General features: G+C 63.7%; 52 protein-coding genes and 1 pseudogene (1 of these 53 only partly in view). 21 read left to right on the top strand and 32 right to left on the bottom strand.

Going from position 1 to position 47,911, the window contains the following annotated elements:
• On the top strand, window positions 1-566 hold the 3' portion of the coding sequence (pdxH, locus tag AC1DZ8_RS28415) for a pyridoxamine 5'-phosphate oxidase (protein WP_477302844.1). It extends 52 nt beyond the left edge of the window; 566 of the gene's 618 nt are visible here — the last part of the coding sequence; its start codon lies beyond the left edge, outside the window; it ends in the stop codon at window positions 564-566.
• A 56-nt stretch (window positions 567-622) separates the two neighbouring features.
• Window positions 623-1,255, top strand: coding sequence for a LysE family translocator (locus AC1DZ8_RS28420; protein WP_477302846.1), 633 nt, complete (start codon window positions 623-625; stop codon window positions 1,253-1,255).
• Between the two features lie 101 nt (window positions 1,256-1,356).
• Here the strand turns inward: AC1DZ8_RS28420 and AC1DZ8_RS28425 are convergent, their stop codons facing one another.
• The 5 genes from AC1DZ8_RS28425 to AC1DZ8_RS28445 all read right to left on the bottom strand — a co-directional run bounded on the left by AC1DZ8_RS28425 (window position 1,357) and on the right by AC1DZ8_RS28445 (window position 5,613).
• Complete coding sequence (locus AC1DZ8_RS28425; protein WP_477302848.1) at window positions 1,357-1,920, bottom strand: hypothetical protein; 564 nt, start codon at window positions 1,918-1,920, stop codon at window positions 1,357-1,359.
• Window positions 1,917-2,513: a hypothetical protein gene (locus tag AC1DZ8_RS28430; RefSeq protein WP_477302850.1), complete on the bottom strand. Its 597-nt coding sequence runs from the start codon at window positions 2,511-2,513 to the stop codon at window positions 1,917-1,919. Before AC1DZ8_RS28430 ends, AC1DZ8_RS28425 begins: the two co-directional genes overlap by 4 nt.
• Entirely contained in the window at window positions 2,510-3,094 is a 585-nt protein-coding gene (locus tag AC1DZ8_RS28435) for a hypothetical protein (protein WP_477302852.1), read from the bottom strand. The genes AC1DZ8_RS28430 and AC1DZ8_RS28435 overlap by 4 nt, the downstream gene beginning before the upstream one ends.
• Window positions 3,087-4,412: a hypothetical protein gene (locus AC1DZ8_RS28440; protein WP_477302854.1), complete on the bottom strand. Its 1,326-nt coding sequence runs from the start codon at window positions 4,410-4,412 to the stop codon at window positions 3,087-3,089. The genes AC1DZ8_RS28435 and AC1DZ8_RS28440 overlap by 8 nt, the downstream gene beginning before the upstream one ends.
• Before the next feature lie 166 nt (window positions 4,413-4,578).
• Entirely contained in the window at window positions 4,579-5,613 is a 1,035-nt protein-coding gene (locus AC1DZ8_RS28445) for a LacI family DNA-binding transcriptional regulator (protein ID WP_477302856.1), read from the bottom strand.
• Window positions 5,614-5,708: 95 nt separating this feature from the next.
• Between AC1DZ8_RS28445 and AC1DZ8_RS28450 the strand changes: the two genes are divergently transcribed.
• Entirely contained in the window at window positions 5,709-6,902 is a 1,194-nt protein-coding gene (locus AC1DZ8_RS28450; protein ID WP_477302858.1) for a phytanoyl-CoA dioxygenase family protein, read from the top strand.
• A gap of 31 nt (window positions 6,903-6,933) precedes the next feature.
• On the opposite strand, the gene AC1DZ8_RS28455 is transcribed toward AC1DZ8_RS28450, so the two are convergent.
• Window positions 6,934-7,686, bottom strand: a complete 753-nt coding sequence (locus tag AC1DZ8_RS28455; protein WP_477302860.1) for a crotonase/enoyl-CoA hydratase family protein — start codon at window positions 7,684-7,686, stop codon at window positions 6,934-6,936.
• Between the two features lie 32 nt (window positions 7,687-7,718).
• On the bottom strand, window positions 7,719-9,488 hold the full coding sequence (locus AC1DZ8_RS28460; protein WP_477302862.1) for an acyl-CoA dehydrogenase family protein: 1,770 nt from the start codon (window positions 9,486-9,488) through the stop codon (window positions 7,719-7,721).
• A 512-nt stretch (window positions 9,489-10,000) separates the two neighbouring features.
• Here AC1DZ8_RS28460 and AC1DZ8_RS28465 point away from each other — a divergent pair.
• Window positions 10,001-11,113 carry a glycoside hydrolase family 25 protein gene (locus AC1DZ8_RS28465; RefSeq protein WP_477302952.1) on the top strand — a complete coding sequence of 371 codons (1,113 nt, stop codon included), beginning with the start codon at window positions 10,001-10,003 and terminating at the stop codon, window positions 11,111-11,113.
• Between the two features lie 85 nt (window positions 11,114-11,198).
• On the opposite strand, the gene purD is transcribed toward AC1DZ8_RS28465, so the two are convergent.
• Both purD and AC1DZ8_RS28475 read right to left on the bottom strand, forming a co-directional pair.
• Complete coding sequence (purD, locus tag AC1DZ8_RS28470) at window positions 11,199-12,482, bottom strand: phosphoribosylamine--glycine ligase (protein WP_477302864.1); 1,284 nt, start codon at window positions 12,480-12,482, stop codon at window positions 11,199-11,201.
• Window positions 12,483-12,613: 131 nt separating this feature from the next.
• Entirely contained in the window at window positions 12,614-13,408 is a 795-nt protein-coding gene (locus AC1DZ8_RS28475; protein WP_477302866.1) for a phytanoyl-CoA dioxygenase family protein, read from the bottom strand.
• Window positions 13,409-13,498: 90 nt separating this feature from the next.
• Here AC1DZ8_RS28475 and AC1DZ8_RS28480 point away from each other — a divergent pair, with 90 nt between their 5' ends.
• A complete protein-coding gene (locus tag AC1DZ8_RS28480) occupies window positions 13,499-14,410 on the top strand; it encodes a LysR family transcriptional regulator (RefSeq protein WP_477302868.1) in 912 nt (303 codons plus the stop codon).
• Between the two features lie 51 nt (window positions 14,411-14,461).
• Complete coding sequence (ubiA, locus tag AC1DZ8_RS28485; protein WP_477286958.1) at window positions 14,462-15,445, top strand: 4-hydroxybenzoate octaprenyltransferase; 984 nt, start codon at window positions 14,462-14,464, stop codon at window positions 15,443-15,445.
• Window positions 15,446-15,770: 325 nt separating this feature from the next.
• On the opposite strand, the gene AC1DZ8_RS28490 is transcribed toward ubiA, so the two are convergent.
• The 3 genes from AC1DZ8_RS28490 to AC1DZ8_RS28500 all read right to left on the bottom strand — a co-directional run bounded on the left by AC1DZ8_RS28490 (window position 15,771) and on the right by AC1DZ8_RS28500 (window position 18,938).
• Entirely contained in the window at window positions 15,771-16,337 is a 567-nt protein-coding gene (locus AC1DZ8_RS28490) for a DUF6101 family protein (RefSeq protein ID WP_477302870.1), read from the bottom strand.
• 186 nt (window positions 16,338-16,523) lie between these two features.
• Window positions 16,524-17,954, bottom strand: a complete 1,431-nt coding sequence (locus tag AC1DZ8_RS28495; protein WP_477302872.1) for an FAD-binding oxidoreductase — start codon at window positions 17,952-17,954, stop codon at window positions 16,524-16,526.
• Between the two features lie 18 nt (window positions 17,955-17,972).
• On the bottom strand, window positions 17,973-18,938 hold the full coding sequence (locus AC1DZ8_RS28500; RefSeq protein ID WP_477302874.1) for an L-threonylcarbamoyladenylate synthase: 966 nt from the start codon (window positions 18,936-18,938) through the stop codon (window positions 17,973-17,975).
• Between the two features lie 159 nt (window positions 18,939-19,097).
• Between AC1DZ8_RS28500 and AC1DZ8_RS28505 the strand changes: the two genes are divergently transcribed.
• On the top strand, window positions 19,098-19,574 hold the full coding sequence (locus tag AC1DZ8_RS28505) for a hypothetical protein (RefSeq protein ID WP_477302876.1): 477 nt from the start codon (window positions 19,098-19,100) through the stop codon (window positions 19,572-19,574).
• Window positions 19,575-19,709: 135 nt separating this feature from the next.
• A complete protein-coding gene (locus tag AC1DZ8_RS28510; RefSeq protein WP_477302878.1) occupies window positions 19,710-20,102 on the top strand; it encodes a hypothetical protein in 393 nt (130 codons plus the stop codon).
• A 97-nt stretch (window positions 20,103-20,199) separates the two neighbouring features.
• Here the strand turns inward: AC1DZ8_RS28510 and AC1DZ8_RS28515 are convergent, their stop codons facing one another.
• Window positions 20,200-20,541, bottom strand: coding sequence for a hypothetical protein (locus tag AC1DZ8_RS28515; RefSeq protein ID WP_477302880.1), 342 nt, complete (start codon window positions 20,539-20,541; stop codon window positions 20,200-20,202).
• 109 nt (window positions 20,542-20,650) lie between these two features.
• Window positions 20,651-23,011, bottom strand: coding sequence for a glycine--tRNA ligase subunit beta (glyS, locus tag AC1DZ8_RS28520; protein WP_477302882.1), 2,361 nt, complete (start codon window positions 23,009-23,011; stop codon window positions 20,651-20,653).
• A gap of 425 nt (window positions 23,012-23,436) precedes the next feature.
• Here glyS and AC1DZ8_RS28525 point away from each other — a divergent pair, with 425 nt between their 5' ends.
• Window positions 23,437-23,607 carry a hypothetical protein gene (locus AC1DZ8_RS28525; protein WP_477302884.1) on the top strand — a complete coding sequence of 57 codons (171 nt, stop codon included), beginning with the start codon at window positions 23,437-23,439 and terminating at the stop codon, window positions 23,605-23,607.
• Here the strand turns inward: AC1DZ8_RS28525 and AC1DZ8_RS28530 are convergent.
• Both AC1DZ8_RS28530 and AC1DZ8_RS28535 read right to left on the bottom strand, forming a co-directional pair.
• A complete protein-coding gene (locus tag AC1DZ8_RS28530) occupies window positions 23,604-24,284 on the bottom strand; it encodes a DUF4328 domain-containing protein (RefSeq protein ID WP_477302886.1) in 681 nt (226 codons plus the stop codon). The two genes, AC1DZ8_RS28525 and AC1DZ8_RS28530, sit on opposite strands and share 4 nt — an antisense overlap.
• Before the next feature lie 82 nt (window positions 24,285-24,366).
• Window positions 24,367-25,311 (bottom strand): glycine--tRNA ligase subunit alpha, encoded by a 945-nt coding sequence (locus AC1DZ8_RS28535; protein ID WP_477302888.1) that lies wholly within the window; start codon window positions 25,309-25,311, stop codon window positions 24,367-24,369.
• A 304-nt stretch (window positions 25,312-25,615) separates the two neighbouring features.
• Between AC1DZ8_RS28535 and AC1DZ8_RS28540 the strand changes: the two genes are divergently transcribed.
• Window positions 25,616-26,077 carry an N-acetyltransferase family protein gene (locus tag AC1DZ8_RS28540; RefSeq protein WP_477302890.1) on the top strand — a complete coding sequence of 154 codons (462 nt, stop codon included), beginning with the start codon at window positions 25,616-25,618 and terminating at the stop codon, window positions 26,075-26,077.
• A gap of 63 nt (window positions 26,078-26,140) precedes the next feature.
• Here the strand turns inward: AC1DZ8_RS28540 and AC1DZ8_RS28545 are convergent, their stop codons facing one another.
• From AC1DZ8_RS28545 to AC1DZ8_RS28575, 7 genes are all read right to left on the bottom strand, one after another.
• Window positions 26,141-27,919, bottom strand: coding sequence for a tetratricopeptide repeat protein (locus AC1DZ8_RS28545; RefSeq protein ID WP_477302892.1), 1,779 nt, complete (start codon window positions 27,917-27,919; stop codon window positions 26,141-26,143).
• 191 nt (window positions 27,920-28,110) lie between these two features.
• Window positions 28,111-28,527 (bottom strand): DUF1284 domain-containing protein, encoded by a 417-nt coding sequence (locus tag AC1DZ8_RS28550; protein WP_477302894.1) that lies wholly within the window; start codon window positions 28,525-28,527, stop codon window positions 28,111-28,113.
• A gap of 6 nt (window positions 28,528-28,533) precedes the next feature.
• The gene (locus AC1DZ8_RS28555; protein WP_477302896.1) at window positions 28,534-29,133 is read right to left on the bottom strand and encodes a biotin transporter BioY; all 600 of its coding nucleotides are present in this window, start codon (window positions 29,131-29,133) and stop codon (window positions 28,534-28,536) included.
• A 154-nt stretch (window positions 29,134-29,287) separates the two neighbouring features.
• Complete coding sequence (locus AC1DZ8_RS28560) at window positions 29,288-29,956, bottom strand: GntR family transcriptional regulator (RefSeq protein WP_477302898.1); 669 nt, start codon at window positions 29,954-29,956, stop codon at window positions 29,288-29,290.
• A 74-nt stretch (window positions 29,957-30,030) separates the two neighbouring features.
• A complete protein-coding gene (locus AC1DZ8_RS28565; RefSeq protein WP_477302900.1) occupies window positions 30,031-30,363 on the bottom strand; it encodes a hypothetical protein in 333 nt (110 codons plus the stop codon).
• Window positions 30,364-30,375: 12 nt separating this feature from the next.
• Window positions 30,376-30,930, bottom strand: coding sequence for a hypothetical protein (locus tag AC1DZ8_RS28570; protein WP_477302902.1), 555 nt, complete (start codon window positions 30,928-30,930; stop codon window positions 30,376-30,378).
• Between the two features lie 455 nt (window positions 30,931-31,385).
• Window positions 31,386-32,402 (bottom strand): polyprenyl synthetase family protein, encoded by a 1,017-nt coding sequence (locus AC1DZ8_RS28575; protein ID WP_454573971.1) that lies wholly within the window; start codon window positions 32,400-32,402, stop codon window positions 31,386-31,388.
• A 199-nt stretch (window positions 32,403-32,601) separates the two neighbouring features.
• On the opposite strand from AC1DZ8_RS28575, the gene AC1DZ8_RS28580 reads away from it, so the two are divergent.
• From AC1DZ8_RS28580 to AC1DZ8_RS28610, 7 genes are all read left to right on the top strand, one after another.
• On the top strand, window positions 32,602-32,826 hold the full coding sequence (locus tag AC1DZ8_RS28580) for a putative signal transducing protein (RefSeq protein ID WP_112567065.1): 225 nt from the start codon (window positions 32,602-32,604) through the stop codon (window positions 32,824-32,826).
• A complete protein-coding gene (locus tag AC1DZ8_RS28585; RefSeq protein ID WP_477302904.1) occupies window positions 32,826-33,620 on the top strand; it encodes a tRNA1(Val) (adenine(37)-N6)-methyltransferase in 795 nt (264 codons plus the stop codon). Before AC1DZ8_RS28580 ends, AC1DZ8_RS28585 begins: the two co-directional genes overlap by 1 nt.
• Before the next feature lie 125 nt (window positions 33,621-33,745).
• Entirely contained in the window at window positions 33,746-34,603 is an 858-nt protein-coding gene (locus AC1DZ8_RS28590; RefSeq protein ID WP_477286871.1) for a S49 family peptidase, read from the top strand.
• A gap of 81 nt (window positions 34,604-34,684) precedes the next feature.
• Entirely contained in the window at window positions 34,685-34,870 is a 186-nt protein-coding gene (locus AC1DZ8_RS28595) for a membrane protein (RefSeq protein ID WP_023668475.1), read from the top strand.
• A 26-nt stretch (window positions 34,871-34,896) separates the two neighbouring features.
• On the top strand, window positions 34,897-35,790 hold the full coding sequence (locus AC1DZ8_RS28600; protein WP_477302907.1) for a 4-(cytidine 5'-diphospho)-2-C-methyl-D-erythritol kinase: 894 nt from the start codon (window positions 34,897-34,899) through the stop codon (window positions 35,788-35,790).
• Window positions 35,777-36,331 carry a molybdenum cofactor biosynthesis protein B gene (gene moaB / locus AC1DZ8_RS28605; RefSeq protein ID WP_477302909.1) on the top strand — a complete coding sequence of 185 codons (555 nt, stop codon included), beginning with the start codon at window positions 35,777-35,779 and terminating at the stop codon, window positions 36,329-36,331. Before AC1DZ8_RS28600 ends, moaB begins: the two co-directional genes overlap by 14 nt.
• Window positions 36,332-36,458: 127 nt before the next feature.
• On the top strand, window positions 36,459-36,887 hold the full coding sequence (locus AC1DZ8_RS28610) for a GFA family protein (protein WP_477302911.1): 429 nt from the start codon (window positions 36,459-36,461) through the stop codon (window positions 36,885-36,887).
• Here AC1DZ8_RS28610 and AC1DZ8_RS28615 read toward each other — a convergent pair.
• Together AC1DZ8_RS28615 and AC1DZ8_RS28620 are read right to left on the bottom strand one after the other, a co-directional pair.
• Window positions 36,877-37,851, bottom strand: a complete 975-nt coding sequence (locus tag AC1DZ8_RS28615; RefSeq protein ID WP_477302913.1) for a hypothetical protein — start codon at window positions 37,849-37,851, stop codon at window positions 36,877-36,879. The two genes, AC1DZ8_RS28610 and AC1DZ8_RS28615, sit on opposite strands and share 11 nt — an antisense overlap.
• 209 nt (window positions 37,852-38,060) lie before the next feature.
• Window positions 38,061-38,564, bottom strand: a complete 504-nt coding sequence (locus tag AC1DZ8_RS28620; protein ID WP_477302955.1) for a glycosyltransferase — start codon at window positions 38,562-38,564, stop codon at window positions 38,061-38,063.
• A gap of 150 nt (window positions 38,565-38,714) precedes the next feature.
• Between AC1DZ8_RS28620 and AC1DZ8_RS28625 the strand changes: the two genes are divergently transcribed.
• Together AC1DZ8_RS28625 and AC1DZ8_RS28630 are read left to right on the top strand one after the other, a co-directional pair.
• On the top strand, window positions 38,715-39,869 hold the full coding sequence (locus tag AC1DZ8_RS28625; RefSeq protein ID WP_477302915.1) for a PA0069 family radical SAM protein: 1,155 nt from the start codon (window positions 38,715-38,717) through the stop codon (window positions 39,867-39,869).
• Between the two features lie 157 nt (window positions 39,870-40,026).
• The gene (locus tag AC1DZ8_RS28630) at window positions 40,027-40,722 is read left to right on the top strand and encodes a ribonuclease HII (protein WP_477302917.1); all 696 of its coding nucleotides are present in this window, start codon (window positions 40,027-40,029) and stop codon (window positions 40,720-40,722) included.
• Window positions 40,723-40,968: 246 nt separating this feature from the next.
• On the opposite strand, the gene AC1DZ8_RS28635 is transcribed toward AC1DZ8_RS28630, so the two are convergent.
• The 7 genes from AC1DZ8_RS28635 to AC1DZ8_RS28665 form a co-directional block, all read right to left on the bottom strand.
• Window positions 40,969-41,460 (bottom strand): F0F1 ATP synthase subunit B, encoded by a 492-nt coding sequence (locus AC1DZ8_RS28635; protein WP_477302919.1) that lies wholly within the window; start codon window positions 41,458-41,460, stop codon window positions 40,969-40,971.
• Window positions 41,461-41,470: 10 nt separating this feature from the next.
• Entirely contained in the window at window positions 41,471-42,070 is a 600-nt protein-coding gene (locus AC1DZ8_RS28640) for a F0F1 ATP synthase subunit B (protein ID WP_477302921.1), read from the bottom strand.
• Between the two features lie 66 nt (window positions 42,071-42,136).
• Window positions 42,137-42,361: a F0F1 ATP synthase subunit C gene (locus tag AC1DZ8_RS28645; RefSeq protein WP_006206606.1), complete on the bottom strand. Its 225-nt coding sequence runs from the start codon at window positions 42,359-42,361 to the stop codon at window positions 42,137-42,139.
• Window positions 42,362-42,428: 67 nt separating this feature from the next.
• On the bottom strand, window positions 42,429-43,187 hold the full coding sequence (locus tag AC1DZ8_RS28650) for a F0F1 ATP synthase subunit A (protein ID WP_352557343.1): 759 nt from the start codon (window positions 43,185-43,187) through the stop codon (window positions 42,429-42,431).
• 62 nt (window positions 43,188-43,249) lie between these two features.
• The gene (locus tag AC1DZ8_RS28655) at window positions 43,250-43,642 is read right to left on the bottom strand and encodes an AtpZ/AtpI family protein (protein ID WP_477302922.1); all 393 of its coding nucleotides are present in this window, start codon (window positions 43,640-43,642) and stop codon (window positions 43,250-43,252) included.
• 254 nt (window positions 43,643-43,896) lie between these two features.
• Window positions 43,897-45,081: a cell wall hydrolase gene (locus AC1DZ8_RS28660; RefSeq protein WP_477302923.1), complete on the bottom strand. Its 1,185-nt coding sequence runs from the start codon at window positions 45,079-45,081 to the stop codon at window positions 43,897-43,899.
• Between the two features lie 136 nt (window positions 45,082-45,217).
• The gene (locus AC1DZ8_RS28665) at window positions 45,218-46,519 is read right to left on the bottom strand and encodes an MFS transporter (protein ID WP_477302925.1); all 1,302 of its coding nucleotides are present in this window, start codon (window positions 46,517-46,519) and stop codon (window positions 45,218-45,220) included.
• Window positions 46,520-46,636: 117 nt separating this feature from the next.
• Here AC1DZ8_RS28665 and AC1DZ8_RS28670 point away from each other — a divergent pair, with 117 nt between their 5' ends.
• Window positions 46,637-47,548 (top strand): LysR substrate-binding domain-containing protein, encoded by a 912-nt coding sequence (locus AC1DZ8_RS28670; RefSeq protein ID WP_477302926.1) that lies wholly within the window; start codon window positions 46,637-46,639, stop codon window positions 47,546-47,548.
• 207 nt (window positions 47,549-47,755) lie between these two features.
• Window positions 47,756-47,911, top strand: a pseudogene (locus AC1DZ8_RS28675) (IS5/IS1182 family transposase); the annotation flags it as partial.

Below are 47,911 nucleotides of genomic sequence, written 5' to 3' on the forward strand. Positions count from 1 at the left end.
TCCGGCTCTTTGCCACATGGCTGGAGGAAGCCACCAAGAGCGAGATCAACGACGCCAACGGTGTCGCGCTGGCAACCGTCGATGCCGACGGCATGCCGGATGTGCGTATGGTTCTGCTCAAGGGGTTCGATGAAAGCGGCTTTGTCTTCTACACGAATTTCGAGAGCGCCAAGGGCCGCGAGATTCTTGGCAGCATGAAGGCGGCGATGTGCTTCCACTGGAAATCGCTGCGCCGCCAGGTGCGCATACGCGGGCCGGTGGAGATCGTCAGCGACGCCGAGGCGGACGCCTATTACGCGACGCGGCCGCGCGGCAGCCGCATCGGCGCCTGGGCCTCGAAACAGTCGCGGCCGCTTGAAAGCCGCTTTGCGCTGGAGAAGGCGGTGGCCGAATACACGGCGCGCTACCCGATCGGCGAAATTCCCAGGCCCAAGCACTGGTCGGGGTTCCGCATCGTGCCGCAGGCGATCGAGTTCTGGCACGACCGGCCGTTCCGGCTGCACGACCGCCTGGTCTTTTCACGCAACGCCGAAGGCAGCTGGGACAAGACGCGGCTTTACCCCTGACGTTGGCGAAATGGCGCGGAGATCTCAAGCTGATCTGGCTGCAAAGGGAGAATCCAATGAGCCTGTTCCTGGCCTTTCTCGGTGTCTCTTTCATCGTGCTTGCGACGCCCGGTCCCGACACCGCCATCACCATCCGCAACACGCTGCTTGGCGGGCGTGCGGCCGGCGTCTTCACCGCGCTCGGCATCTCCAGCGGCCAGACGATCTGGGCGCTGGCCACCAGCGCCGGCATCGTCGCCCTGCTGGTCGCTTCGGAGCCGCTGTTCCTTGCGGTCAAGTATGCGGGTGCCGCCTATCTCGTCTATCTCGGCTTCAAGGCGCTGCACGAAGCGCTTTGGCCCTCCCATCAGCAGGACATGGCCGATGTCGCGAGGCCGGCACGGCGGCTGACAGCGGCGGCCGCCTATTGCCAGGGGTTGATCAGCGATCTCGGCAATCCCAAAATGGCGGTGTTTTTCGCCAGCCTGCTGCCGCAATTCGTGCCGCCCGGCGGGGAAAGCTTCGCGGCGCTGCTCGGTCTCGGCGTGGTGTTCGCCGTCATGACCTTCACTTGGCTGGCGCTCTACGCAACGGTCGTGGCCAAAGCGGGGGATTTCCTACGCCGGCCATCGATCCGCCGCACCATCGAAGGCGTAACCGGAATTGTGCTGATCGGCTTGGGCATCCGCATCGCGACCGAACACCGGTAGCGGCTCATCCGTCCAGGTGGCATCAGACGCCTATGACCATGCCATCATTTGCGGCGGGTTGGATGGTGACGACCCGGGAATTGCGGCGACAGCGTGGGAGATCAATCCTTTTCCAGCTGGAACAGCAGGAAATGCGGCCGCTCGCTGGCAAGGCCGAGCGCCGGCCTGATCGACTTGGTCGCCGCCTTCGGCACCAGGAACGTCTCGCGCAGATTGAGCGTGTCGCCGGTCTTGGCGCCGGAGAAGATCGCCGAAACGCAGGTCTGCACATTGTCCGGCGTTCTCAGCGAGACAATGGACGTCGGCGACCAGCGCCGTCCCTCGGCATCGATCAGCATCACCTTGCAGCCAAGCCATAGCTTCTGCAGGTCGGGATCGCCCACGGTCACCGAAAAATCGGCCAGCACCGGTACGGAATCGGGCGGCAGGTTCTTCATGCCGAAGGCGCCACGCAGATCGGTCAATTTCCAGTCGCTGCCGCCGAAATGCGCGCTCTGGGCCCAGGCGACGCGGCGCTCAAACAAATCATTGTCGCCGAGCAGCGCCTTGACGCTGTCATAAGCCTCCACGGCCAAGGTCAGGGGGATGAGCACAAGCAGCGCCCAAAAGCTGCGGCGGCGCCATTTTTTCTCCGTCAGCCCACTATTCACAATCAGCGTCGTCATTTCGGTTGCCCATCAATCGGCTGGGTCAGATCGAGCGTGTCGACGGTGCCGGCAGGCATGCCGTCGGACAAGGCAGCGACCGGCCCAATCGAAATCTCGGCCTGCGAATCGAGCGCCGCCAGCAGCTTGCTCGAGACGAGTACCGTCGCGCTGCCGACCTCCTCCGGGCTCACCTCGAAGACCAGTCTTGCCTTCCTCGGCAGGCCGGGATCGACAGTGACCGGGAGAAAGCCGTTGTTGACGAAGGACAAACGCTCGGTGTGGTCATAAGTCAGCCCCGACGGTCCGCGCCAGGAGGCGACCGCGACTGATGTCGATCTGTCTGTGGCCGCCAACTCGACCGTAACCACCGCCCACACACCGCCGGTGGTCAGCACTTTCGTCTCGCCGAACCGATCCGTCTTGAGCTTGCGCGCAAACTCCAGCTTTTCGGCGCGAACCTCGAAGCTGCGGCCGACGATTGTATCTCCGACCTTACCCCTTACCGGGATAGGGCCGATCAGATCGGCGTAGTGCGGCTTTGAAATCTGCAGGCCGTAGCAGAACGCCACAGCGACAAGCAGCAAAACGAGATTGGCCAGTCTGCGCATCATGGCTGGCCTCCAGTATCGGGTGCGACAGGAATGGTCAGTGTGCCGACCGGGCTCGGACTGAACCAGCCGGGCAGGCCGTAAAGGTTGTCGCGCTGTTTGTAGATCTTGCTCATGACCGTCAGGCCGAGGCTTGCCGGCGCGGCGCCACCTTCCGGCAGCTCCCAGATATAGGCCATGCGCTCCATCATGCCGGGGTGCAGTTCCGGCGACAGCGTCTCGTCGCGCGTCAGCACGATGTATGGTTTTGTTGCCGGATCGAGCGGCGGCCGGGTTGCCTGGAGGAGCTCGAAATAATCCTTCGTGGATTGGGCCGTGCGGTTGGTCATGTCGACCTCGAAGACCAGCGCCTTGGTCCCGGGCTTGCGCAACGTGCCATAGATGTATTTCTCTGAGCTGACATAGGCCTTTGCAGGCTGCAGCAGCCACTGGCCGGTTTCGATCAGGCCGGCTGGAGCCAGAACCGGCAGTTGCGCATGCCTTGCCCCGAAGGCGCCCAGGACACCGGCAACGGCAATCGCCGCCGCTGTGCCGATGCCGGCGGCGAGCCATGCTTTCAGCTTGGAGCGGGCGGTCTCAAGCATCTTGCGCCGCTCCCGCCGGGCCGGCCGGTTGCGCCATCTCGCCGGTCTGGCGCTTGGGCAGCGCGAAGGCCGTTTCGAGGATCGCGCCGAGGAAGCATATGCGCAGCGGCTCGACCAGAATGCCGGTCGAAGAATCCTGGAAGGCGCTGCCGAACAGCAGCGAGACGCCCTGCGACAGCACCTGCCAGGTATCGAGGCCATGCGGGCCGATGAGGCGCGCAGCACCCAGCCACGCCCAGGCCGCCAACCAGTCGATCAGCCGATAGCCGACGGTCAGCGTGACGATGAGCACGAGGCCGGAACTCAGCGTCAAGCGCACGCCGTTGGCGATCGGCAGATAGCGCGAGCGATAGCCCGAGATGAAGTGCTCGACGAAGTCGCGCATGAATTTCGGAATGGTGCGGTAGCGGGCGCCGAGGCGCTCGACCCGTTCGTGCACGCGCATGAGTTCCTTGTCGTCGCGCACGTCGTAGCCATAGATCAGCGCCGTCATGACCAGCCAGATCACCGGCAGCAGCATGAAGAAGAACAGCGCGATCAGCTTTGTCGACGTGTCGATGGAGGTGACCTCGACCGGAATCATCGGATCGGCAAAGGCTTTTGCGACAGGGTTGGCCACACCGTCGGCTGCGGCCTGCAGGACGGAAAAAATGTTGCGGCTCATGATCCAGCCGACAATGTCGTCCTTCCAGCGCGAGATGACGTAGAGACCGACGAAGATCCAGTTGGTCTCGCAGATCACCACGACGATCTGCCAGAAGGACTTTGCGCCACCGCGTTTCTGCATCGCCTGGGCCAGACGCCTGACCAGCCAGGAGATGACAACGGAAAACACCAGCCAGCGCGAATCCAGCACGTCGAGCACATTGCCAGCGCCTTCGCCGAACGGCGCCATGTCGAGGGTGACGCGCGAATATTGCCGCACCGTATCGCCGAGAAAGCCCCACGCGGCGTAGTAGGCGAAGAAGGGCAAGAGCGCGACGCTGACCATGCGTGCCAACCGCGTGGTGCCGCTGCTGGGTTCGCCGCCCGTCTCACCGGATGTCTGCCGGTGCGCGGCCTCCTGCGCCGCACGGATCGCCGGCAGGGCGGGAAGCAGCGTCTGGAACATAGCGACAGTGACGACAAGCTGCGTGAGCGCCACCAGTGTCAGCAGTGCCAAGCCCGCCATGTGGTTGAGGAAGGCGGTGCGCGCGGCGATCTGCATGAACAGATCGCCGCCCACAATGCCCAGCAGCACCGTGGCGATCAGTTGCGGCCAGAAACGCCACCAGAGCCTGAACGTCAGGCCAAGCGGCTTCACAACATCGGCAAGCATGTCCTGGGGTTCAACCCGTCAATGCGCTACGGCTTCGGCGCTGCACGCATCGATAGCAATTTTTCGGGTCATGTCCTCTCCACCTGGCAAGGCCCCCGCCAGGGTCGTCGAGAGATAGTGCAGGCCGCAGCGCTTTGACAACCGTTGAGCCGTTTCACCCTGACGCCTACTGCCACGCCACCATCTGCGGCAGGTTGAACGGCGTGATGACCTGGATGTTGGCCATGCCCGACACAGGTGATTTCGGCAACAGCCCGTGCGCGCGCATGACATGCAGGCAGGCGTTGCGCATGTCCTGGCCGAGATCGTGATGCAGCACTGCGCTGATGCGGCCGGCACGCAACAGCGCGATGTTGTCGGCATCGAGATCATGACCGACGAAAGCGCGGCAGGCGCGGCCAAGCGCGGCGAAAGCCTCGATGACAGCCAGATTGCCGCCGCCGATCGAATAGACGCCGGCAATGTCGGAATGCCGGCGCAAGGCTTCGCGTGCGAGCCGGCCGGTGTCGCGGTCGAGGCCATGGCCTTCGCTGACCTCGACGATGCCAAGCGCGGGATAGCGCTCGCGGAGCGCCTGCCTGAAGCCGATCTCGCGCTCCTCCTCGCCGCGGAACCGGTTGCTTGAGATGGTCACCAGGATGCGCGCCGGGCCGCCGCCGAGCCATTCGCCCAAGAGGTAGGCCGCGGTCTCGCCGGCCGCGCGGTTGTCCATCCCGACATAGGCTTGCCGCCCCGTATCAGGGAGATCCGTCACCAGTGTCACCACGGGGATGCCGGCTGCGACAAGCCGCGCCGCCGCAGCCCTCACCTCCGTCACGTCCGGCGCCTTGAGGAACACGCCGTTGCTGCCCCGGCGCCGCAAGGCGTCGATGACCCCGACGGTGGCCTCGATGTTGCGGGTCTCGGCGAGATGATAGCGGGCGCGAAAAATCGCCGGCTGCAAGGACGGCATCGCCTGCTCAAGTCCCTGGCGGACCGCCTCACTGAAGCGGGCGGGCGCTTCCATGACGACATCGACGACGAATTTGCGGCCGAAAAGCCCGATCTGGTCGCGCTGCTGTTCGAGCTCGCCAATGGCCTGCTTCACTCGCCGCACCGTATGCTCGCGCACGCCTGGCCGATCGTTCAGCACACGATCGACGGTGGCGAGGCTGAGCCCGGCCTGGAGAGCGATATCCTTGAGGAGAAATGCGCGCGACATCGGTTGAGGTGTTTTTGAGGTGTTTACGAGGCAAAAAGCACAGCAGGCTGTTGTATACGGCACTCACAATCAGAACCGCAACAGGAGGATGCGTCATGAAGGCCGACAACCTAGCCAGGATCCGGTCCGCGAAGGTCTGGCTGACCAAGCAGCAATGCGACATCGAGGATTTTCGCGCACTGGTCGAACAGACGACCGATGCCGCCGACTATCCCTTCGCCGCAGGCATCGAAAAGAACGTGCCGGTCTATGATGGCGACGCCGTGCGCAAGGCGGCGGGCGATCCCGAAACCCGCAAGGCGCTTCTGGCGGAATGGGTCGAGGCGCTGACCGACGGGCCGGGCGTGGTGGCGTTCAAGAAGGCGTTTGCCGACACCGCGCCGATCGACGCCGCAACGACGCTTTTCAACGACATGATTGCCGAACAACATGCCACCGGCACCGGCGGCGGCGACCATTTCGCCAAACCGGGCGCCAATGACCGCATTTGGAATGCGCTCGAAAAATTCTGCCTGCGCGACCCCGCCGCCTTCGCGGCCTACTACGGCAATGAAATCATTGCCCTCATCTCGGAAGCCTGGGTCGGCCCGGCCTATCAGATGACGTCGCAGATCAATTGCGTGAACCCTGGCGGCGCGGCGCAGTCGGCGCATCGCGACTATCATCTGGGCTTCCAGTCTCCGGAAGTGATCGAGCGCTATCCGGTGCATGTCCACCGCATCTCGCCGGTGCTGACGTTGCAGGGAGCCGTCGCCCATTGCGACATGCCGATGGAGAGCGGACCGACGCTCTATCTGCCCTATTCGCAAGCCTATCTGCATGGTTACCTCGCCACCGGCCTGCCGGAGTTCAAGGCCTACTTCGCCGAACATCACGTGCAGCTTGCCCTGGAGAAAGGTGATGCGGCGTTCTTCAACCCGGCTTTGTTCCACGGCGCCGGCAACAACCGCTCCACCGACATTCGCCGCATCGCCAATCTGCTGCAGGTCTCGTCAGGCTACGGCCGGGCGATGGAAAGCGTCGACCGCGCCAGAATGAGCCATGCGCTCTATCCGACCATCCAGAAGATGCTGGCGACCGGCGCAATCTCGAAGGAAACGGCGGCGAATGCGATCGCCTCGACGGCCGAGGGCTATTCCTTCCCGACCAACCTCGACCGCGACCCGCCGATCGGCGGGCTGGCGCCGGAGACGCAGCAGGCGCTATTTCACCGCGCGCTCGATGCCGGCTGGGCGGCGGAAGACTTCGGCAAGGCGCTGGACGAACAGGCCAACAAGAAGCTGACCTGAGCGTTCGCTAGGCGCCCGCTGCTGCGGGCGCCTAGCCCTTTTTCCGCGTCATGAACGCGGTCAGCGCGGCGCGCGCTTCGTCGGATTTCAACCGCTCAAAGAAATGCTCGCTCTCCAGCTTGATGCGGGCGAGAAGTTCCTCGCGTGGCGCGCGCATCAGATCGCGGGCGATCTTCAGCGCCTGCGGCGGCTTGGCGGCGATGGCGCCGGCTGCTGCCAGTACAGCGGCTTCGAGAGCGCCTTCCTCTACCACTTCGTAGATCAGGCCGGCAGCCTTGGCGCGCTCGGCGGAAAAGCCTTCGCCGAGGCCAAGCAGCGCGAAGGCGCCCTGACGGCCGAGGATGAGCGGCGCTAGCAGGCTGGAGCCTGCCTCCGGCACCAGGCCTAGATCGACGAAGGGCGTGCGGAACACGGTGCGCGGCGTGGCAAAGGTTAGGTCGCAATGCAAATTGAGCGTGGTGCCGATGCCGACCGCAATGCCGTCGACGCCCGAGACCAACGGCTTCTCGGTTTTGGCCAGCGCCATCAGGAAGTCCCAGACTTCGTTGCCGCCCTCGCCGCCGGTGGCGATGACGAGGAAGTCGGCAAGGTCGTTGCCGGAAGAGAAGGCGCCTGAAACACCGAGGAAGACATGGACGCGGATCTCCGGGTCGGCGTCGCCTTCGGCCAGAGCTTTGGACATTGTCGCGTACATGGCGCGCGTCAGCGCGTTCTTCTTGTCCGGACGGTTCATGCGGATGATCTGAATGGCGCCCTGGCGCTCGACGAGAATATGGTCTGTCACGGTCATTTTTCCCTGGTAAGCGCTTTCAGTATTCAGGCTGATATCAGCGTCTTGCCGGCAGCAGTGAGGCTCTCGGCGCCATCGATGACACGGTCCTTCAAGGCGCTGACTTCGCCAAGCAGGTTTTCGGCGAAGAAGCGGCAAAGGGCGATGCGGTTCTGCTCGGCAAGCCCGCCGCGCGCCAGATAGGCGCCGCCGGCGGCAAGCGAGATCAGCCTGAGATAGGGCGTCGCACCCGCCTGCGCTTCGTCCAGACGGCCTTCGGCCAGCAGCTTCTGCAGGAAGCGCGTTGCCTCGGTGAGATCATCGAACGCGCGGTCGAGGGTCTCGGCGGTGCGGCCGAAGCCCTGCAGGTTCGAGGTCCGCACTTGATCGGCGACCGCCTTCAGTTCGGCGATGTAGCCATGCACATGCTCGCCGCCGCCGAGCGGCAGTTTGCGCGCCACCAGGTCGATGGCCTGGATGCCGTTGGTGCCTTCATAGATCGGCGCGATGCGGGCATCGCGATAGAGCGCCGCAGCACCCGTCTCCTCGATAAAACCCATGCCGCCATGCACCTGGACACCGAGCGATGCGACGTCGACGCCGACATCGGTGGAAAAGGCCTTGGCCAGCGGCGTCAAGAGATTGGCGCGGTCGCGCCAATGCGCGGCCTCGTCGCCCGCCGAGACCCGCGCAAGGTCGATGGCGTGGGCGCAGGAATAGGAGATGGCGCGGGCGATCTGGGTCAGCGCCTTCATGGTGAGCAGATTGCGCTGCACGTCGGGGTGATGGACGATCGGCGCCATGCCGGCGCCCGCATAATCCGACGCCTTGCCCTGGCGGCGCTCATTGGCATAGGCGATCGCCTTCTGCGTCGCGGCTTCAGCCACCGCCACGCCCTGCATGCCGACACACAGCCTGGCGTTGTTCATCATCGTGAACATGCAGGCCAGCCCCTTGTTCTCCTCGCCGATCAGCCAGCCGATGGCGCCGGGCGTCACGCCGCCAAAACCGTCGCCATAGATCATGGTGCAGGTCGGCGAGGCATGGATGCCGAGCTTGTGCTCGAGGCCGGAACAGAAGACGTCGTTGCGGGCGCCGAGCGAGCCGTCGTCCTTGACCAGGAATTTCGGCACCAGGAACAGCGAAATGCCGCGCGTGCCGGCCGGCGCGTCGGGCAGCCGCGCCAACACCAGATGGACGATGTTGTCGGTGAAATCGTGCTCGCCATAGGTGATGAAGATTTTCTGGCCGAAGATGCGGTAGGTGCCGTCGCCGGCAGGTTCGGCGCGGGTGCGCAGAGCGGCGAGGTCGGAACCGGCCTGCGGCTCGGTCAGGTTCATCGTCCCCATCCATTCGCCAGAGACGAGCTTTGCCAGATACTTTGCCTTGAGCGCCTCGGACGCGTGTTTGTCCAGCGCTTCGACCGCGCCCATGGTCAGAGTCGGGCCGATGCCGAAGGCCATGGCGGCGGAGTTCCACATTTCGAGCGCTGCGACGCCGAGCATGGTGGGCAGGCCCTGGCCGCCGAATTCTTCCGGCCCCGACAACGCGTTCCAGCCGCCGTCGATCCAGCTGCGGTAAAGCGCCTTCCAGCCGGGCGGCGTGGTGACGGCGGCATCCTTCAGCACCGCGCCGTGCTCATCGCCGATCTTGTAGAGCGGCGCGACTTCCTCGCTGGCGAAACGGCCTGCCTCGGCCAGAATGGCGTCGACAAGGTCTTCGCCAAGATCGCCGAACGCGCCGCCATCGAGCGCCGGCTTGAGACCGGCGACATGCTTCAGCGTGAACGAAATGTCGTCGACCGGCGCCTTGTACATGCCGCTTTCTCCTCCGCTGCTCGCCCTCCTCGATCCTAGGACCCGGGACGACGCAAAACCATCCGCCTTTGGGCGGCCTCCGACCTTCTTTTTACGTAAACGTCAAACTTTGTCACGCGGATTTTGCACTGACCTTCGTGACCTTGGTTGAAGCTTCGCGACTTCGTCATTCTATGGCGAAATCGCGTGGTGAGCGGCGGAGCTGCCAATCTCCCCCTCGTAGGGGAGATGCCCGGCAGGGCAGAGGGGGGCGTGAAGGAACGCCAACCTTTTTCACTTCTCAACCAACCGGGACAAGCCTCTGGTCGCAACTGCGATCGGTTGAAAGGTCCGAGGGACAGCGCCCCCCTCTGTCCTGCCGGACATCTCCCCCACAAGGGGGGAGATCAGATGTCACCTTGAAAGCATTTCCTTAACCATAGCAGTTCACCATCGGTGTTTGGTCAGCGGGGACTCCCTGTTTGAAAACGCCGGCGCATCTTCTTCGCCGCTCAGCGATCGCTCTTGCGGCGATGATGGCGCTGATATCGGCGGCACAAGCTTCCGATTTCTCGGAGCCGTGGCGGGACGGCGACCGCGCGCTGGTAATCGATGCCTATGAATACAATTCCATCGATTGGGCGCAGCTCGCCACCGACAAGCGCATTGTCGGCTTCATCAACAAGGCCTCGGATGGGCTGCCGCCGCCCTATTTCTGCTATGGCGACGAAACCACGGTCAAACTCTGCAAGACGCTGTGGAAACGCTATGCGGTGACGCGCGAGCTGTTCCAGACGCGCAAGGTGGTGGCCAAGGCACTGGGCCTGAAATGGGGCGCCTATCATCTTGCCCGCCCCGGCAATCCGGTCGAGCAGGCGAACAATTTTATCGATTTCGCCGAACCGGCGCCGGACGATCTCATGGCCCTCGACCTCGAAGGCAACGATCCGACACAGTGGATGTCGCTCGAGGATGCCGAGAAATTCGTGCGCCAGGTGCACCGGCGGCTCGGCCGTTTCCCGATACTCTATACCAACGGCAAGACCGCCCAGTTCATCGCCGACAATCGCTATCAATATCGGCTCTTGTCGCGGCTGCCGCTCTGGTATGCGCGCTACAAGCCCGACATCGACGTGCATTTTCCGATGGGCAACTGGCAGGGCTATGCGCTGTGGCAGTTTTCGGCGCAGGCCAATTGCGGCCGCTTGCGCTGCCCCTACCGCGTCGCCGGCACGCCCAACGACATCGACGTCAACGTCGCGCCGATGGACGCGGTGGCACTGCGCCAGCAATGGCCCTTTGGCGGCCTGATCAATGTGCCGGCCGACTACCTCGCCTCGATCCCGGTGCCGGTTTCGCGCGCTGCAGGGCTGGCCGGCAAAGTCACCATCACCTATGCCGACGTGGCGACGCCGCCGACGGTCGAGGAGATGGTGACGGTGCTCGGCGCGCGCTGGCAGACATTCCGCGCCGCCTTCCGCATGCCGGTGGTCAAGACGGTGCCGCGCCGCGCCCGCTTCGGCATTGCCGAATACGTCGCCTGGAAGCGGACCGCGTATCGCTCGGAGGCCCTGCTCGAGGCCGCCTTCTCCCAGGCCGCCGACCCGGTCAGCACCGCTTCGACGGGACTCGTTCGCGAGCGCTGAACTCTTTGTTTTTGCGCAATTCCTCAGGGAAAGCGCGCTATGCGCTTTTCCCGGGAAAACCGCTTCACACTTTTCCTGGAATTGCTTAGCTCGCCTCGGCCTTTTCCCGCGCCACCGCTTGCCAGCCTATGTCGCGGCGGCAAAAGCCGTGCGGCCAGTCGATGCGGTCGAGCGCGGCGTAGGCACGGGCCTGCGCTTCGCCGACCGTCTTGCCTGTCGCCGTGATGTTGAGCACGCGGCCGCCATTGGCGACCAGCGCGCCGCCATTGATGGCGGTGCCGGCGTGGAAAATCTCGACACCATCGCCTGCGGCTTCGTCCAGCCCGCGGATGACCGAGCCTTTCTCCGGCGTGCCGGGATAACCCCGCGCCGCCATCACCACAGTAAGTGCAGCATCGTCACGCCAGCGGATAGAGCTATGCGCCAACTGGCCGTCGACGGCGGCGTTGAGCAGCACCAGGAGATCGTCCTTCAGCCGCATCATCAGCACCTGGCATTCGGGATCGCCGAAGCGGGTGTTGTATTCGATCAGCTTCGGCCCTTTGTCGGTGATCATCAGCCCGGCGAAGAGAATGCCGGCGAAGGGCGCGCCAAGCTCGGCCATTCCGCGCATGGTCGGCTCGACAATCTCGCGCATGGTGCGCTCGACCATTTCGGGGCTCATCACCGGCGCCGGCGAATAGGCGCCCATGCCGCCGGTGTTGGGGCCCATGTCGCCGTCGCCGACGCGCTTGTGGTCCTGCGCGGTGCCGAAGGGCAGAGCGGTCTTGCCGTCGCACAGGCAGAAGAAGCTCGCCTCTTCGCCGGTCATGAATTCCTCGACCACCACTTCGGCGCCGGCATCGCCAAAGGCGCCGTCGAAACAGGCGTCCAGCGCGGCTCGTGCTTCGTCCAGCGTCATGGCGATGGTGACGCCCTTGCCGGCGGCGAGCCCGTCGGCCTTGATGACGATCGGCGCGCCGACCTTTTCGACATAGGCCTTGGCCGCGGCCAGATCGGTGAAGCGGCCATAGGCTGCGGTCGGGATGTCGTATTTCGCGCAGAGGTCCTTGGTAAAACCTTTCGAGCCTTCGAGCCTTGCCGCCCGCTTCGACGGGCCGAAGACGCGGATGCCCTGATCGCGCAGATCATCCGCAATGCCGGCCACCAGCGGCCCTTCCGGCCCGACGACGACGAGGTCGATCGCGTTGTTCTTGCAGAAGGTGGCGACAGCGGCATGGTCGGCGATGTCGAGTTTGACCAGCTCGGCCTCTTTGGCGACGCCCGGATTGCCGGGAGCGGCATAGAGCTTGGTCAAGAGCGGCGAAGCCGCGAGCTTCCAGGCCAGGGCATGTTCGCGGCCGCCGGAGCCGATCAACAAAACGCGCATGCCGATGTCCCTTGTCATTTCACGACAGGGACTGCGCTATTGCGCCGGGCGGCGCGGGTCAAGAGCTTTGCCTTGCACGATGCCGGTTGCGCACGGGAACGTCGCGCGCACCGGCAAGCGAAGTGGACCGCTCAGCTCTGGTAGATGACCGGAAACCAGTCCTCGCGCAGTTTCTGGCCGGGCTTCATGTCATGGCCGGGATAGGGCGGCGAGGTGCGGCCGGGGCGCTCGACATAGCGCGCATCGTCGCCGACCCAGCGCAGCGACAGCGCCCGGCGCCGCGCCGACGTCAGATTGCCGCGCGCGCCGTGCGCGGTGCGGAAGTCGAACAATATGGCGTCGCCCGGTTCCATCTCCCATTCGAGCACCTTCAGCGACGGGTCGTTGTCGGGATCGGGCACCGGCCGATAGTCGCCCTCGCCGGCGTAGAAATTGTCATCGTTCAGCCAGCGTACCGGCAGAACCATCTTTTCCCATTTGTGCGAGCCGGCGATCAGCCGCAGCGTCGCTTCCTTGACCGGGTCGATCGGGATCCAGAAGCTGACGGTCTGGCTGCCGTCGACGAAGTAATAGGGGATGTCCTGGTGCCAGGGCGTCGGCTTCTGCGTGCCGGGCTCCTTGACCAGCACATGGTCGTGGAAGAACTGCGCGCTGCGCGACTGCATCGCTGCCGCCGCGAGTTCGGCGGCCGGGGAATTGCGCACCACATCGACGAATTCGGGGATGCGCTCCCAGTTGCAGTAATCGTCGAAGAAGCTGCCCTTGCCATTGGCGATATCGGACGCAGTCGCACTGCGGTTCTGCATGTTGCGTTCGATACCGGCGGCGATGGTATCGACCCAGTCCTTGAACACACCGCGGACACAGACCGCGCCGTCACGCTGGTAATCGGCAATTGCTACGGCATCGATATATCTGGCGGCCATCTCATGTCTCCCCTGTTTCGATGACGACTATCGCAGCCGCCGTACATCGCGTAAAATAATAACTTCTCATCTCTCTTATAGCTTTGGCCTATGAACCTGACCCTCACCCAGTTGCGCTATCTCGTCGCTGTCGCCCGTCACGGCAGCGTCACCGCAGCCGCCCGGATGCTGAACGTCTCGCAGCCCTCGATCTCGGTGGCGATCGACAATGTCGAAGCGACGCTCGGCCAGAAATTGTTCGTGCGCCAGCGCGGCAGCGGCATCGCGCTGACCTCGTTCGGTCGCGGCGCGGTGGCGAAGGCAAAGCAGGTGCTGGCAGAAGCGGATGAACTGGTTGGGCTGGGGACGCGCGACGCCGATGTCGGCGGCGAGCTGGTGCTCGGCTGTTTCGAGGATCTGGCGCCCTATTTCGCACCGGCGCTGATCCGCGCGTTTTCGCAGCGCTGCCCGGCTGTCACTGTGGTCGTGCGCGACGAGACCTTCGAGACGCTGGGCCGGCGGCTCGGTGATTCCGCCATCGATCTCGGCCTGACCTACGATCTCGGCCTGCCCTCGCACTTCGCCCGCATCCTGCTGCATGAGTTGCGGCCGCACGCGCTTTTGCCGCAAGGCCACGCGCTGGCCAGCCAGGCCAGCGTCAGCCTCGCCGAACTGGCGACCCATCCTCTCATCACCACCGACCAGCCGCACAGCTGGCAGCATATGCTGGATCTGTTCCTCAGCCGCGGCCTGTCGCCCGTCTCGCAATCGACGACGAGTTCGTTCGAACTGCAGCGCAGCATGGTCGCCAACGGCTTCGGCGTCGCGGTGAGCTACACCAGGCCCTATGGCGACAGGAGTTATGACGGCCTGCCGCTGGTCTGCAAGCCGCTGTCCGATCCGCTGCCGATGCAGCGCATCATCCTCACCCATGACACAAGGCAAAGGCTGTCGAAGGCGGCGCTGGCCTTCATCGAGGTGGCGAAGGAATGGTTTGCCAGCCACGATGTTTTCACCGCCTGAGCGACAATGCGGCCGCTTGACGGCGCTCGCTGCTGCTGCCACTCCAGCACGATGGAAACCATCCAGTCGAAAGCCGCACAGGGCCGCGTCGCCGACGCGCCGAGCGGGCATTGGGTCTACAAGATACTGCCGCGCTGGCTGTGGCCTTATGCGCAGCTTGCGCGCTGGGACCGGCCGATCGGCTGGCAATTGCTGCTGTGGCCCTGCTGGTGGTCGGCGGCACTAGCGGCCAGCGCCTATCCGCGCCCCACCGACCCGCTGCTGACGCTGCTGCCGTCGCCGTGGTTCCTGTTCCTGTTCTTTGTCGGCGCCGTCGCCATGCGCGGCGCCGGCTGCACCTACAACGACATTGTCGACCAGGACATCGACAACAAGGTCGAGCGCACGCGCTCGCGGCCGCTGCCGGCCGGCAAGGTGACCCGCCGCCAGGCCTGGGCGTTCCTGGTCATCCAGGCCTTGCTGGGCCTCGTCGTGCTGTTGCAGTTCAACGACTTCGCCATTCCGCTCGGCATCGTCTCTTTGGTGATCGTTGCCGTCTATCCCTTCATGAAGCGCTTCACCAACTGGCCGCAATTCGTGCTTGGGCTGGCCTTCTCCTGGGGCGCGCTGATGGGCTGGGCGGTGGAGTTTGGCGACCTCGATGGGCCGGCCATCATGCTCTATATCGGCTCGATCCTGTGGGTGATCGGCTACGACACGATCTATGCGCACCAGGACAAGGAAGACGACGCCATTGTCGGCGTGCGTTCGACGGCGCGGCTGTTCGGCGACAACACCAAGACCTGGCTGGTCGGGCTCTATGGCGGCACGCTGGTGTGCTTCGCCATCGCCTTTGCCGCGGCGCAAGCGCCGGTGGTGGCGTTGGCCGGGCTGATCGCCGCCGGCGCACATATGGCGCGGCAGATAGCGGTTCTGGATATCAACGATCCCGACCAGTGCCTGCGGCTGTTCAAATCGAACAACCAGGTCGGCTGGCTGATCTTCCTCGGCCTGATCGGCGGCTCGCTGTGGGTGGCGCTGAAGCCGCTGGTGTAGCGGCCTCTTCCTTCTCCCCTTCTGGGAGAAGGTGGATCGGCGCGATAGCGCCGAGACGGTTGAGGGGTGCGTGACGGAATGAGGCGTTGGCGTTCCCTGGAACACCCCTCATCCGACCGAGCTTCGCTCGGCCACCTTCTCCCACAAGGGGAGAAGGTAAAGCGTCGGCGCCCGGCCCTTCGCAGGCTCCCTGCCCTTCGGGCGTTCAGCCCCTTCAAAAGGTCCACTGGACCTTTTGATCCGCCCGAAGGCGGACCGGGCCCTCACCGTTCGAAGCTCGAAAAGCCAAGCAATTGGCTTTTCGTCCGCTATCGCGGACCGCTTCTCACTCCCGCGAAATGATCTCTTCGCCGTCGATGACCAGTCGCAGGCCGAGATCGCCGGCCCTGCGGCGGGCGAGGAAGCGTGGGCGGCGCGTGGTCGAGACCCGGCCCTTGCGGCGATCCTTGGCCGGCAGCGCCTTGATGGCGGCGCCAAGCGATTCTTCCAGCGTGCGGGCAACGCCGTCGGATTCGATCAGCAGCATCTGCAGGCGGTAGGCATCGGCCCAGGCGCGCCAGTCGGCGGCGACGTCGTCGAGGTCGTCGGCCACCAGCAACGGCACCGACAGCATCGGATCGTGGTGCAGGAGTTCCAGGGTTACCGTGACATTGCCTTCCGGATCCTCCATCGCGCGGGCGGCGACGCCGCGAAACGCGTTTGCGGGCAGCGCGATGATCGCCGGCACGCCGCTCATCTCGAGCGTGCGGCGGATGACGGCGCCACGTTGATCGATGGTGAAGGTCACGTCGCCATAGTCGTCGCGCGTGGCATAGCTCACCACTTGCGGCAGGCGGAATGGGTCAAGGCGCATGTTGCGCCCGGCCCAGACGGGCTTCAGTACACTGTTCATCTACTGCCTTCCTGTGTTTCTCCTGAGAGCCCGTTTTCACGGATCCCACCGGGCCAGTTTTCCCGGCCTCGTTGTGTGAAACAGTAGCGCGGGCTACTTACCGCCCGGCTTAAGAAAGTCAGTTAAATTTTGCTGATCTCAGTGGATGGTTATCGGAATAAGACCAACCCCAAGATGTTGAAAGGATCAGATAACCTTACCGGGATTCATGATCCCGGCCGGATCGAAGGCGGCCTTCACCCGGCGCATCAAATCGATCGCAATCGGCGGCGCGGTGGCGATCAGTTCGTCGCGCTTCAATTGGCCGATGCCGTGCTCGGCCGAGATCGAGCCGTGGAAGGCGCGCACGACATCATGCACGGCATGATTCATGGCGTGATAGAGGTCGAGAAACGCTTCATCGTCAGCCCCCTGCGGCCGCGAGATGTTGTAGTGGAGATTGCCGTCGCCCATGTGGCCGAAGCAGACGACGCGTGCCTCAGGGCTAACCGAGGCGACAGCGCCCGCAGCCTTGGCGATGAACGCCGGAATGGATGCCACCGGCACCGAAATGTCATGCTTGATCGAAGCGCCTTCGGGCTTTTGCGAATCCGGCAGGACCTCGCGGAAATTCCAGAAGGCGTCGCCCTGCGCCAGGCTTGCCGCGATCACCGCGTCACCGACGATGCCTTGCTCGAGGCCTTCCGACAGCACCTCCTCGATCAGCCCCCTGGCGTCCTCGGCAGAGCGACCGGAGGAGACCTGCATCAGCACGTACCAGGGCCAGTCCTCGGCCAGCGGCCGGGTGACGCCCTGTGCGTGGCGCAGCGTGAAATCATAAGGACGCTGGCCGATCAGCTCGAAAGCGGTGAGTGCCGCCCCTGCCCTATCCATCGCGAGGCTGAACAGCGACAGGGCTGCTTCCGGCGACGACAGGCCGGCAAAGGCGACTTCGCGCCCCTTGGGCTTGGGAAACAGTTTCAGCACCGCCGCGGTTATGATGCCGAGCGTGCCTTCGGCGCCGACGAACAGGTTCTTCAGATCGTAGCCGGTGTTGTCCTTCTTCAATTTGCGCAGATCGTCGAACACCTCGCCGGTGGGCAGCACCACTTCGACGCCGAGGCAAAGTTCGCGCGCATTGCCATAGGCAAGCACCCCGGTGCCGCCGGCATTGGACGAGAGATTGCCGCCGATCTGGCAGGACCCTTGCGCGGCAAGCGACAGCGGAAACAGACGATCGGCGGCATCGGCCGCTTCCTGCAGCGTCTGCAGGATGACGCCGGCCTCAACGGTTACCGTGTTGGAGAAGACGTCGATCTCGCGGATGCGGTTCAGCCTCGACAGCGACAGCACGATCTCGCGGCCGGACGCGTCGGGCACCTGGGCGCCGACCAGCCCGGTGTTGCCGCTCTGCGGCACGACCGGCGTTCCGGTCTCGCTCGCCAGCCGCATGATGCGGCTGACCTCGTCGACACTGCCCGGACGCAGCACCAGCCCGGTCCTGCCGTGCCACAGCCCGCGCCGCTCTGTGAGGTAGGGCGCAATATCGGCCTGGTCGCGCAGCGCATATTTGTCGCCGACGATTGCGGTGAAGCGGTCGATGAGGGCGGGATCGAGATCGAAAGGGGCGTCGTTCATGGGCAGAAACTATGGCGCTCAGTCGAGCTTGTCACGTGGGGCGGCGGCACGAAACAGCCGATCGTTGATCGCCTCGCCCAGCCCATCGACCGGGATCGGCTCGACGGCGATCGTTGCCGCACCGCTGCGGTCGAGCTCCTGCAAATAAGCAAACAGATTGCTGGCGGCTTCGCGCAGGTCGCCCGATGCGGACAGGTTGCGTATGGCGACAGCCGCTTGCCAGCCTTCGGCGCGGTCGCCGCCAAAGGCCAGCAAGGCCTCGCCTTCGCCCACGCTTTGCGCATTGAGCCGCACAGATGCGCCCGGCGCGTAGTGCGACGCCAGCATGCCTGGCGCCTCTATGCCAGCCGTCGCGCCGCGCAGCAACTTTGTGCCGACGGCCGCCTCGATGTCGGCGGCGGCAATGCCGCCCGGCCGCAGCAGCCGCACAGTGTTGCCTTCGACCTTGACGATGGTCGATTCCAGTCCGACCGGAGTGGCGCCGCCATCGACCACCAGCCGGATTTTGGCGCCGAGATCGGCGGCTACGGCTTGCGCCGTCGTGGCGCTGATCTTGCCCGAAGAGTTCGCGCTGGGCGCCGCCAGTGGTCGGCCGAGCCTGGCAATCAGCTCGCCGCCGAACCCCCTGGGCATGCGCAGCGCGATCGTATCCAGTCCGGCGGTGACCAGCGGATGAATGCCGTTGCGGGGGCGCTGCGGCAGCACCAGTGTCAGCGGTCCCGGCCAGAACGCCTCGGCCAATCGTTCCGACAACGGATCGAAGATCGAAATGCGCTCGGCCATCGCCAGATCGGCGACATGGGCGATCAGCGGATTGAAGCGCGGCCGGCCCTTGGCTTCGAAGATGCGGGCGACACCGACGCCATTGGTGGCATCGCCGGCCAATCCGTAGACGGTCTCGGTCGGAATGGCGACGACGTCGCCACCCTCAAGCAGCGCCAGCGCCCGCTCCATCGCTTCGCCGACGGGTAATATCTCAGCCACTCTGTTCACCTCACAGGCGCCGGACCTAGTACGGCGTTGATTTTCGGGCAAGCCGGCGTTGGTGAATTATCAATGCCTAAAATGTTATCTTTCCCTGCAAGCCGGCATCAATCCACTGGGGTTAAGGCTACCGGCTTGTTGGGCAAGGGGACGGTTGCGATGTCGATGCGTGTGCTTGGAGCGCTTGGTTTCACCCTGGCGGCGATGACCGGTGGGGCACAGGCCTCGTCGATCGTCTTTCTCGGCGTCTCGACCTCGACGCCATCGATCATCAAGGTTGGCGGAGCCGAACCGGTCAAGATCGCTTCGTCGCCATCGATCGTGGCGCTCGGCGATGCCCAGCCCGACGTGACGTATGAAAAGGTCGCGGCGATCCCTGAGAAGCCCAGGCATGGCAACCAGAACCCGATGATCATTCGCGGCGGCGTCGTCGGCGGCGCCTTCGCCGCGCCGGCGCCGGCCAAGCCAACCGCCACCGCTACCGCGGCACCCACAACCGATACGAAGCCTGGGGCAGAGACCGCTCCGGCCGGAACTGCGACGGCATCGAACGGCAAGCCCGAGTCGCAGCCGGTGGCGCCACAGCCGGCGGCAACCCCGCAGCCGCCGATCCCCGGCGTCGACAAAGTCAAGTAAGCCATTGCGCCAATCCATTGCGCTTGACGCCGATCGGCGCCCCGACGCACGATCGTCTTTGTCTGCGGCGGCCCCAATTTTGCCCATCGGGTTTGGCATGAGCGCGCCGGGTTTTATGTGAGCAAGGGGGTTATCATGAACAAGGCGAAATCATTGACCGTGGCCGGCCTGTTGCTGGCGTCTTTTCTGGGCATCGGCAGCGCGCAGGCCGGTGACGACATGCTGGGCTCCTATGTCGCGCGGATTTCCGATCGCGACCATCATGCCAGCGACGGCTATGAATTGAGCAGCGCCGCACAGATGGTGCGGCAGGACCGCGCCAACTGGCACAAGTTCCACCGCCGCGACGCCGACGACCAGGGCGACGACTGGTTCAGCAGCAACGACGATCGCGCCTATCTGGAGCGCCTGCTGAAGCGCGGCGGCGCGATGAGTTCCTCGACACGGAACGCCATCGTCAATGGCGAGCCGCTGATCCAGGTCGATGTCTATTCAGACAGCGTGCATGTCAGCATTTTGGAGGACTGACAAAGTCAGCCTCGGGAGGATTGACTTCGTCAACCTCGAAACAAAAGGGCGGCGTGTGAACGCCGCCCTTCTCGTTTGATGTCGGTCGCCTGAAAGCTCAGGCCGCTTCTTCCTTGTCGTCGCCGTCGTCGGACTCGTCCTCGTCGTCGGATTCCTCGGTCTCGTCAGCGCCGCCGGCTTCGGCCTTCACGCTGTCGTCGTCTTCATCTTCGTCGTCTTCCTCGTCCTCATCGTCGTCGGAAGAAGCGGTGGTTTCGTCACCTTCTTCCTCGCCCGATTCGTCGCTGTCATCGTCATCGCCTTCCTCGTCATCCGACAGGTCGGCGGCCTCGACCGCCGTGGCAGCGGCGTGGTCGAGAAGGTTTTCGGAAGCGGATTCAAGCGCCTCGGGAGTGCCCGAGGTTTCTTCTGTCACTTCGATGTCGTGAGCGGAATTCATGGAAGCCTCCGTGGGGTTGGGAACATGTCCTTTTTGCCACAGAGAGATCATCGCCATATGACTGTAAGCCGGCTCGAACGGCCGGCCGGGCAGATATTTTTCTGCGCCTTTAGCCAGCTATTCTGGAGAAGTCCGCGACCTGATCGGTGGCTGCGCGAATGCGGGCCAGCAGCGCCAGGCGGTTGGCGCGCACGGCCTGGTCTTCATCATTCACGAGAACGCGTTCAAAGAATGAATCAACCGGTTCGCGCAACACGCTAAGCGCCAGCATGGCGGCGGAAAAGTCTTCGTTTTGAATCGCTTCGCCGGCTTGCTTCTCAGCCTGATTCACCGCCGCAAACAGCGATTTCTCGGCGTCTTCACGAAACAGCGCCGGCTCAACAGTCTCGGCGACGAGCGTTTTCTTCTTCTCCTCGGCCGCCAGAATGTTGGCCGCGCGCTTGGTGCCGGCGAGCAGGTTCTTGCCATCCTCTGTGTCGAGGAAGGAGCCGAGCGCTTCGACACGGCGCACGATCTGCAAGAGGTCGTCCGACTGCGGCGTGATGACCGCGTCGATGAGATCGTGGCGGGCGCCCTGATCGCGGAGATAGACTTTCAGACGATCGTGGAAGAAGGCGAGGAGATTGTTGATCTCTTGCTGCTGTCTCGCTTGGGAACGCTCGAATGTGTTGTCAGAGATCGCAGAGTCCCGTTCGATGACGAGATCGGTTAGCGAATCTCCCCCAAGCTGCTGCTCGAGTTCGGCGGCAATCTCGAATTGCCGGTCGACCTTGGGATCGCGAATGTGATTTGCAACGTCTTCGGACGCAATCTCGGCCACTGCTTTCAGGGGCAATCTGATCCGATTTTCGACCAACACCCTTACCACGCCGAGTGCGGCTCTTCTCAGCGCATAGGGATCCTTCGACCCGGTCGGCTTTTCATCAATCGCCCAGAACCCGACCAGCGTGTCGAGCTTGTCGGCCAGCGCTACGGCAATCGACACCGGATCGGTCGGCACGCGATCGGACGGACCTTGCGGCTTGTAGTGTTCCTCGATGGCTGCGGCCACGGACGGATGCTCGCCTTGCAGCAGCGCATATTTGCGCCCCATGGCGCCTTGCAGTTCCGGAAACTCTCCCACGGCTTCTGTCGTGAGATCGGCCTTGGCCAGCACGGAGGCACGTCCGGCGCGCTTGCGCAGGTATACCTGCTCAGCGTTCAACTCGTCGGCCGACAGAAGCTTGCCGTCGAAGAATTTCGGCTGCTTCGACAAGGTGTCGGCGATCTCTTCTGCCAGCCGCTTGATCCGCTCCACCCGCTCGCCTTGCGTGCCTAGCTTGGCGTGAAAGGTCACATTGAGATGGTCGAGGCGGGCCATGCGCTGGTCGAGCGGCTTCTTCAGATCGAGCCCGAACTTTTTCGCCGATGCCTCGAGCTGCCCGAGATCGGGCAGATCGCCCTGGTCAGTCTTCCAGAAATAGAGCGCATCCGACAGGCGGGCACGCACCACCTTGCCGTTGCCGTGCGCAATCTCCCTGCCGTCGTCCTTGGCCTCGATGTTGGCGGTGAGGATGAAGCGGTTGGAGAGGTTTTCGCCGTCGCCCTGCGGCCGGGTGACGAAGCATTTCTGGTTGGCTCGGATGGTCAGCCGGACCACTTCAGGCGGAATGGCGAGAAAGGCCTGCTCGAATTCGCCCATCAGCACCACCGGCCATTCGACAAGGCCCGACACTTCTTCCAGCAGCCCTTCGTCCTCGACCAGATCGAGCCCATTGGCGAAGGCGAGATTGCGGGCGTCTGCCAGGATGATCTCCTTGCGGCGATCGCCATCGAGCACGACCTTGGCCGCTTCCAGCTTGGTCACGTAATCGTCGAAGCGACGCACGGTGATTTCACCGGGCGCCATGAAACGATGGCCGTAGGTGACATTGCCGGAACGGATGCCGTCGATCTCGAAATCGACCACGACCGGCTCCTCGGTCTCCGGGCCGAAGGTGCACAGGATCGTCTGCAGCGGCCGCACCCAGCGCAGCGAGCCGGGCTTCGCCGAAGCCGGCCCCCAGCGCATCGATGTCGGCCAGGGGAAGCTGCGGATGATGGCCGGCACCAGTTCGGCGATGATCGCTTCCGCCGCCCTGCCCGGCTTGGAGATATGGGCGACGTAGAAATCGCCCTTTTTCGGGTCGGAATGGACGTGCGCCTCGGTAACCGAGGCAAGGCCTGCCTTGCGCAGAAAGCCCTGCACCGCCTGCTCCGGCGCCGTCGTCGACGGCCCTTTGATCTCCTCGTGGATGTCCTTCGAGCGCGCGGTCAGGCCCCTGATGTCGAGCGTGAGGCGCCGCGGCGTCCAGTATTCGCGCGCGGCGTCATAGGTCAGACCCGCCTCGACCAGACCGTCGGTCAGCATCTTCCTGAGATCGCCCGCCGCCTTGCGCTGCATGCGAGCCGGTATTTCCTCGGAGCGAAGTTCTAGAAGTAGGTCAGGCATGGTTGGGCTCGCGCGACAATGGTCGGCGGGGCATAGCAACTCGGCTCGCCGCTGTCACCCTCTACCCCGCAAGCCAATCGCATATGGCAGTGCCAGCCCCCTCTCCGTCCGCTGCGCGGCCACCTCTCCCCCATTTCATGGGGGCGAGGAAACGCTAATCGCAGAGGTCGCGGCCTTCATAGGGTTGGGTTCCTCGCCCCCGCGGGAGCGGGGCAGAGGTGGCTCGGCGAAGCCGAGACGGAGAGGGGGAGCGCCCTATGCGATTGCTCTGCCCAATCGACGTAACCACCATCAATTTCCAGAAATTCTCACCGCCCTGTCGGGGCGAGCCGACCCCGCCCGTCCTTGGATCAAAGATTTCCATGAACCAAACGCAGCGCTGAAGCGACCAACGCTCAGGCAGGGAACCTATTGGCTGAACGACCATGAAAACGGCATCGAGACTTCTCCAGATCATCGCGCTCAGCGCCTGTTTCGCCGCGCAGGCCCATGGCGCCTTCTCGATGCCGGGCGTGCGGCAGGCCATGCGGACCATGGCCGGATCGAGCAGCCAGAGCGCGCCTGATGTAACCTACACCGTATCACCTTCCGCCTAGGCGAGATCCGGCTGCTCCGGGACTTCCTCCCGGGCTGCCGCGGGTGGGGCCATCTGCCGCCGCGAGATATCCTTGACGACCTCCAGAAAGGCCAGGCTCAAGAACACGCTGATGACATCGGAGGCCATCAGCGCCAGACTGGCATCCTGCAGTTCCGGAATTTCCTCCGCTTTCCTGGTCAGCTGAAATGCCAGACGGCCGAATATGTTGGATGCCAGCCAGACGAACCACCAGATCACCAGGATGCCAGGCACCGACTCTGTCTTCCAGCTTTTCGACCCGCCGCTCGCCTGCCATATCTCAGCCATCGCCTGATACGGTTTCCACAGATTGGCGACCGGGATGAAGTACCAGCCGATCGCCCAGTTCGGCGTGAACTCCATATCGGTGGCGCCAAGCGCCCTGGCGTTCTTGTTGGCCAATCTTATCCACGCGAGGATGCTCACCCCGGCTACCAGCCAGAGAACGACCTGGATGGTACCGACAATCCTCTGCCTGTTGTCGCTCGAATCGGCGGCCGCCGAGACGTCGTAGCTGGCGCTTCCGCTTCCGATGTCGACCAGAAGCTGGAACTCGAAATAGCCCGACACGACAGCGATGACATCGATGGCTATGAGGACCCACAAGAGGCGGATCACCCAAGTGGTGCCTGCCGAGAAATTCTTGAAGATGCTCACGCCAGCCACTCCTCATCCGCGCCCTGCACACGCTAGACGCGCAACGGTCGACGCTCAAGCGGTCAGCACCCGATCGGTGACGTCAGGCCGCCAGTCCGCCGGCGTGGGTCATCAGGAACGCCTCGCCGCAGGCCTTCGCCAGGTTGCGCACGCGCAGGATGTAGCTCTGCCGCTCGGTCACCGAAATCACGCCGCGCGCGTCGAGCAGGTTGAAGACGTGGCTGGCCTTGATGCACTGGTCATAGGCCGGGAAGACCATGCGGTGCATCGGCAGGTTGTCATTCGAGGCCGGAGCGCCGGCCGCAAGCAGCGCCTTGCACTCGGCTTCGGCATCCTCGAAGTGCCTGAGCAGCATGGCGGTGTTGGCATATTCGAAATTATGCCTGGAATATTCCTGCTCGGCCTGCAGGAAGACCTCGCCATAGGTGACTTTTTCAGGCCCTTCGCGGCCGTTGAAGTTGAGGTCGTAGACATTGTCGACGCCCTGTACATACATGGCCAGCCGCTCCAGCCCGTAGGTCAGTTCTCCCGCCACCGGTGCGCATTCGATGCCGCAGACCTGCTGGAAATAGGTGAATTGCGACACTTCCATGCCGTCGCACCAGCACTCCCAGCCAAGTCCCCAGGCGCCCAGCGTCGGGCTTGCCCAGTCGTCCTCGACGAAGCGGATATCGTGCAGCAGCGGATCGACGCCGATCGCCTTGAGCGAGCCGAGATAGAGCTCCTGCAGGTTCGGCGGATTGGGCTTCAGGATCACCTGGTACTGGTAATAGTGCTGCAGCCGGTTGGGGTTTTCGCCATACCGGCCGTCCTTCGGCCGGCGCGAGGGCTGCACATAGGCGGCGTTCCAGCCCCGGGGACCGAGCGCGCGCAGCGTGGTTGCCGGATGGAAGGTGCCGGCGCCGACCTCCATGTCGTAGGGCTGCAGGATGACGCAGCCATAGGCGGCCCAGTAATTGTGCAGGGTCAGGATCAGCCCCTGGAACGAGCGGCTGGGATGCATATGGGCTGGACTGTCTGACGTCACGGCGGCCTCGGAAAGCGCGAAAAAGAAGACATTCCCTTAAAGCATCAACCCGAAAAGTGGAAACCGGTTTTCTCGGACAAAACGGGAAACGTTTTGTCCAGAGATCATGCTCTAACAAGCAACTGGATCGGGTCGACGATTCAACCGAACGTCGGCCCGATCCAGTTGCCGGGCCGGCAAGCGTCAAGGCAGCGCCTATCGCCGCCGGATCTGAGAGGTTGAACGCTTTGCTTCCGGCTGGCCCATTGCCGGACGGCGCTTGCGGCCGTCTGCTCGCCCGAGTTCCAACGACAAAGGTTCAGCCATGCAAGGCCAGTCCATCGTGCGCCCCATCACCCGCCAGGATTACGAGCAATGGCTGCCGCTGTGGGACGGCTACAACGCCTTTTACGGCCGCTCGGGCGAGACCGCTCTGCCCGGCGATATCACCGCAATGACCTGGTCGCGCTTTTTCGACGCCTATGAGCCGATGCATGCGCTGGTCGCCGAGAGCGAGGGCAAGCTTCTCGGTCTCGTCCACTATCTCTACCACCGCACCACCACGGCGATTTCGCCGAACTGCTATCTGCAGGACCTTTTCACCACCGAGGCGTCGCGCGGCAAAGGCGTTGGCCGGACGCTGATCGAGGGCGTGTACGAGCGGGCGAAAGCCGCAGGCTCGGGCCGCGTCTACTGGCTGACACACGAGACCAACCACACCGCGATGAAACTTTACGACAAGGTCGGTGATCTCTCGGGGTTTGTCGTCTATCGGAAGCTGTTTTGATGCAGTTCTGAAACGAAAACGGGGCTCCAATGAGCCCCGCTTAAACGAGTATCAGCTGCCCAATCAGCCTTTCGGCGCAGGCGCCGGGGCGACCGGCTTGACCTTCGGGGTTTCCTGCGCGGTGTTGGATTCGATCGGCGGCAGGCCCTTCATCAGCTTCTGCTGCAACGTGGCAAGCACATCGGGATCGGGCTTCAGGTCGCGCGCCTGGTTCCACTGGAAGGTGGCTTCCAGCTTGCGGCCCACGCGCCAGTAGGCATCGCCGAGATGGTCGTTGAGCACCGGATCTTCCGGCTTGAGCGACACGGCGCGCTCCATTTCACGCACTGCGTCGTCGAACCGGCCCATGCGGAAATAGGCCCAACCCAGCGAATCGACGATGTAGCCATCGCTCGGCCTGATATCGACGGCCTTCTGGATCATAGCCAGGCCTTCCTTGAGGTTCATGTTCATGTCGACCCAGGAATAGCCGAGATAGTTCAGCACCTGCGGCTGGTCGGGGAACAGTTCCAGCGCCTTGCGGAAATTCGGCTCGGCCTTCGGCCATTCCTTCAGCCGCTCATAGGCGATGCCGCGCTGGTAAAAGATGTTCCAGTTGGCATTGGTCGGTGTCTTCAGCACCTCAACCGCCTTGTCGTAGAGGGTGGCGGCGGAGCGGAAATCCTCCTTCGAGGCATAGACCCCGCCCAGCGCCAGATAGGCGCGCATGTCATCCGGGTGGGCGTCGACGAAGGCCTTCAGATGGGCGATCGCCTCGTCGTGACGGTTGAGATCAGCAAGGTTGAGGCCGAGCTGCAGGTCGGAAAGCTCCTTCAGCGGCGAGTTGGCCGGGATGCGGCGGTAGAGCGCAATGGCGCCTTCGCCGTCCTTCAGCTGCTCAGCAACGGCGGCAAGCTGTACCAAAGCGGCATCGCTGTCGGGCTTCAGCGCCAGCGCATACTGCAGATAGAGGCGCACGAACGGCTCGCCGCCGCCGCGATTGAGCGCGATGGCGAGGTCGAGCAGGATTTCGGAGGCGCCTTCCGACGGGCTTGCGACGAAGGGCTCGATCTTGTCGCCCTTGCTGATCCTGTCGCGCAGCGCCTGGATGTCGAGCTTGCCCGGCGCGAAGGCGTCGGCCTTGTCGAGCACGTAGAGCGCCTTGTTCTTGTCGCCCTTACGGGCCAGGAACGACGCATAGGCTTGGGCGTTGCGCATCCATGTCTCGGGCGCGGCACCGCCGGCCGTAGTGTCGGTCAGGGTCGCGTCATAGAGCGCATCGGCCTTGTCCGACATGCCTGAGGCATCGGCGATCAGCGCGCGGTGGAAGGACTTGAACAGGCCGAACCAGTCCGGCCCCTGCAGCTTGTCGATCGAGGCCATCGCTCCGGTGGCATCGCCCGCGCCCTCTTGCGCCCAGCCGGACATGACGCCGGAAATCAGCCGATCGAGATCGGATTCGAGCGACAGTTTGAGCCAGTACTGCGCCTTGGTGAAATCCTTCTTGTGGAAAGAATCGACCGCCAGCGCCAGCCGCGAGAAGCGCTCGACATCGGGCACTTCCTTGAGCTTGTCGGCATAGACCAGCGATTCCTCAAAGCGCCCTTGCGCGATCAGCGACAGCATCAGGCTTTGCTGCAGCGAGGTGTCGCCGGGATTGAAGGCCAGCGCCTGCTTGTAATAGGCGATGGCATTGTCGAGGTCGTTGTCGCCTTCGGCGATGCGGGCGGCGAGATAAGCGCCCGAGAAGGATGTGATCTTGACCGGGTCGGTCGATTCCTTGGCGTAGGCGGGCAGCGGAGAAATCGCCATCCCTGCCACAATTGCCAGCCCTGCGAGCCAGCGCACACGTCCTTGCCGCATCGTATCCCTTTCAGCCAGACGCGACCCGCACACAGGCGGGACCGCCATAGACTCGATGTTTCCGGACAAAGCATGGCCTTTTTGGGGTCAGGCTTCAATCCGGGCCGAATTCACAATCGGGTCACCCGATTAACAAACCATGGCAACGCACACACTGTCGGTCCGGGATAATAGCAGATCGGGGTGGGGAGCTACAGCCTGACGTCGCGATATCCACCTGCCGCGACAGTGGTGCACAGGCCGGCCCACTCGCAACCCTGGCAGGCCTCCCGCGTCACACCGGCTGCAAAGGCGGCGCGCAGGCCGGCAAGCGTTGCCGCGTCGAGGCTGAAGCGGGCGCCGGCCTGGACCGGCCGGGCCAGCAGTTTGCCGACATCGCGTGCCGCCAGTTCGTCCCGGCCGGCGGCGCTTTCGCGCAAGCAGTGCGGCTCGGCCTCGCCGAGCAGCGGCTGGCAGATATCGTCTGGGCCGGCGACGATCAGGATATCCTCGCCCCGGCCAAGACGTTTTGCGATTGCATCATAATTGGCGATGAAGGCTGCGCTGTACCCTTTGCCGACATAGGTCAGCAGGCAAAGCAGATGATGGGAGCGCAGTCTGACGGTCATCGGTCTTTATGATGCCTTCCCAGCCGGTTCAGTCTTATTGCCGGAGAAGAGCTTGAGTGTCGCGGCGCCGAGCGCCGACTTCAGCAAGCCGCCGACGAGGAAGGGCAGGAAGCCGAAGGTGATGGCCTGTTCGAGGCCGATCATGGCGGCGAGCCAGATCGTGCCGAGAACCAGGCAGGCGAGATTACCGAGGACCATGGCAGCGAAGGCAAGCACCACCTGGCTGCCGTTCCAGCCGCGCTCGGCCAGCCAGCCGACAAGCGCGCCGACAAGCGGAAAGGCGAAGAGATAGCCACCGGTCGGCCCGACGAAATGCGCCACGCCGGCAGCGCCACCGGCCAGAACCGGGAAGCCGACAGCACCCTCGACGAGCCATGCAGCGATGGTGATGGCGCCAAGCCGCCAGCCATAAAGCGCGCCGATCAGCGTCACCGCGAAGGTCTGCATGGTTACCGGCACCGGCACCATCGGCACTTCGATGTAGGAGGACAGCGCCAGAAACAGCGTGCCGAGGACGACGGCTCCGACCTGCCAGCCAAGCGGGCGGGTCTGCAGGCGCAACGGGCTGAAGGAGGGCTTGGAGGGCGAAAAGGCGATGTCGGTCATGGCGGCTTCCCTGCTGGTTTGAAATTATAGATAATTTCGTTGTTCGATCTATTATCGAATCCATATTTGCGCGGAGATGGCAACCCCTCACCCTGAAAAAGGCTAGGAGCCATCCGAAACAGCGATGTTCTTGATGTTAGATTCCGCGCTTGCCTTACCCGACGATGGCGAAGGCTTCGCGCATCTTGCCGGAGGCGGTCCTGACCGGTTTCTGGCCGATCCATTGCACGTGCCGGCCAAGGGTCGCGGCGGCCGACTCGGTGTTGCCTTGCCTGAGCGCAGTGAGAATCGCGCGGTGATCCTGGTCGGTGCGGATTTCCCATTCCGAGCGCCAGGCGGCGAACAGGAAGCGTGCGCTTGCCGCATGCAGATCGTCGATGGTGGCGATGAGCCGCGGCATGCCGCAGGGTGCCAGGATCAGCCGATGGAAAGTGCGGTTGGCTTCCTCCCAGGAGCGGACATCGCGGGATTTGTCACCGGCCTTTGTAGCTTCTTCGGCAAGGTTGAGAATGGCCGCCGTCAGATGCGGCGCAGCGTGGCGTAGCGCCAGAACTTCGAGCGCCGCCCGCATTTCGGCGACTTCCCTGACTTCGCCGAGATCGAAGGCGGCGACCCGCACGCCTCGCCTGGGCTCGCCGATCGCCAGCCCCTGCGCTTCGAGACGCCGGAAGGCCTCGCGCACCGGGACATGGCTGGTCTGGAATTCCTCGGCGATGTGGTCCTGCCGCAGCCGGGCCCCCGGCTCGATCGCGCCCGATATGATGCGATCGGCGAGCACCTTGCTGATGCGCACGGCGATGGTGTCGTCTGCGGTCTTTGCCATGTTTTATAGATAATTTGCCAAGCAGCCGATTGTCGAGACGCCTAAGTGCGATTTGCCGTCAAACAGCCAGGCGCCTAGATCAGCAGCGCAAAACCCGCAGCCTTGTTGACGCTTTCCTTGACGATCGCCAGAGCGCCTTTCACGATCTTTTCGATTGCGGCCTCCATCATCACCGTCAACATGGCTATGGTTGCGACGACATGGAACCGGGCGGTTTTCAGGTGCTGCTTGGCACGTGTCTGACTAAGCTCGCCATTCGCAACCGCTTCAATGATCAAAGCTATGCGCTGAGCCAGCCCCCGCAACTCCACGGTCGCGGCGGTCGCCATGGATTTCCAACTGCTGCCGGCTATTTGCGCGGCCTGCGTGACGATTTTGGAGCCGATATCCCCGACGTCGAGAGCCATGATGCTTCCTCCTCAGTAATTCTTTGCGCGCAAGGCTGTCAAAGCAACGCGCACCGACGCGTCAATCTCCTGGCTGTCGAGCAAAGCCACCGTTGGTGTAAGGCGTCCCGCCTCCCGATGGTCACCCTCGAGATCGTCCTGCGCCATGCGCACGCCGCGAATGACGACCGCTATGCAGTTACCGGAAACATCAAGAGCCGACGGGTCGGCGCCACCAACCTGACCTTCCGCCTTGGCTATCGCAGCTTCGCCGGTATCAAGACCAATCGATGCAATTAGCTGAAGGGCTTTTGATGTAGGGCATGTCCGGCTGCTGAGAACATCGGCTCTCAGTTGCAGATTGGAGAGGCTGGCGGCCGCGGCCGCATAGTATTTCCTGGCGCCGTCGGAGTCATAGGCCCCCTTGGGTGTTCCGGCGTTCATCTGCATGGTTTTGATGAACTCGGCCGCGGACTTCTGGAAGGCGTTCAGTTCGTCGTCGATAGCCTTGTCGTACGGCTCGCCGATTGTAAATGAGGTGCAGCCGGCCAAGAGCAGGCAAAACACGACAACAAGAATTCTGTTCATATGACAATGCCCCCCAGCAAGGTCCTATATAGCGAGCCAAGTCCCCACCTGGCCGCCATTCCCCATCCCAATGCAAGATTCTAACAAAGCCTGCCTTCGCCAGACAGACAACAGCAAAAGCCCTCGACCAATGTCGAGACAAATCAGAATTTTGCAAACTTCGAAGGGATTATTCTCTCTTACGGAGCCACTAAAACCCATCGCTATCTTAGATAGAAATACTGTCTTGCTTTGGAGTCAATGCTGAAAATAAAATTTCTCTTGACCAAGACCATCCTGGACAGTCCACCACTTGAGTTTGACGCGACGTCAACCAACAAGCGGTAAATTTTTGGACTGTATAATCCAGCGAAAAGGACTGCACCGTGAAGTATTTCACAGACGCTGGAATATCTCTGCCGGCCAGTACTGAGCTGGATCCGATCCAGCTCAGTCATGCCAGTCGCATAGCGGCCTCAGTTCACCCGGCTGATGCAGAAATCGATGACGTCGATCAGCGCCGATTTCTGCGGCGTCGCTTCCAGCGGCGCCAGCGCGTCGCGGGCGATCTCGCCGAAATGGCGGGCTCGGCCGATCGTGTCGGCAATGGCGCCATGGCGGGTCATCAGGCCGATCGCCTTTTCCAGCCCGGCATCGTCAGTGACATTGTCCTCGATGGCGCGCTTCCAGAAGGTGCGCTCGGCCTTGGTGCCGCGCCGGTAGGCGAGGATGACCGGCAGCGTCACCTTGCCCTCGCGGAAATCGTCACCGACATTCTTGCCCAGCTCCTGGCTGGAGCCGCCGTAATCCAGCGCATCGTCGATGAGCTGGAAGGCAAGGCCGAGATTCATGCCGTAGGAGCGCAATGCCGCGCGATCGTTGCGCGTCGCCAATGCGATCACCGGACCGACCTCGGCGGCGGCGGAGAAGAGTGCCGCGGTCTTGGCCTTGATGACGGCGAAATGCTCGTCCTCGGTGGTGTCGAGGTTCTTGGCGGCGGCAAGCTGCATCACCTCGCCCTCGGCGATGATGGAGGCGGCACTGGACAGGATGTCGAGCGCTTCCAGCGAGCCGACATCGACCATCATGCGAAAAGCCTGGCCGAGCAGGAAGTCGCCGACCAGGACGCTGGCCTGGTTGCCCCAGATCATGCGCGCGGTCTTCTTGCCGCGGCGCATGCCGCTCTCGTCGACGACGTCGTCATGGAGCAGCGTGGCGGTGTGCATGAATTCAACCGAGGTGGCGAGCTTGACGTGGCCCTCGCCGGAATAGCCGAACATCTGGGCGGCGGCGAGCGTCAGCATTGGACGCAGCCTCTTGCCGCCCGACGAGATCAGATGGTTGGCGACCTCCGGGATCATCTCGACGTCGGAGCCGGCCTTGGACAGGATCAATTCGTTGACGCGGCCCATGTCGGCGGATGTCAGATCGATGAGATCCTTGATGGAAGCAGGCTCCCGCTTCCCGTTTTCGATGTTGAGAACGACACCCACCAACAAACACTCCCGTCTTGATCACGCGTGCGACGGCACCCTGGTCCCGCTACAGACTCTAGGGCGGCACATACGGGCACGGCAAGAGGCGAATTGGCGCGGCTGCGGTGACGGCGTGTCAACCCTTGGAGCCGCTCCACACTTTTCGGCATCATGCTCCAGCGTTTACATCAACGCAGCAACCTGCGAACTTCGTCCGATGATAGAACTCGTCCGCACCAACGATGCCGTGATCATCTCCTTTGTCGAATCGCTGATGCGCGATGCCGGGATTGCCTGCTTCGTCGCCGATCAGAACATGAGCATTCTCGAAGGCTCGATCGGTCTTTTGCAAAAGCGCGTCATGGTCGACGCTGACCAGGCCGATCAGGCGCGGCGCATCCTGAAAGACGCCGGCATCGAGAACGAAATCCGCCAGAAATAATGGCTGAAGCGAGCGCCATTGCCGGTGACACGCCGGCCCACACGGTCGATGCCTTCCATCGTGGCCGCTTCTGGCTGGTGCAGCCAAGGACCGGGCATCGCGCCGGCATGGACGCCATGATGCTGGCGGCGGCGGTGCCGTCCGCCTTTGCCGGACGGCTCGCCGATTTCGGCGCCGGCGCGGGTGCGGCGGGCCTTGCGGTGCTGTCTCGCTGCCCAGCGGCTGAGGTCGTGCTTGTCGAACGCTCGACCGAGATGGCGGGGTTCGCCGCAACCACGCTCGCCCATCCCGGCAATGCGCATCTTGGCAACCGCGCCTCGGTGCTGACAGGCGACGTCACGCTGTCGGGCCGGGCGCGTGGCGAAGCCGGACTTGCCGACAATTCCTTCGATTTCGTCATCATGAACCCGCCCTTCAACGCTTCAGAGGACCGCGCCACACCCGATCCGCTGCGCAGGCAAGCACATGTCATGGAAGACGGGCTGTTCGAAAGCTGGATCCGAAGTGCGGCCGCGGTCGCCAAGCCGCGCGGCGGCCTGGCCGTCATCGCGCGGCCGGAACAGCTCGGCGAGCTCCTCGATGCCTTGTCGGGCCGCTTCGGCGACGCCGAGATGCTGGCCGTCCATCCACGCCCGCAAGCAGCCGCCATCCGCATTGTCGTGCGGGCGACACTCGGCGCGCGTGGAAAACTGTCGATCCGCCCGCCGCTGATGCTGCATGCCGAGACGGGCGATGGCCCGTCGGAACGGACCGAGATGATCAACAACGGACTGGCATCGCTGTTCGGCGACTGATTTTGGGCCTGTCTGCGCCGTTGCCGCAAAAGCGCTGCACAGTTGGCTGAGATGGATTGCGGCATTGCCGTTGACCGGCAAATCCCTACATGCGTTGAAAGCCATCGACCGGAGACAGCCACCTCGTGAAACGTCTTTTCAACCGCCTGCTGCCGAAATCCTGGCGATCCAGCGTCGTCACCATTCCCGTCATCAGGCTGCACGGCACGATCATGGCCGGCGGCGGCCAGTTCCGGCCGAGCCTGTCGCTCGCCTCCACGGCCGCCCTCATCGAAAAGGCGTTCCTGTTCGACGCGCCGGCGGTCGCCATCTCGATCAATTCGCCCGGCGGCTCGCCGGTGCAGTCGCGGCTGATCTTCAAGCGCATCCGCGACCTCGCGGTGGAGAAGAACAAGAAGGTCCTGGTCTTCGTCGAGGATGTAGCGGCCTCGGGCGGCTACATGATCGCGGTGGCCGGCGATGAGATCTTTGCCGATCCGTCCTCCATCGTCGGCTCGATCGGCGTCGTCTCGGCCTCGTTCGGTTTTCCCGAGCTGATGAAGAAGATCGGCGTCGAACGCCGCGTCCACACTGCCGGCCAGAACAAGGCGGTGCTCGACCCGTTCAAGCCGGAGAAGAAGGAAGATGTCGAGCGCCTGAAGGCGCTGCAGCTGGAAGTGCACGAGACCTTCATCGACCTGGTCAAGGAGCGCCGCGGCTCGAAGCTGAAGGACGATCCGGACCTGTTCACCGGCCTGTTCTGGACCGGCAAGAAGGGGCTGGAGCTTGGCCTCGTCGATGCGTTGAGCGACATGCGCACGGTGCTGAAGACCCGGTTCGGCGCGAAAACCCAGCTCCGGCTGGTCACCGCACCGCGTGGCCTGTTTGGCCGCATCGGCCTGTTCGGGTCCAGTTTTTCGGCACCCGATATCGCGGCGGCTGCCGCCAGCGGCGTGATCGATGCGGCGGAAGAGCGCGCATTGTGGGCTCGCTTCGGGCTTTGAAAAAGCAGGGAAAGCGTCTAGCATAACAGGCTGACCGACCCGATCGGCCGCCTTTGCCGCCTTGCGAGGGAGAGTTTTGAGATGCCGCAGATCATTTTCTTCGCAGTCGTCGGCGCCGCCGCTTATTTCGGCTACCGCACCTTTGTCCGCGAGGCCGAGCGCGTGACCGCCAAGGTGCGGCGCACCGAAAAGCAGGCGGCCAACGGCACGAACGGTACGCTGGTCCAGGATCCCAAGACCGGCGAATATCGCCTGGCCAAGGACTGAGCATCATCCCGCTTGCAGCTGATACGGTGGATGTCGCAGCCCGGACGTGGCTGGCGCCTGCCAAGATAAATCTGGCGCTGCATGTCACCGGCAGGCGTGCCGACGGCTATCATCTGCTCGAGAGCCTGGCCGTCTTCACCCGCTTCGGCGACAGGGTCGAGATCGAGCCTGCCGAAAGCGACCGGTTCTCCGTAGCGGGCCGCTACGCGACTTCTGTACCGATAGACGACAGCAATCTGGTGGTGAAGGCGCGCGAGGCGCTGCGCAGGCAGGCAGGCCTGCAGAGCACGCCTCCGGTTGCCATCCGGCTGGAAAAGAACCTGCCGGTCGCCTCGGGCGTCGGCGGCGGCTCGAGCGACGCGGCGGCGGTGATGCGCGGTCTTGTCCGGACATGGGGGCTCGACATCGGCGAAGCCGACCTGGCGCGGATTGGTCTCACGCTCGGCGCCGATGTGCCGATGTGCCTTGCGGCAAAACCGCTGGTCGCGCGCGGTGTCGGCGACGAGCTGTCGCTGGTGCCGGATTTTCCCGCGCTGGCCCTGGTGCTGGTCAATCCCAGCGTCGAAGTCTCAACGCCCGATGTGTTCAAGGCGCTCGATAGACGCGACAATGAAGCGCTGCCGCCGCTGCCGCGCGCATTCGACTTCCACAGCGTCCGCAACTGGCTGGAGATCACCCGCAACGATCTCGAGGCCGCTGCGCAGGCGATCCAGCCGCCCATCGGCAGAGCGCTTTCCCTGCTGAACCGGGCCGGGTCAGGATTTTCGCGCATGTCGGGGTCCGGCGCGACGTGCTTCGGGCTGTTCGAGACCGGCAATGTCGCCAAGCGCGCCGCCGCCGAGATCCGCAGCCGCGAACCGGACTGGTTTGTCGCCGCGACGCGAAGCATCGCTTCGGAGGGAACCGATGGCCAAAATTGACGAGAGCCGCCCCTTCATCCCGGTGCGCATCGCAGTGCTGACGGTTTCCGATACGCGCAGCCTGGCCGACGACAAATCCGGCCAGACGCTGGCCGACCGCATCGCCGAGGCCGGCCATGTGCTGGCCGACCGCGACATCGTCACCGACGACCGCGACAGAATCCGCGATACGGTCCTAGCGTGGTCGCGAGACAAAGAGATCGATGTCGTCATCACCACCGGCGGCACCGGCTTCACCGGCCGCGACGTGACGCCGGAGGCGCTGGAGCCGATTTTCGAAAAGCGCATGGACGGCTTTTCCGAAGTGTTCCACCGCATTTCCTACGACAAGATCGGCACCTCGACGGTGCAGAGCCGGGCGACCGGCGGTGTCGTCAACGCCACCTTCGTCTTCGTGCTGCCAGGCTCACCCGGCGCCTGCAAGGATGCCTGGGACGGCATCCTGAAGCCGCAACTCGACTACCGCCACATGCCCTGCAACTTCGTCGAGATCATGCCACGCCTAAATGAGCATTTGCGGCGCGGCAAGGCCGGTTCGTAAAGCAAGGCGGATAGCGGTTCAGCGCTGCCTTTGTCAGGCAAAACGCTGCTTGCGCCTTCGAAGGGTCATTTCCTGCGAGCGACCCAAGGCGTAATCTGCCGCGAGGTCTTCAAGGCGGAAAGACACAATGAACGCACATCGCGGCGGCTGTCATTGCGGCAACATTCACCTGACATTCGAAACCGACATCGAACCTGCCGAGATAGAAATCCGCGCCTGCCAATGCGCTTTCTGCGTCCGGCATGGCTCGCGCGCTGCCGCCGATCCGCAGGGGCGATTGATCGTCTCGGTCGAGGACGAGGCGCGATTGCACCGATACCGGTTCGGCTTGCGCACCGCCGACTATCTCATCTGCCGGGACTGCGGCGTCTATGTCGCGGCTGTGACCACCGACGGCGACGAGGCACGAGCGATCGTCATCGTCAACGCGCTGGACGACCGGCCGCGGTTCAGCCGCGAGCCGGTCCCAATGGATTACGATGCCGAAAACCGCGAAGGCCGTATCGCCCGGCGGCAGGCGCGCTGGATGCCGGTGGAGATCAGGATCACCGGATGACCGGTTCGCCGTGGAAGCGGCGGCGCGAGGGCGGCGACACGCCGAAGCCGACCTCCATCATCAGCCGCGGCGTGCGCGACGGCACGGTGCCCATGTGGAAGCCGAATGGGTCCTCGACAAAGCCGAGACCGGCCTCGCCGGTCAGCGTGACCGGGCTGTCGTCGCCATAGACCTTGAGCACCTCTTCGGCCGGATGGCCGACCAGCAGCGTCAGCTGGTGTTTTAGACTGCGCCTGTTGTGGCTGCCTTTGACATAGACATGCGGACCGGTCCCGGCATCGCAAGGCTTCAGGTAGAAGAAGAATTTCAGCATCCGCCAGTCGTCGAGATCGAAATGGTATTTGCCGAGCGAGGCGAGGTTCTTGTCGGCATCGGAGGCCTCGCCGGTCGGAAAGCTCCACCAGACGCGCGTGGTGATCAGCTTGGCCTGCCCGCCCAGATAGTTCTGGGCAATGTCGAGCAGCAACGGATCGTTCTGGATGGCAAGTGCCGCCTTGCAGCCGAGGATGCGCTCGAAATAGTGACCGCTGAGCAGCGAGCGGCCGAAACGCTTCTCGGCCCCGGCATGATCCCCAGGCATGAATTCGAGCCGGCGATCGAAATTGCCGAAGCATGGCGTGCTCTGTGCGAAGCTGGCGATCTCCTCATGGACTGCCTGCGGCAGGACCAGGCCTGAGAACAACCCATCGGTGCGCAGCGTTTCGACGATCGACTTGAGCTCGACGCCCCTGAACATCGTCGCTCCGACACTCTGCGCCGGGCGCGCGGCTCTGGCGCCCAGCCAGTGCAGCTTGCGCGCCGGCATGGTGCGGGCAAGCATGAACATCGGCAGCCAGGCTGGATTCTCGCGCATATCCTTGAGATAGGTCGGGATGCGCACAGCGATGCGGCGGAGCAGGCTGCCATTGCGAGCGATAGCTTCCAGGCTGGCGGCGCCTGATTTGTCAGCGGTCGAAAGGTTCATCGGGGTCCTCAGGTATGAACGGAAGCCGACACAGCGTCGGTTGCTCACCGCTCCGGCAATACCCAAACCCAATTGTCCCGCACTGAGGGGAATGCTACCCCCGCGTAATATTTTGTGCAATGCACAACAGGCAACGCACCTGCAAAATTCACGCGGGCTAATGAATGGGCAACGCTTCGGGCGCCCGCGAACGGCCGAGCAAAAGCACCTTACTTGGGCGGCGCCACCCAGATCTCGGCATTGAGCCTCTTCGTCGCCAGGCCGCGAGCGATGGCCTCGGCGCTACGGGCGCTTTTCGCCAGGGACGAAGCCTGCCGCTTGCTGATGACCAGACCTTCGGCCAGCGCCCGGTTTCCCTGGAGAACCCGCGCCAGGAACGGTGTGCGGCTGCCGCGCGAACGGGAAAAGCGCGCCGGCATGGTTTGCCGCGCCGTGTGGGCGACAACGTCGTCGATCCAGCCTTCCGAAAGCCGCGCGCCAGGTTCCAGCAACAGCAGCCAGTCGCCCTTCGCCTGCCGGATCCCGGCGGCAATGCCACCGGCAACGAAGTGGCAGCCGGCGTGGTCGGCGACCCGATGCGTCTGGTCGGTCGAGCCGGTGTCGCAGACGATGACATCGCGCACCACGCCCTCCACCGCGCCGCCGATCAGCGAGGCGAGCGTGCGGGCAAGGCCCTCTTCGTCATCACGGGTTTCGATGAGAACGCTGAGCATTTTAGCCGAATAGCGGAAAGCCTCGCGAAGCGCCAGTTTTGCATTGCACAACAAAAAAAGTTCTTGCTTTGTTCTCATCGGGAAAATAGGATTATTTTCATGAACAGACCGAATCGACAGCCGGCAGATAGTCCCTGGGAGAGGGCCAAGATGGAACATATCGTGCGTGCGGACATTGCAGCCTTCGGAGCAGGTCGAGCCGAGATGGCCAATGCAATGATCGAACAGAGCGGCATGCGCGTGCGCCCGGACCGCAACCGCGGCCGTTCGGCTGGGATCAACCCGTCCGGCCGTTTCGAGCCGGTCAGCCGGCATGTGTTCGACGATGGCTGGAATTCGCTGGAGGAACTGCCGCCGTTCAAGACCGAAGTGCAGGTCGAGAAGCCGCGCACCATCATCACCCGCAACGAATCGCCCGACATTTCCTTCGACCGTTCGATCAATCCCTATCGCGGCTGCGAGCATGGCTGCGTCTATTGTTTCGCACGGCCGACGCATTCCTTCATGGGCCTGTCGCCAGGGCTGGATTTCGAATCGAAGCTGTTTGCCAAGCCGGATGCGGCGCGGCTGCTCGACAAGGAACTGTCGAAGGACGGCTATCAGCCGCGTACTATCGCCATCGGCACCAACACCGATCCTTACCAGCCGATCGAGAAGCAGTACCGGATCATGCGCGAGATCCTCGAAGTGCTGGAGGCGCGCGGCCATCCGGTCGGCATCGTCACCAAGTCCGCTCTGGTGACGCGCGACATCGATATATTGTCGCGCATGGCCGAGCGCGGGTTGGCCAAGGTGGCGCTGTCGGTGACGACGATGGACCGCATGCTGGCGCGCACCATGGAGCCGCGCGCGTCGACGCCGACCAAGCGGCTGGAGGCGATAAGGCAGCTTTCGGATGCAGGCATTCCGACCTCGGTCATGGTGGCACCGATCATCCCCGGCCTGACCGACCAGGAGATGGAACGTATCCTCGATTCGGCCTGCGCCGCCGGCGCCCGCGAGGCCGGCTATGTCATCCTGCGCCTGCCGCTGGAGGTGGCGCCGATCTTCAAGGACTGGCTGCTGCGCCACTATCCCGACCGCTACCGGCATGTGATGTCGCTGATCCGGTCGATGCGCGACGGCAAGGATTACGATTCGGAGTGGGGCAAGCGCATGAAAGGCGCCGGACCCTATGCCTGGCAGATCGGCCGGCGCTTCGAGATCACGGCCAAGCGGCTCGGCCTCAATGCCGAGCGGCGCACGCTCAGGACCGACCAGTTCGTCGCCGCCGCCAATGCGACCGAGCAGCTGATGCTGCTGTGAAGATCCCTCTCCTGCCCGGCGTCGTCGGCCGGGCAGGAGACCCAAGTATCCCGTCCGGCCTGTCCCCCGGCCTGCAGACGGTGCCCTCCCGGTCTTGCCCCACTCGACCCTGGAGGGACTTGCGGAGAATCGGAGCCGATGCGAACCTCGCCGCAACATGGCTCGCGCGCGTTCCGATTCTCCGCTTCTTTTCGAAATCGTCGAGAAGCCCGACTTCTCCTTCGAGACGAAGGCGATGGCCGAAGGTCTGTGGCCTGTGGCGGGCATGGACGAGGCCGGTCGCGGTCCGCTGGCCGGACCGGTGGTGGCGGCAGCCGTGATCCTCGATCCCGCCAACATTCCCGACGGGCTCGACGATTCCAAGCGGCTCAACCATTTGCAGCGCGAGGCGCTGTTCCTGAAAATCCTCGGTTCCGCGCTCGGCGTGTCGATGGCCTCGGTGAGCGCCGAAGGCATTGACGGCAGCAACATCCTCAAGGCCAGCCTGGAGGCGATGCGCCGAGCACTTGCCGGCCTGCCGATCCAGGCAAAGCTGGCACTGGCCGACGGCCGCGACGTGCCGCCGGGTCTCCTCTGCGAGGGCCGCGCGCTGATCAAGGGCGACCAGCGCTCGCAGTCTATCGCCGCCGCCTCGATCGTCGCCAAGGTCATGCGCGACCGCATGATGTGCGGCTGCGGCAGGCACCACGAGCGCTACGGGTTCGAGGTCCATATGGGCTACGCCACGGTGAGGCATCGCACCGCGATTGAAGCGCATGGGCCGGTGGCACGGCTGCACCGAGCGTCGTTTGCGCCGTTTCGGCTGGGTGGGGTTGAGGTGGTGGAAGAAGAGGGTCTTGTGTTGGACAGCTAATCTCCCCCCTTGAGGGGGAGATGTTGCCAAAGGCGACAGAGGGGGTCGGTCCGACCGGGCGCCACGCCATTTTTCAGCGAAGAAGGCCAGCGCCTGACGCGCGGCGACCCCCTCTGGCCTGCCGGCCATCTCCCCCTCAAGGAGGGAGATTTCGCGCACCACCGCCTTCGCCAATCTCCATAGCCGCAACAACAAAAAAGCCGCCAGGTCACCCGGGCGGCTTCATGTCTGCGATTCAAATCCCGCTCAGTTCAGCTTGGCCTTCACATCCTGCAGCGCGGATTTGAACAGGTCGGCGCCGGCCTTGGCATCGACCTTGACTGCCAGCAGCGCACGCGCTGCCTCGACGGCGATGTCGACGGCACTGGCGCGCACTTCGGCGACGGCCTCGCGCTCGGCCTGGCCGATCTTCTGCTCGGCAAGCGCGGTGCGGCGGGTGACGTAATCCTCGGTCTTCTTGTGCGCCTCAGCGGCAAGCATCTCGGCCTCGCGCTTGGCGGCGGCGACAATTGCCGCGGCCTCCTGCTCGGCTTCCTTGCGCTTCTTCTGGTACTGGCCGAGCAGCTGCTGAGCCTCTTCGCGCAGCTTGCGGGCTTCATCAAGCTCGTTGCTGATCTTGGCTGCACGGGCGTCGAGCGCCTTCGCGATCAGCCCCGGTACCTTGATGTAGACGGCGGCGCCGAGGAAAATGATCAGGGCGACGGTGGCCCAGAGTGTTGCGAGAGATGTGGCGTCCATGATGCGCTCCTCACCGGGCCACGGATTTGACGGCCGCCGCGATCTCGGCCTTGCTGGCCTTGCCGCCGACAAGCGCATCGACGATGGCCGAAGCGGTGTCCTCGGCGATCGTGCCGACTTCCTTCATGGCGTTGGCCTTGATGGAAGCGATGCTGGCCTCGGCCTCGCCGAGCTTTTTGTCGAGCGCGGCCTCGACCTTCTTGCGGGCAGTTTCGGCTTCGGCCTTGGCGGCGTCGTTGGCCTGCTGGCCGATCGCATTGGCCTTGGCCTTGGCTTCCGCCAATTCCTGCTCGTAAGCAGCAACGGCAGCGTCAGCCTCGCCCTTCAGCCTGGCGGCCTGGTCGAGGTCCTGCGTGATGCGATCGCTGCGCACGTCGATGATGCCGCCAAGGCGCGGCATCACCACCTTCTTCAGGAACAGGTAGAACAGCCCGAACGTGATCGCCAGCCACAGAAGCTGCGACGGGAACGTCGCCGGATCAAATGGCGGGAACGTGCCGTGCGCCTCAGCGGGCACGCCGGTACCGGAATGCGTGTCGCCTTCCGTGCCGGTATGAGCGCCTTCAGCGGCGGGTGCGGACTCTTGCGCAAAGGCAGATGTCACGAACATGGACTATCCCCTGATATCAGGCATGGCCGCAGGGTAGCGGCCGGCCTGTCCAATCTTCTCGAGTGCTCAGCCGAACAGGGCGAGGAGCGCGATGAGAAGCGAGAAAATGCCCAGAGCTTCGGTCACGGCGAAGCCGAAAATCAGGCGGCCGAACTGGCCATCGGCGGCCGACGGATTGCGCAGGGCGCCCGCCAGGTAGCTGCCGAAGATGTTGCCGAGGCCAATGCCCGCGCCGCCCATGCCGAGGCAAGCGATACCGGCGCCGATGTACTTTGCTGCTTCTGCGTCCATTTTAAACTCCTTTGGATCTGTAATTCCGTTGCAATTCCATCCGGCGAAAGATGCCGGAAACTCTCGATCAGTGCCCGGGATGCAGGGCGTCGTTCAGATACATGCAGGTCAGCACGGCAAAGACGTAGGCCTGCAGGAAGGCGACCAGCAATTCCAGGGCGGTCAGCGCGACAGCCATGGCCAGCGGCAGCACCGAACCGGCGACGCCGACGGCGCCCAGCGCGCTCAGGCTGACGACGAAGCCCGAAAACACCTTCAGCGTGATGTGGCCGGCGAGCATGTTGGCGAACAGACGAACCGAGAGGCTGACCGGACGCGAGACGAAGGAAATAACTTCGATCAGCACCACCAGCGGCAGCAGGAAAACCGGAACGCCATGCGGCACGAACAGCTTGAGGAAGCCCAGGCCGTGCTTCGTGAAACCGTAGACAACGACGGTTCCGATCACCAGGGCCGCGAGGCCGAAGGTGACGATGATGTGGCTGGTGACGGTGAAGAAGTAGGGGAAAAGGCCAAGCAGGTTGGCGACAAGCACGAACATGAACAGCGAGAACACGAAGGGGAAGAACTTCATCCCTTGAGTTCCCGCAGCATCCCGCAGCATGTTGGAGACGAACTCGTAGCCCATTTCCGAAACCGACTGCAGGCGACCGGGAATAAGGCTGCGGCTGGAAGTCGAGAGGTAAAGAAACGCCGATGCGACGAGCACGGTCGCGACCATGAACAGAGCCGAATTGGTGAAGGACAGGTCATAGCCGCCGATGTTGATCGGAATCAGCTTGACGATATGGAACTGGTGGATCGGATCGACCTTGTCAGCAGCCATTTACATCCCCGTCAAAGCCGCGAACGGCCTCAGTGTCCTTATGCGCCATTAACGGCGCCAGTTCATTCTTTCGGATCGCGCGACTTCTCGCTTTTTCCGAATTCCGCCACAACACCTGCCGAACGCAGGACATTGAGCACGCCGGCGCCAAAGCCCAGCAACAAGCCGACGACCAGACCCCATGGCGAGGTTCCCGCCACACGATCCAGAAACCAGCCAAGGCCCACACCCACCACTATCCCGGCGATGAACTCGCTGGACAGCTTGAGCGCCTGGCCATATCCGGCCGTCGCTTTCGCGCCGTCATTCCCCTCTAGCCGATCCGGCCGTCTTGTCGCAAGCGATGCTTCAAGGTTGCGCCGGCGGCGCTCAAGGTCTTCGTCGCGGATGTCGGCTTCATGCTTGCTGCCGCGGCCGGTTTCTCCGGTTCCGTGTGGCCCATTCTTGTCGGCCATAGAACCCCCCTGCCCGGTCAGACCGTCACCGTCCGTCCGCTTCTAAAGTCGCCGGCAACATAGTTAGAGGGTCCGCGCCCGTCAAGCCACGGGCGGGGCTTCAAAGCCATGTATTTTTTCTATTAAAATCAATGAGTTGGAGAGGTGCGACATCGTGCCCGGCAGAGTGGCGGGGACGCAGACCCCGAATCCTTCCGGCAACGGCTCTTTGATTGCCGGGGCCAACGGGAAAAGAAGCGACGTTTGCCGATGGCTCAGCTCCAGCCGCCGCCATAGGTGCGGTAGAAGATGTGCAGGCCGATCTTGGTCATCTTCTGCATCGTGCGCGCCCAGCCCGGATGGACGTAGTTGGCGTAGTAATGGGTCGATGAGCCGACTTCCGGAATGAAAATCTTGCCGGCGGTGACGGCCATGGCGACATCCTGCGCCACCTTGTAGTTGGCAGGGCTCTCGATGCGCTTCTTGCGGCCGTCGCAGGCGAACGAGAACTGGCAGCGGTTCAGCCAGTTGTCGTTCTGGTAGACGACGCCGCAGATCGAGTTCGGATAGGCCGGATTGCGGACGCGGTTGAGGATGACCTGGGCGACGGCGGCCTGGCCGCGTACGGATTCGCCGCGCGCCTCGAAATAGATGCCGTTGGCAAGGCAGGCCTGCTCCTTCTTGGAGAAGACGCTGGCCGGCAGCGGGTTCTGGATCCACGAGTGATCGCCCTTCGCCATTGGCGGAATGAAGCGCCCATCATTCGGCTCTTCGTCCTGCAGCAGCGCCTCGAAGGGCGAGGCCTTGGCGTAGTCGGGCTCGGCCTGGGCATAGGCGGTGGCCAGAACGTCCGGCTTGTCATTGTTGACGAGGGCAGCAAGCATCGCCGGCACGCCGGGATCCGGCTTCTTGTCCACATTGGTATGGAATGCCTGGGCGATCTGGATTTCCTTGCCCTTGATGCCGGGCTTGGCGAAGGCCAGCTTCAGGCCGCTGTCCATGCTCGGCCGCAGCAGCGAGGAGGTGCGCTGGAAGATCGAGCCGGCATTGAAGTTCTTCGGCGGCGCCACCGGCGAGACCTGGATGATGCGGCCCTTCTTGTCGGAGCGCATGATGCGGTCCTCGTCGGGCGTGACGCCGGCGACATTGCCCTTGCCGCGAAACGAGACCTTGCCGACGCCGGGCAGGCGCACGCCCGAGCCCGAAAGCGAACCGGTGGTGACGGAATCGATGAAAGGCATTTCGGCGGCATGGACCGAGCCGGCGACGGAGCGCTCGACATAGGAATTCCAGCGGGTGCCCGACGCTTCGAGGCCGGAAATCAGGCTGCCCATGTCCTGGTAGGCGACGACGGTCGGAAAGCCGATCCAGATGCCGAGCCCGATGACCAATGGCGATACGAAGGAACGTTTTTTCTCACCGGCGGCGGCAGCCAGCCGCTTCAAGACACGTCGATGCACAGGAAACTCTCCAGAAACGCCACTGAGCCACTGGAGAGCCAAAGTGAAGCATTAACCTTGATGCGGGGTTAACGCTAATGATGGTGTTTTTCCGAACCGGCCCGAAACGAGACGCCGGTCCGGTGCGATAAAAGCGTCAGTTCGGCCGCAGCAGGATCGGCCAGGCGATGAGCGCGCAGAGCGCTCCGACCAGCCAGACGCCAGGCCACGACCAGACGAGCAGCAATGCCGGAATGGCGGTCGGCACCACGAAGAAGGCGATGAAGACGAAGCTGTTGGCTAGCCCGAGCGCGGTTCCGGCACGGCTGGCGCCGGCAAGCGTGGCGAGCTCGGTGTAGGCGACGCCATGCCAGGCGGAGACCGAGATGCCGGCAACGACCAGCAGCACCGCGATCGCCGGCATCAACGCGGCGTGCGAGTTTGGTGTCGCTGCCGCCGCCAGGACCAGCAGGCCGAGAGCCGCGAAGCCAAGCGCACTCGTCATGCTGCAGAAGCGCAGAAACCAGCGGCGGTTGCCGTGGCGATCGGTGTAGCGGCCGCTCCAGACGCGCATGACCATGGCGCCGGTCTGGACCGCGGCAAGGCTGGCGCTGATCGTGAGCGTGCCCATGCCGGCGAAGTCGTGCAGGAAGACGGAGGCGAAGGTGAGGACCGCCACCTGCGGAAAGCAGAGCAGGCCAATGGCGCTGGCGATGCGCCAGACCTCAACATTGCGCAGCGGCGCAGGGCCGGCCGGCTTGGTCATGGCCATGCGGCTGGCATTGTCGGTTTCGGGTGGCTGATGCAGCCAGCGCCAGGCAAACAGCGCCGAGACGGCGTTCACGGCGGCCAGTAGCCCGAAGACCGCCGCGAAGCCATGCGCTGAGGCCAGAGATGGCAGGACCAGCGCGCCGAGCCCGCCGCCGAGCGGCACCGCCGTCTGCCTGATGCTCATGGCAAAGCCGCGCTCGCCCTCATGGAACCAGGCCATGATCGCGCGGCCGCTGGAGCCATTGACGCTGCCGCCGAGCAGGCCGGTGACCAACAGGCATGCGGCCAGCATGGCAACGCCAGGCACATAGGTCGCCGACGGCACGATGAACAACGCCATGAGCGCAAGCCAGGCCGCCGTCGCGCCGAGGCCGGTCAACAGCACACCGCGATCGCCCCAACGGTCGGTGAGCAGGCCCCAGGGCAATTCGCTCAACGCAACGCCTAACCCAAGCAGCCCAAGGACAATGCCTAGATTGCCGTTGGAGAGCTGGTAGCCCGAACGCAGAAACACCGCTGCCGCCGGTATGCCGGCGAAGGTGGCGGAGAAACTGGCATTGGCAGCAACGCCGATGCCGAGCACCTTCCAGCGATGATTGGCGCGAAATCGTTCAGCCTTCGAAATGGCGGTGACGGTGGCTGCTCGACCAACCCGGCGTTGCTCACAATTTGCGTCGGCAATCGACATGGTGGAACTCCTGTAATGGCCCTTCCGGACCCTTGACGCCTTGTCTCTACCGCCATAACTTCATCCCGAATATCGGGAAGTTTTTGACTATTATTCCCGAAAAACAGGATCGTTTCTATGCGGCGTGTAACCTTCGACCTCGATGTCCTTAGAAGCTTCGTCACCGGCATGGAGCTGGGTAGCTTCGCCAAGGCGGCCGACCGGCTCGGACGCTCGACCTCGGCGGTCAGCGCGCAACTGAAGAAGCTGGAGGAGCAGGCGGCGACGCCGATCTTCCGCAAATCGGGGCGCGGCCTGGCGCTGACCGAGGCCGGCGAGACCATGCTCGGCTATGCCAGGCGGCTGCTCGAATTGAACGACGAGGCGGCTTCCGCCATCCACGACGTCGAACTGGAGGGCTGGGTCAGGCTTGGCCTGCAGGAGGATTTCGGGGAGGCGGTGTTGCCGGAGGTGCTGGGGCGCTTCGCCCGGGCGCACCCCAAGGTCAAGATCGAGGCCAGGATCGGACGCAGCTATGAACTTGCCGAGCGCATCACCTCAGGCAATCTCGACATTGCGCTGGCCTGGGACAGCGGCCAGGCACTGCCCTACAGCCGGCATGTCGGCGATGCGCAGTTGCGCTGGATCGGCCCGGCAAAGCTGATCGAGACCAGCCTGCGCGAGGGCGAGGCACTGCCGCTGGTGGCACTCGAAGCGCCCTGCCTGTTGCGCACGGTGACGACGGAAACCCTCGACCGCGCCGGCCTGCCGTGGCGGATGGCCTTCTCCAGCCCGAGCCTTGGCGGCATCTGGGCGGCGGTCGCCGCCGGGCTCGGCTTGACCATCCGCACCGATATCGGGCTGCCGGCCAACGTCAGGGCAATGGCGCCGCAGGTGCTCGGTCTGCCCGCGCTGCCGACAATGGCGCTGGTGCTGCACCAGAAAGATGCCGAGCTCGACCCGGTGGCGGCGCGGCTGGCGGATATATTGCTGCAGGCGGCACTGCAGGCGCTGCCGCGGACGGATGAGGGGCTGAGAGCGGTGGCTTAGTGTCCAGTGTCGCGTTCCGTCACACCCCCCTCTGTCCTGCCGGACATCTCCCCCCTCAAGGGGGGAGATTGGCCGGCACGTTGGCTTTCGCCAATCAACGAGGGTGAAGGAGAAGCGCCATCAGCGAAACTGCTAATCTCCCCCCTTGAGGGACTGTTGCAAAATTGGATGGATGTGATTCCCTGTTTTTGAAACGGGGATTTTGCGATGACGACGAAGCCGAGCGGTCAGTTCAGTTTTGTGGAGGCTTTGCTGCCACAGGGTCTTGGTCGGAGCGGTCGGCTGGACCGGCTGTCGTCGCTGGTGAAGTGGTATCGCTTCGAGAAGATTCTGGCGCGGCTGCGCTCGCCGGCGGGGCCAGGG

This window comes from Mesorhizobium sp. P2_F7 (assembly GCF_056403695.1).

Bases quoted from the DNA above. Each gene is read 5' to 3' on its own strand.
- AC1DZ8_RS28420 (WP_477302846.1), top strand. From the start codon at position 623: ATGAGCCTGTTCCTGGCCTTTCTCGGTGTCTCTTTCATCGTGCTTGCG.
- AC1DZ8_RS28425 (WP_477302848.1), bottom strand. From the start codon at position 1,920: ATGACGACGCTGATTGTGAATAGTGGGCTGACGGAGAAAAAATGGCGC.
- AC1DZ8_RS28430 (WP_477302850.1), bottom strand. From the start codon at position 2,513: ATGATGCGCAGACTGGCCAATCTCGTTTTGCTGCTTGTCGCTGTGGCG.
- AC1DZ8_RS28435 (WP_477302852.1), bottom strand. From the start codon at position 3,094: ATGCTTGAGACCGCCCGCTCCAAGCTGAAAGCATGGCTCGCCGCCGGC.
- AC1DZ8_RS28440 (WP_477302854.1), bottom strand. From the start codon at position 4,412: ATGCTTGCCGATGTTGTGAAGCCGCTTGGCCTGACGTTCAGGCTCTGG.
- AC1DZ8_RS28445 (WP_477302856.1), bottom strand. From the start codon at position 5,613: ATGTCGCGCGCATTTCTCCTCAAGGATATCGCTCTCCAGGCCGGGCTC.
- AC1DZ8_RS28450 (WP_477302858.1), top strand. From the start codon at position 5,709: ATGAAGGCCGACAACCTAGCCAGGATCCGGTCCGCGAAGGTCTGGCTG.
- AC1DZ8_RS28460 (WP_477302862.1), bottom strand. From the start codon at position 9,488: ATGTACAAGGCGCCGGTCGACGACATTTCGTTCACGCTGAAGCATGTC.
- AC1DZ8_RS28465 (WP_477302952.1), top strand. From the start codon at position 10,001: ATGATGGCGCTGATATCGGCGGCACAAGCTTCCGATTTCTCGGAGCCG.
- purD (WP_477302864.1), bottom strand. From the start codon at position 12,482: ATGCGCGTTTTGTTGATCGGCTCCGGCGGCCGCGAACATGCCCTGGCC.
- AC1DZ8_RS28475 (WP_477302866.1), bottom strand. From the start codon at position 13,408: ATGGCCGCCAGATATATCGATGCCGTAGCAATTGCCGATTACCAGCGT.
- AC1DZ8_RS28480 (WP_477302868.1), top strand. From the start codon at position 13,499: ATGAACCTGACCCTCACCCAGTTGCGCTATCTCGTCGCTGTCGCCCGT.
- ubiA (WP_477286958.1), top strand. From the start codon at position 14,462: ATGGAAACCATCCAGTCGAAAGCCGCACAGGGCCGCGTCGCCGACGCG.
- AC1DZ8_RS28490 (WP_477302870.1), bottom strand. From the start codon at position 16,337: ATGAACAGTGTACTGAAGCCCGTCTGGGCCGGGCGCAACATGCGCCTT.
- AC1DZ8_RS28495 (WP_477302872.1), bottom strand. From the start codon at position 17,954: ATGAACGACGCCCCTTTCGATCTCGATCCCGCCCTCATCGACCGCTTC.
- AC1DZ8_RS28505 (WP_477302876.1), top strand. From the start codon at position 19,098: ATGTCGATGCGTGTGCTTGGAGCGCTTGGTTTCACCCTGGCGGCGATG.
- AC1DZ8_RS28510 (WP_477302878.1), top strand. From the start codon at position 19,710: ATGAACAAGGCGAAATCATTGACCGTGGCCGGCCTGTTGCTGGCGTCT.
- AC1DZ8_RS28515 (WP_477302880.1), bottom strand. From the start codon at position 20,541: ATGAATTCCGCTCACGACATCGAAGTGACAGAAGAAACCTCGGGCACT.
- glyS (WP_477302882.1), bottom strand. From the start codon at position 23,011: ATGCCTGACCTACTTCTAGAACTTCGCTCCGAGGAAATACCGGCTCGC.
- AC1DZ8_RS28525 (WP_477302884.1), top strand. From the start codon at position 23,437: ATGAAAACGGCATCGAGACTTCTCCAGATCATCGCGCTCAGCGCCTGT.
- AC1DZ8_RS28540 (WP_477302890.1), top strand. From the start codon at position 25,616: ATGCAAGGCCAGTCCATCGTGCGCCCCATCACCCGCCAGGATTACGAG.
- AC1DZ8_RS28545 (WP_477302892.1), bottom strand. From the start codon at position 27,919: ATGCGGCAAGGACGTGTGCGCTGGCTCGCAGGGCTGGCAATTGTGGCA.
- AC1DZ8_RS28550 (WP_477302894.1), bottom strand. From the start codon at position 28,527: ATGACCGTCAGACTGCGCTCCCATCATCTGCTTTGCCTGCTGACCTAT.
- AC1DZ8_RS28555 (WP_477302896.1), bottom strand. From the start codon at position 29,133: ATGACCGACATCGCCTTTTCGCCCTCCAAGCCCTCCTTCAGCCCGTTG.
- AC1DZ8_RS28560 (WP_477302898.1), bottom strand. From the start codon at position 29,956: ATGGCAAAGACCGCAGACGACACCATCGCCGTGCGCATCAGCAAGGTG.
- AC1DZ8_RS28565 (WP_477302900.1), bottom strand. From the start codon at position 30,363: ATGGCTCTCGACGTCGGGGATATCGGCTCCAAAATCGTCACGCAGGCC.
- AC1DZ8_RS28570 (WP_477302902.1), bottom strand. From the start codon at position 30,930: ATGAACAGAATTCTTGTTGTCGTGTTTTGCCTGCTCTTGGCCGGCTGC.
- AC1DZ8_RS28580 (WP_112567065.1), top strand. From the start codon at position 32,602: ATGATAGAACTCGTCCGCACCAACGATGCCGTGATCATCTCCTTTGTC.
- AC1DZ8_RS28585 (WP_477302904.1), top strand. From the start codon at position 32,826: ATGGCTGAAGCGAGCGCCATTGCCGGTGACACGCCGGCCCACACGGTC.
- AC1DZ8_RS28595 (WP_023668475.1), top strand. From the start codon at position 34,685: ATGCCGCAGATCATTTTCTTCGCAGTCGTCGGCGCCGCCGCTTATTTC.
- moaB (WP_477302909.1), top strand. From the start codon at position 35,777: ATGGCCAAAATTGACGAGAGCCGCCCCTTCATCCCGGTGCGCATCGCA.
- AC1DZ8_RS28610 (WP_477302911.1), top strand. From the start codon at position 36,459: ATGAACGCACATCGCGGCGGCTGTCATTGCGGCAACATTCACCTGACA.
- AC1DZ8_RS28615 (WP_477302913.1), bottom strand. From the start codon at position 37,851: ATGAACCTTTCGACCGCTGACAAATCAGGCGCCGCCAGCCTGGAAGCT.
- AC1DZ8_RS28620 (WP_477302955.1), bottom strand. From the start codon at position 38,564: ATGCTCAGCGTTCTCATCGAAACCCGTGATGACGAAGAGGGCCTTGCC.
- AC1DZ8_RS28625 (WP_477302915.1), top strand. From the start codon at position 38,715: ATGGAACATATCGTGCGTGCGGACATTGCAGCCTTCGGAGCAGGTCGA.
- AC1DZ8_RS28630 (WP_477302917.1), top strand. From the start codon at position 40,027: ATGGCTCGCGCGCGTTCCGATTCTCCGCTTCTTTTCGAAATCGTCGAG.
- AC1DZ8_RS28635 (WP_477302919.1), bottom strand. From the start codon at position 41,460: ATGGACGCCACATCTCTCGCAACACTCTGGGCCACCGTCGCCCTGATC.
- AC1DZ8_RS28640 (WP_477302921.1), bottom strand. From the start codon at position 42,070: ATGTTCGTGACATCTGCCTTTGCGCAAGAGTCCGCACCCGCCGCTGAA.
- AC1DZ8_RS28645 (WP_006206606.1), bottom strand. From the start codon at position 42,361: ATGGACGCAGAAGCAGCAAAGTACATCGGCGCCGGTATCGCTTGCCTC.
- AC1DZ8_RS28650 (WP_352557343.1), bottom strand. From the start codon at position 43,187: ATGGCTGCTGACAAGGTCGATCCGATCCACCAGTTCCATATCGTCAAG.
- AC1DZ8_RS28655 (WP_477302922.1), bottom strand. From the start codon at position 43,642: ATGGCCGACAAGAATGGGCCACACGGAACCGGAGAAACCGGCCGCGGC.
- AC1DZ8_RS28665 (WP_477302925.1), bottom strand. From the start codon at position 46,519: ATGTCGATTGCCGACGCAAATTGTGAGCAACGCCGGGTTGGTCGAGCA.
- AC1DZ8_RS28670 (WP_477302926.1), top strand. From the start codon at position 46,637: ATGCGGCGTGTAACCTTCGACCTCGATGTCCTTAGAAGCTTCGTCACC.